This window comes from Thiomonas sp., from assembly GCF_034007205.1.
Classification (GTDB): Bacteria; Pseudomonadota; Gammaproteobacteria; order Burkholderiales; family Burkholderiaceae_C; genus Thiomonas.
The window spans coordinates 1-57,671 of sequence record NZ_JAVERI010000015.1 but is presented as its reverse complement, the minus strand read 5'-3'; the positions used below and the strand labels follow the sequence as shown (position 1 = coordinate 57,671).

General features: G+C 65.1%; 45 protein-coding genes (1 of these 45 running past the window's edge). 20 read left to right on the top strand and 25 right to left on the bottom strand.

The features are described 5' to 3' along the window. From RBR52_RS12430 to RBR52_RS12420, 3 genes are all read right to left on the bottom strand, one after another. A protein-coding gene (locus RBR52_RS12430) for an indolepyruvate ferredoxin oxidoreductase family protein (protein WP_320377592.1) crosses the window boundary here: on the bottom strand, positions 1-2,682 show its 5' portion. Its footprint begins 948 nt before the window's first position; the window shows 2,682 of its 3,630 coding nt (coding positions 1-2,682); its start codon is at positions 2,680-2,682; its stop codon lies beyond the left edge, outside the window. A 424-nt stretch (positions 2,683-3,106) separates the two neighbouring features. Further along, on the bottom strand, positions 3,107-4,432 hold the full coding sequence (locus RBR52_RS12425) for a hypothetical protein (protein WP_320377591.1): 1,326 nt from the start codon (positions 4,430-4,432) through the stop codon (positions 3,107-3,109). A gap of 696 nt (positions 4,433-5,128) precedes the next feature. Then, on the bottom strand, positions 5,129-5,725 hold the full coding sequence (locus RBR52_RS12420; RefSeq protein WP_320377590.1) for an MliC family protein: 597 nt from the start codon (positions 5,723-5,725) through the stop codon (positions 5,129-5,131). Between the two features lie 164 nt (positions 5,726-5,889). Here RBR52_RS12420 and RBR52_RS12415 point away from each other — a divergent pair, with 164 nt between their 5' ends. From RBR52_RS12415 to RBR52_RS12390, 6 genes are all read left to right on the top strand, one after another. Continuing rightward, positions 5,890-8,697: a DNA internalization-related competence protein ComEC/Rec2 gene (locus RBR52_RS12415; protein WP_320377589.1), complete on the top strand. Its 2,808-nt coding sequence runs from the start codon at positions 5,890-5,892 to the stop codon at positions 8,695-8,697. A 32-nt stretch (positions 8,698-8,729) separates the two neighbouring features. Next, positions 8,730-10,151 (top strand): circularly permuted type 2 ATP-grasp protein, encoded by a 1,422-nt coding sequence (locus RBR52_RS12410; protein WP_320377588.1) that lies wholly within the window; start codon positions 8,730-8,732, stop codon positions 10,149-10,151. A gap of 51 nt (positions 10,152-10,202) precedes the next feature. Further along, a complete protein-coding gene (locus RBR52_RS12405; protein ID WP_320377587.1) occupies positions 10,203-11,153 on the top strand; it encodes an alpha-E domain-containing protein in 951 nt (316 codons plus the stop codon). 58 nt (positions 11,154-11,211) lie between these two features. Continuing rightward, on the top strand, positions 11,212-14,649 hold the full coding sequence (locus RBR52_RS12400; protein ID WP_320377586.1) for a transglutaminase family protein: 3,438 nt from the start codon (positions 11,212-11,214) through the stop codon (positions 14,647-14,649). A gap of 69 nt (positions 14,650-14,718) precedes the next feature. Then, entirely contained in the window at positions 14,719-17,295 is a 2,577-nt protein-coding gene (locus RBR52_RS12395; RefSeq protein ID WP_320377617.1) for a circularly permuted type 2 ATP-grasp protein, read from the top strand. 11 nt (positions 17,296-17,306) lie between these two features. Next, a complete protein-coding gene (locus RBR52_RS12390; protein ID WP_320377585.1) occupies positions 17,307-18,224 on the top strand; it encodes a transglutaminase family protein in 918 nt (305 codons plus the stop codon). Positions 18,225-18,250: 26 nt separating this feature from the next. On the opposite strand, the gene RBR52_RS12385 is transcribed toward RBR52_RS12390, so the two are convergent. The 5 genes from RBR52_RS12385 to dnaA form a co-directional block, all read right to left on the bottom strand. Further along, positions 18,251-18,832 carry a hypothetical protein gene (locus RBR52_RS12385; protein ID WP_320377583.1) on the bottom strand — a complete coding sequence of 194 codons (582 nt, stop codon included), beginning with the start codon at positions 18,830-18,832 and terminating at the stop codon, positions 18,251-18,253. A gap of 93 nt (positions 18,833-18,925) precedes the next feature. Beyond that, the gene (locus RBR52_RS12380; RefSeq protein ID WP_320377582.1) at positions 18,926-19,990 is read right to left on the bottom strand and encodes a homocysteine S-methyltransferase family protein; all 1,065 of its coding nucleotides are present in this window, start codon (positions 19,988-19,990) and stop codon (positions 18,926-18,928) included. Positions 19,991-20,001: 11 nt separating this feature from the next. Beyond that, the gene (gene gyrB / locus RBR52_RS12375; protein WP_320377581.1) at positions 20,002-22,485 is read right to left on the bottom strand and encodes a DNA topoisomerase (ATP-hydrolyzing) subunit B; all 2,484 of its coding nucleotides are present in this window, start codon (positions 22,483-22,485) and stop codon (positions 20,002-20,004) included. Positions 22,486-22,583: 98 nt separating this feature from the next. After that, positions 22,584-23,714 (bottom strand): DNA polymerase III subunit beta, encoded by a 1,131-nt coding sequence (dnaN, locus tag RBR52_RS12370; RefSeq protein WP_320377580.1) that lies wholly within the window; start codon positions 23,712-23,714, stop codon positions 22,584-22,586. A 260-nt stretch (positions 23,715-23,974) separates the two neighbouring features. Continuing rightward, a complete protein-coding gene (gene dnaA / locus RBR52_RS12365) occupies positions 23,975-25,441 on the bottom strand; it encodes a chromosomal replication initiator protein DnaA (protein WP_320377579.1) in 1,467 nt (488 codons plus the stop codon). 321 nt (positions 25,442-25,762) lie between these two features. Between dnaA and rpmH the strand changes: the two genes are divergently transcribed. The 5 genes from rpmH to mnmE all read left to right on the top strand — a co-directional run bounded on the left by rpmH (position 25,763) and on the right by mnmE (position 30,012). Continuing rightward, a complete protein-coding gene (gene rpmH / locus RBR52_RS12360) occupies positions 25,763-25,897 on the top strand; it encodes a 50S ribosomal protein L34 (protein ID WP_055451706.1) in 135 nt (44 codons plus the stop codon). Between the two features lie 114 nt (positions 25,898-26,011). Then, complete coding sequence (locus RBR52_RS12355) at positions 26,012-26,431, top strand: ribonuclease P protein component (RefSeq protein WP_320377578.1); 420 nt, start codon at positions 26,012-26,014, stop codon at positions 26,429-26,431. Continuing rightward, positions 26,428-26,832, top strand: coding sequence for a membrane protein insertion efficiency factor YidD (gene yidD / locus RBR52_RS15455; protein ID WP_413818326.1), 405 nt, complete (start codon positions 26,428-26,430; stop codon positions 26,830-26,832). The genes RBR52_RS12355 and yidD overlap by 4 nt, the downstream gene beginning before the upstream one ends. Before the next feature lie 41 nt (positions 26,833-26,873). Beyond that, on the top strand, positions 26,874-28,562 hold the full coding sequence (gene yidC, locus RBR52_RS12345) for a membrane protein insertase YidC (RefSeq protein WP_320377576.1): 1,689 nt from the start codon (positions 26,874-26,876) through the stop codon (positions 28,560-28,562). Positions 28,563-28,593: 31 nt separating this feature from the next. Further along, a complete protein-coding gene (gene mnmE, locus RBR52_RS12340) occupies positions 28,594-30,012 on the top strand; it encodes a tRNA uridine-5-carboxymethylaminomethyl(34) synthesis GTPase MnmE (protein WP_320377575.1) in 1,419 nt (472 codons plus the stop codon). A 10-nt stretch (positions 30,013-30,022) separates the two neighbouring features. Here the strand turns inward: mnmE and RBR52_RS12335 are convergent, their stop codons facing one another. Then, positions 30,023-31,033 (bottom strand): D-2-hydroxyacid dehydrogenase family protein, encoded by a 1,011-nt coding sequence (locus tag RBR52_RS12335; RefSeq protein ID WP_320377574.1) that lies wholly within the window; start codon positions 31,031-31,033, stop codon positions 30,023-30,025. 222 nt (positions 31,034-31,255) lie between these two features. On the opposite strand from RBR52_RS12335, the gene RBR52_RS12330 reads away from it, so the two are divergent. Beyond that, positions 31,256-31,825, top strand: a complete 570-nt coding sequence (locus RBR52_RS12330; protein WP_320377573.1) for a carbon monoxide dehydrogenase subunit G — start codon at positions 31,256-31,258, stop codon at positions 31,823-31,825. A gap of 65 nt (positions 31,826-31,890) precedes the next feature. On the opposite strand, the gene RBR52_RS12325 is transcribed toward RBR52_RS12330, so the two are convergent. Continuing rightward, positions 31,891-32,241 carry a metalloregulator ArsR/SmtB family transcription factor gene (locus RBR52_RS12325; RefSeq protein WP_320377572.1) on the bottom strand — a complete coding sequence of 117 codons (351 nt, stop codon included), beginning with the start codon at positions 32,239-32,241 and terminating at the stop codon, positions 31,891-31,893. Between the two features lie 352 nt (positions 32,242-32,593). After that, positions 32,594-32,875 (bottom strand): DUF3567 domain-containing protein, encoded by a 282-nt coding sequence (locus RBR52_RS12320; protein WP_320377571.1) that lies wholly within the window; start codon positions 32,873-32,875, stop codon positions 32,594-32,596. Between the two features lie 191 nt (positions 32,876-33,066). Between RBR52_RS12320 and RBR52_RS12315 the strand changes: the two genes are divergently transcribed. After that, on the top strand, positions 33,067-33,696 hold the full coding sequence (locus RBR52_RS12315) for a PhaM family polyhydroxyalkanoate granule multifunctional regulatory protein (RefSeq protein WP_320377569.1): 630 nt from the start codon (positions 33,067-33,069) through the stop codon (positions 33,694-33,696). Positions 33,697-33,714: 18 nt separating this feature from the next. On the opposite strand, the gene trxC is transcribed toward RBR52_RS12315, so the two are convergent. The 4 genes from trxC to RBR52_RS12295 form a co-directional block, all read right to left on the bottom strand. Further along, positions 33,715-34,131, bottom strand: coding sequence for a thioredoxin TrxC (gene trxC, locus RBR52_RS12310; protein WP_320377567.1), 417 nt, complete (start codon positions 34,129-34,131; stop codon positions 33,715-33,717). 81 nt (positions 34,132-34,212) lie between these two features. Then, on the bottom strand, positions 34,213-34,704 hold the full coding sequence (locus tag RBR52_RS12305) for a DUF6790 family protein (protein WP_320377566.1): 492 nt from the start codon (positions 34,702-34,704) through the stop codon (positions 34,213-34,215). A 210-nt stretch (positions 34,705-34,914) separates the two neighbouring features. Continuing rightward, positions 34,915-35,760 carry a helical backbone metal receptor gene (locus RBR52_RS12300; protein ID WP_320377565.1) on the bottom strand — a complete coding sequence of 282 codons (846 nt, stop codon included), beginning with the start codon at positions 35,758-35,760 and terminating at the stop codon, positions 34,915-34,917. Between the two features lie 11 nt (positions 35,761-35,771). Continuing rightward, positions 35,772-41,075, bottom strand: a complete 5,304-nt coding sequence (locus RBR52_RS12295) for a non-ribosomal peptide synthetase (RefSeq protein WP_320377564.1) — start codon at positions 41,073-41,075, stop codon at positions 35,772-35,774. 252 nt (positions 41,076-41,327) lie between these two features. Between RBR52_RS12295 and RBR52_RS12290 the strand changes: the two genes are divergently transcribed. The 3 genes from RBR52_RS12290 (at position 41,328) to RBR52_RS12280 (ending at position 43,692) form a co-directional block, all read left to right on the top strand. Next, positions 41,328-42,887 (top strand): diguanylate cyclase, encoded by a 1,560-nt coding sequence (locus RBR52_RS12290; protein WP_320377563.1) that lies wholly within the window; start codon positions 41,328-41,330, stop codon positions 42,885-42,887. A 236-nt stretch (positions 42,888-43,123) separates the two neighbouring features. After that, positions 43,124-43,273, top strand: coding sequence for a hemin uptake protein HemP (gene hemP / locus RBR52_RS12285; protein WP_413818327.1), 150 nt, complete (start codon positions 43,124-43,126; stop codon positions 43,271-43,273). 137 nt (positions 43,274-43,410) lie between these two features. Continuing rightward, the gene (locus RBR52_RS12280; protein WP_320377561.1) at positions 43,411-43,692 is read left to right on the top strand and encodes a hypothetical protein; all 282 of its coding nucleotides are present in this window, start codon (positions 43,411-43,413) and stop codon (positions 43,690-43,692) included. Between the two features lie 17 nt (positions 43,693-43,709). Here RBR52_RS12280 and RBR52_RS12275 read toward each other — a convergent pair whose 3' ends face one another. The 5 genes from RBR52_RS12275 to mnmG all read right to left on the bottom strand — a co-directional run bounded on the left by RBR52_RS12275 (position 43,710) and on the right by mnmG (position 48,654). Continuing rightward, positions 43,710-44,612 (bottom strand): ParB/RepB/Spo0J family partition protein, encoded by a 903-nt coding sequence (locus RBR52_RS12275; RefSeq protein WP_320377559.1) that lies wholly within the window; start codon positions 44,610-44,612, stop codon positions 43,710-43,712. 15 nt (positions 44,613-44,627) lie between these two features. Next, entirely contained in the window at positions 44,628-45,194 is a 567-nt protein-coding gene (locus RBR52_RS12270; protein WP_320377558.1) for an alpha/beta hydrolase, read from the bottom strand. Continuing rightward, entirely contained in the window at positions 45,191-45,964 is a 774-nt protein-coding gene (locus RBR52_RS12265) for a ParA family protein (RefSeq protein WP_320377557.1), read from the bottom strand. The genes RBR52_RS12270 and RBR52_RS12265 overlap by 4 nt, the downstream gene beginning before the upstream one ends. Positions 45,965-46,051: 87 nt before the next feature. Then, positions 46,052-46,723, bottom strand: a complete 672-nt coding sequence (rsmG, locus tag RBR52_RS12260) for a 16S rRNA (guanine(527)-N(7))-methyltransferase RsmG (RefSeq protein WP_320377556.1) — start codon at positions 46,721-46,723, stop codon at positions 46,052-46,054. After that, positions 46,720-48,654 carry a tRNA uridine-5-carboxymethylaminomethyl(34) synthesis enzyme MnmG gene (mnmG, locus tag RBR52_RS12255; RefSeq protein WP_320377555.1) on the bottom strand — a complete coding sequence of 645 codons (1,935 nt, stop codon included), beginning with the start codon at positions 48,652-48,654 and terminating at the stop codon, positions 46,720-46,722. The genes rsmG and mnmG overlap by 4 nt, the downstream gene beginning before the upstream one ends. A 179-nt stretch (positions 48,655-48,833) precedes the next feature. Between mnmG and RBR52_RS12250 the strand changes: the two genes are divergently transcribed. Further along, complete coding sequence (locus RBR52_RS12250) at positions 48,834-49,505, top strand: Crp/Fnr family transcriptional regulator (RefSeq protein ID WP_413818325.1); 672 nt, start codon at positions 48,834-48,836, stop codon at positions 49,503-49,505. An 80-nt stretch (positions 49,506-49,585) separates the two neighbouring features. Continuing rightward, the gene (locus RBR52_RS12245; RefSeq protein ID WP_320377553.1) at positions 49,586-49,777 is read left to right on the top strand and encodes a DUF2892 domain-containing protein; all 192 of its coding nucleotides are present in this window, start codon (positions 49,586-49,588) and stop codon (positions 49,775-49,777) included. Positions 49,778-49,852: 75 nt separating this feature from the next. On the opposite strand, the gene RBR52_RS12240 is transcribed toward RBR52_RS12245, so the two are convergent. The 3 genes from RBR52_RS12240 to hemN all read right to left on the bottom strand — a co-directional run bounded on the left by RBR52_RS12240 (position 49,853) and on the right by hemN (position 53,005). Then, positions 49,853-50,608: a TSUP family transporter gene (locus tag RBR52_RS12240; RefSeq protein WP_320377552.1), complete on the bottom strand. Its 756-nt coding sequence runs from the start codon at positions 50,606-50,608 to the stop codon at positions 49,853-49,855. Positions 50,609-50,881: 273 nt separating this feature from the next. Beyond that, positions 50,882-51,505 (bottom strand): MarC family protein, encoded by a 624-nt coding sequence (locus RBR52_RS12235; RefSeq protein ID WP_320377551.1) that lies wholly within the window; start codon positions 51,503-51,505, stop codon positions 50,882-50,884. A gap of 99 nt (positions 51,506-51,604) precedes the next feature. Further along, positions 51,605-53,005: an oxygen-independent coproporphyrinogen III oxidase gene (hemN, locus tag RBR52_RS12230; protein ID WP_320377550.1), complete on the bottom strand. Its 1,401-nt coding sequence runs from the start codon at positions 53,003-53,005 to the stop codon at positions 51,605-51,607. A 186-nt stretch (positions 53,006-53,191) separates the two neighbouring features. Between hemN and RBR52_RS12225 the strand changes: the two genes are divergently transcribed. Together RBR52_RS12225 and RBR52_RS12220 are read left to right on the top strand one after the other, a co-directional pair. Continuing rightward, positions 53,192-55,087, top strand: coding sequence for a potassium transporter Kup (locus RBR52_RS12225; protein ID WP_320377549.1), 1,896 nt, complete (start codon positions 53,192-53,194; stop codon positions 55,085-55,087). A 157-nt stretch (positions 55,088-55,244) separates the two neighbouring features. Next, positions 55,245-56,204, top strand: coding sequence for an AAA family ATPase (locus RBR52_RS12220; RefSeq protein ID WP_320377548.1), 960 nt, complete (start codon positions 55,245-55,247; stop codon positions 56,202-56,204). Positions 56,205-56,306: 102 nt separating this feature from the next. Here the strand turns inward: RBR52_RS12220 and RBR52_RS12215 are convergent, their stop codons facing one another. Both RBR52_RS12215 and RBR52_RS12210 read right to left on the bottom strand, forming a co-directional pair. After that, the gene (locus tag RBR52_RS12215; RefSeq protein WP_320377547.1) at positions 56,307-56,819 is read right to left on the bottom strand and encodes a copper chaperone PCu(A)C; all 513 of its coding nucleotides are present in this window, start codon (positions 56,817-56,819) and stop codon (positions 56,307-56,309) included. A 122-nt stretch (positions 56,820-56,941) separates the two neighbouring features. Next, on the bottom strand, positions 56,942-57,388 hold the full coding sequence (locus RBR52_RS12210; RefSeq protein WP_320377546.1) for a transcriptional regulator algP: 447 nt from the start codon (positions 57,386-57,388) through the stop codon (positions 56,942-56,944). Positions 57,389-57,671: the final 283 nt, after the last annotated feature.

The window sequence follows — 57,671 nt, the reverse complement described above, 5'->3', positions numbered from 1 at the left end:
TTCCGCCACCATGCCAGCGCCCGCGGCCTGCTCGATGGCCTTGCGGCAGGCGGCGTCGGGGAATTGCCAGTCGGGGTTGTGGACGAAGGCCGCAGTCGGCGTGCCGTGGGTATCGAGCGCGACATGGGTACGGCCTGCGCGGGCGCGCGAAAGCGTTTCGCGGTCGGCAGTGACGATGGGATCGCAGCCCAGAATCAGCTCGGCCTCGGCGGTGCCCACCCGAGTGGTCACGATCTGCTCTGGGTCGCCGGCGATGAGCACGTGGCTCCAGGTCGCCCCGCCCTTCTGCGCAAGACCTGCGGCATCCTGCGTGACCACGCCCTTGCCCTCGATGTGCGCGGCCATGCCGAGCAACTGGCCGATGGTGATGACCCCCGTGCCGCCGACACCGGCGACGACGATGCCGTAGCAGCCGCCGCCCGCCACGTCGGCGCGCACCGGGTCGGGCACCTCGGGCTCGGGCAGCTCGGGCATGGCCGAAAGATCTGCGCCGGGCTGCGGCTTGGGCCTGCGCAACTCGGCGCCTTCGAGGCTGACGAAGCTCGGGCAGAAGCCCTTGAGGCAGGAGAAGTCCTTGTTGCAACTGCTCTGATTGATGGTGCGCTTGCGGCCGAATTCGGTTTCCAGCGGTTCGACCGACAGGCAGTTGCTCTGCTCGGAGCAGTCGCCGCAGCCCTCGCACACCAGCGGGTTGATGACCACGCGGCGCTTGGGGTCGGCCATCAGCCCGCGCTTGCGACGACGGCGTTTTTCGGTGGCGCAGGTCTGGTCGTAGATGATGACAGTCACGCCCGGCTGTTCGCGCAGCTCGCGCTGAATGGCATCGAGATCGTCGCGGTGGCGCACCGTTGCGCCACTGGCCAAGCCAACGGCGTTGGCATACTTCTGCGGCTCGTCGGTGACGACCACGATGCGGCGCACGCCTTCGGCTTCGAGCTCGCGGCTGATCTGCGGCACGGTCAGCCCGCCCTCGACCGGCTGCCCGCCGGTCATCGCCACCGCGTCGTTGAACAGGATCTTGTAGGTGGCGTTGACCCCGGATGAGATCGCCTGGCGGATGGCGAGCAGGCCGGAGTGGTAGTAAGTGCCGTCGCCGAGGTTGACGAACACGTGCTTCTCGGCAGTGAACGGCGCCTGCCCGACCCAGGCCACGCCTTCGCCGCCCATCTGGCTGAAGGTCTGGGTAGCGCGGTCCATCCAGGTGACCATGTAGTGGCAGCCGATTCCCGCCAGGCCGCGCGAGCCCTCGGGCACGCGGGTCGAGGTATTGTGCGGGCAGCCCGAGCAGAACCACGGCGGGCGCTGCGCCGAATCGCCCGGCGCCTGCAGGCTGCGCTCGCGCGCGTCGATCACCGCCAGCCGTTCGCTGATGCGGCGCTGCACGTCCACCCCGGCATCGCGCAGGATGCCCAGTCGCTCCAGACGCCCGGCGATGGCGCGGGCGATGATCGCCGGGTTGAGGTCGGCCTTGGCCGGCAGCAGCCAGTTATCCGCGGGGTTGGGCTGGCTCCATTCGCCGCCGGTCTTGTCGCCCGGCAGCTCGTCGAACTTGCCGATGACATTGGGCCGCACGTCTTCGCGCCAGTTGTACAGCTCTTCCTTGAGCTGATATTCGATGACCTGGCGCTTTTCCTCGACCACCAGAATCTCCTGCAACCCGGTGGCGAACTCGCGCGTGATGCTCGCCTCCAGCGGCCAGACCACGGCCACCTTGTGCACACGGATGCCGAGTTGCGCGCAGGTGTCGGCGTCCAGCCCGAGGTCGATCAGGGCTTGGCGGGTGTCGTTGTACGCCTTGCCCGAGGCCATGATGCCCAGCCGCGCATGCGGGCTGTCGATGACGGTGTGGTTCAGACGATTGGCGCGGATATACGCCAGCGCGGCATACCACTTCACATCCATCAGCCGCGCCTCCTGCGCCAACGGGGTGTCGGGCACGCGGATGTGCACGCCGTCTGGCGGCAGGGTGAAGTCTTCAGGCAGCAGGATGCGCACGCGGTCGGCATCGACCTCGACGGCGGCTGAAGACTCGACGATTTCCTGGATGGTCTTCATCCCGGTCCAGACGCCGGCATAGCGGCTCAGCGCGAAGGCGTGCACACCCAGGTCGAGGATGTCCTGCACCGACGTCGGAAAGAACACCGGCAGGCCGCAGGCCTTGAAAATATGGTCGCTCTGGTGCGCCAGGGTTGACGACTTGGCGACATGGTCATCCCCCGCCACCGCGATCACGCCGCCATGCCGCGCCGTGCCCGCGCTGTTGGCGTGCTTGAACACGTCCGAGCAGCGATCCACCCCCGGCCCCTTGCCATACCAGATGCCGAACACCCCGTCGTATTTGTTCTTGTCGGGAAACAGGTCGAGCTGCTGCGTACCCCAGACGGCCGTGGCTGCCAGTTCCTCGTTGACCCCGGGCGTGAAAACCACCTGGTGGGCTTCGAGGATTTTTTTCGCCTTCCACAGCGCCTGGTCGTAGCCGCCCAGCGGCGAGCCGCGGTAGCCGGAAACGAAGCCGGCGGTGTTCAGCCCGGCGGCGGCATCGCGCTGACGCTGCAACAGGGGCAGACGCACCAGCGCCTGGATGCCGCTCATGAAAGCGCGGCCGGATTCGAGGGTGTATTTGTCGTCCAGCGTAAGGGTCGCCAGCGCACGACGGATGGGCTCGGGTAGGGGAGCGTTCATCGTCTTGTCTCCTTCTGTGGCGCCTGAGCCGTTTGCGGGCGGCGCCGTTGCATCACCAATCAGCCGCCGATCAGGCAGGCTGGGCCTCTGCGGCGCCCTGCGACAGCACGGCCCGCACGCCGTCTTGTGAACGGCGACCGGCAATTTGCCGATGAACGAATGCTAGCGCGACTGCTCAAGGAAACGCAGGGCCGCCCCAAGTTTCCTTGACCCCACGGGGGATGAGGCTGGACATGCGTGGGCGACTGCTCGCCCACGCATGCCTGCCGAATCCAAGCGGCTTGCAAGCCGCGAGGTGGACCGGGTCGGCGAGCCGACCCTGGGGGCGCTCGGTCGTGAACAGAAGGCGAAACCCGAGGGTGAGACGGGAGTGCGGACTTGCCCGCCGCACTCCGCCATGAATCAGGCGGGATTCAGGCCGGATTCAGGCGTAGGACGGCAAGGTGAGCACGTAGGTGTCGATCGGCGCGTTGGGGTTGACCACCGGATTGCTCGGGTCGCCATCGCCCCAGTCGCTTTGGAACAGAATGCGCGTGCCGCTGGTGCTGAAGGTCACGTTCGGCTGCGCCCAGTAATTGCTCTGCTTGGCGTTGCTGTAGTTGCCCGTGCTGCGGTGGTGGGCGATGCGCCAGGTCGTGCCCGTGGTCAGATTGGTGATCATGATTTCCTGATCGAGCACAGTCGTGGGATTGGCGGTCGGGCCGCTGTTGTTGGTGCCGTAGATGTCGCCGGTCATGCCGGTGACCACCCAGCTCGGATTTTTCCAGGCGGTCGAGCCGCTCAGACTGCCGGTGGCCGGATAGCCCCAGCCGCTGGACTCGCCGACGAAGTTGCTCACCACGCCGGTATTGAGGTTGCAGACGATGACGTTGCCGTTGCCGCCGGTACTGCGCGAAAACTGCGAGCCCACCAGCAGGTCGTTGCCGTTGGCGTCCATCGCGGTGTCGCAATGCTCGTTGGTGTCGAAGTTCACCCAGCGCACGAGCTTGCCGGTGGCGGCGTCGATCACCGCCGACTGCGTGGTGGGTTGAGAACCGAGGCCGGCGGCGGCATTCCAGATGAAAAATCTGCCCGACACCGAGGGGAAAGGCGTCGATCCTCGCGCCTGCGGTTGCGGCACGACGGAGGGGTCGTACAGAATGAACTGCTGGGTCGCTTCATTGAAGCCGAACACCCACACGCCGAGCTCGCCCGACACATTGGGCACGCTCGGGCCAAAGGCACCCAGGCCCCAGATTCGCTGGCCCTGCGCGTTGACCCCCAGGGCGAAGGGGTAGCCGCAGCGCACGCCTTGCGTGTCCGTGGGGCAGCCGGGCGGCAAGCCGTTGGGGAGGAAGCTGTGGACGAGGGTCTTGACCCCGGTCTCGACGTTGATCGCGGTGAGGTCGGCCAGATTCTGGCTGCCCATCGAATGGTTGTCGATGTAGCGCAGTACGGCCGGGTCCTGGTGATCCCAGTAAAACTGTTCCACGTCGGCGGGGTTGATGTCAAGGAACCGGAGGAACTTGTAGGTCGTGCCGTCGTACAGCGCCCAGCCCATTTGTCCGTTGGCCTGCCTGGTGCTCCCCGGCGCATAGAGGATGAAGCGGGTTTCATCGCAGTTCCACGCCATCGCTGTGGGATAGGCAGGGGCCACGCACAGATTGTTGAAGTCGCTCACGCAGTCGGTGATGCGGGTGATCTTCAGGCCGAAATCCGGGTCGGTGACGGTCTGCCCCTTGGCCGGTTTGGCCAGCGCGCTGTAGGGCATCAGGGACTTGCCGTGCTGGGTGAGACCCTGGGACAGATCGATGCCGCTGGCTGGCGGTGTCTGCGGCTGAGTAGGCGCAGAGGCGGTTTGTGTCGGGGTCGAAGCAGGTTGCGTCGGAGTCGAGGCGGGTTGCGTGGGTTGCGACGAAGCTGCCGGCGGTTGCGAGGAGCTGGTTGTGGTGCTTGTCGGCGTGCTTGTGGGGGTCGTCTGCGTGCTGCCTCCCGCGGACGGTTGTGATGGTGGTGAAGGGGCCGGGACGGGAGAAACCGGAATCGTCGGCTGGATGATCGTGCCTGGATTTTGGGCCGGAATGATGGGCGCAACGCCCGGGCTGGAGCCCGCTGCAGGCGGCACCGCTCCTGCCGCGCTGGGAGTTGCCTGACCCGATCCCGACCCGCCGCCGCAAGCGGCCAGGGAACTCAACGCGGGCAGGGAAAGCAGGGTTTTCTGAATGAAGCTGCGGCGAGATGGCTGCATGACGAGACTCCAATGCCCCGACTGATCGTGCAGGCGCGAATGCCGCAACTCACGCCGCAAGACAAACCGACATACGACATCCTGGCATCTTGGGTTCGTCCCAGGACGTCAATGTGTGAGGTATTGCCGCTTTCAGGCCGGGAAAACAAGACTATTCCCAGCCTAGGGGGTTGGTGAAGTGCGCGTCTGTATCGGAATGAAAAAGATGCGACGGCCGGCTTACTGCTGCTGGCACACCGTGTGGGTGTTCTGCAGGAAATTGGTCACCGTGGCCTGTCGGCCCTTGAACCACACCTGGAACGCGCTGTTGCGGTAGCGTGCGCCGTCGGCGGAGACGGTCTGATCCAGGGTGAGATTGCCCAGCGCGGTTTGCAGCGTGACCGACACATCGCCAAAGGTGGCGATGAACGAGCTGCCGTCCTGGCAGTTGAAGCGCACGGCGCCGGGAGGCAGCGCGGGTGCGCTGGGTTGCGGTGCCGACACTTCTGGAGCGGGCGTCATCGGTGCGGGCTGCGGCGCAGCGGGCGCACTCGCGGCTGGCGCAACCCCGGCCGGGCCGAGGGGCTGGACCGTGATCGGCGCGCTGGGCGCCAGTGGCTGGGCCTGGCTCGGCGGCGCCTGCGGGGTGACGGGGGCATAGGTCGAAGGCGGCACGGTCACCCGCGGCGTGGGGGGGCTGAGTTGCTGCACCGGTGCGGGCTGGTTGAGATTGACCGGCGTGGCGCATCCCGCCAGGATCAGCGCGCCGAATGCCGTCAAGACTGCCGCACCGACTGCGCTCGAACGCAGAAAAGAAGTGTGTTCTTGCCGATTCATGCCTGGGCTCCCGAAATCTGTTGCAGAAATTGAACCATACAAACGCGACGGGCTTGCCGGTGTGATGGCACGCAACCGTAAAGCTTGCGAAATTGTCGCCTTGCCGCTGCCGCTTTTTATGATGCACCCAAAAACCGCCTGCCTGCGGCTCGAAGGATCCCGCCTTGCCGATCTTCGCCCTCGCCATCCTGCTGGGCTGTGCGCTGCAGACCGCGCAGGCCGCGCTCTGGCCACGTCCGATGTATGGCGCGATGGCGGCCGTGGGCATCGCGCTGGCGGCGGCGCTGCTGCTGTGGCATGGGCGCTACGACACTGCGGCGGGATCAGGGCGTGGGCGGCACCGCATCCTCGTTGCATTCCTGCTCGCCTGCAGCGGTTTTGCGCTGGCCTTCGGGCTGACGGGCTGGCGCGCCTATCCGCTGCTGGCCGACCGGCTCGATCCGGCGCTGGAGGGCCAGGTCATTGCCGTGCGCGGCGTGGTCAGCGGGCTGCCGGTGCTCTATCCCCATGCCACGCGCTTCGAGTTCGACACCATCCAGGCGCCCGTCGGCGTGCCCGGCAAGGTGTCGCTGAGCTGGTATGCGCGCAGAACGCGCTTTGGCCCCTCCGAGGCGGCGCCCCGCGTTCATCCCGGTGAGGAATGGCGGTTTTCGCTGCGCCTGAAGCGCCCGCATGGTCTGGCCAACCCCGGCGGCAACGACACCGAGCTGGCGCTGTTCCGTGAGGGCATCGGCGCGACGGGAACGGTGAGCCGCATGGGCGCGCCGCCGCAGCTTCTCGGCCTTCGCCGCGCGCCCGCCGACTGGGTGGCGCAACTGCGCGACCACCTGCGCGAGCGCATGATGACCGCGCTGCGAATGCAGGACGCGCCCCTCCTCCTCCCAACCTCCCCCACGGCGTGGGGGAGGAGCGAACACGCCCTCCCCGCCGCAGGACCACCCCAATGCGGGACGCGCCTCTCCCCCTCCCAACCTCCCCCACGCAGTGGGGGAGGAGCAAACACCCCCTCCCCACGAGTGGGGAGGGTTGGGGTGGGGAGAGCCCCCTCGGGGCTGAGTGCCGCGGCTCCGGTCTGGCCTGCGCCAGACTGGACGGCACGAAGGGGCCTCGCCTCTGGCGAGGCCGCGCCCTGCAGGGGCAGCCAGCGCACGCGAGCGTTGGGAGCCACACCCCTCCCCGCCGCCGATACCATCATCGCCCTTGCGCTGGGCGACCAATCGGCCATTTCCGCGCCGGACTGGGCGACTTACCGCATGACCGGGGTGGCGCATCTGATGAGCATCTCCGGTCTGCACATCACCCTGCTGGCCTGGCTGGCGCTGCGCCTCACCGGCTGGCTTTGGCGGCAGACCGCCCGGCTGCGCCGGCCCTGGACGCTGATCGTTCCTGCGCCCACGGTCGCCGCCTGGGGCGCGCTGCTGGTCGCCACCGCCTACGCGCTGGTCGCTGGCTGGGGCGTGCCGGCGCAGCGCACCCTGCTGATGCTCGCGGTGGTGCTGCTGCTGCGCCAGCGGGGGCTGCGCGCCGACTGGCGCGATGTCATGGCGCTGGCGCTGAGCGCCGTGCTGCTGTGGGATCCGTGGGCGGTGCGGCAGGCGGGGTTCTGGCTGTCCTTCGTCGCGGTGGGCATGCTGTTCGTCGCCGGCGAGCGCAGGCACCCGGAAACCGCGGCGCTGGCCTCCATCCCTGGCGACGCTGTACCTGCGGGTCGTTTGCAGCGCAGTTGGCAGGCGCTGCGCGGCGCCGCGCACTCGCAGTGGGTGGCCACCATCGCCCTGCTGCCGCTCACCCTGCTGTTCTTCCAGCAGATCGCCTTGCTCTCGCCGCTGGCCAATGCGCTGGCGATTCCCGTGGTGACGCTGGCGGTGGCGCCGCTGGCGGTCGGCGGCCTGCTGCTGCCCGCGCCGCTGGACGGCTGGGCGTGGCGGCTCGGCGCCCGGGTGCAGCAGGGTCTGGACGCCGTGCTGCGGCAGATGGCCGACTGGCCGCTGGCACAGTGGCACGCCGCCGCGCCCGACGGCCTCACCCTGGCGCTGGCCGCGCTCGGCGTGCTGGCGCTGGCGCTGCCTTGGGGCTGGCGGCTGCGCGCGCCGGGGCTGTTGCTGCTGTTGCCGCTGGCGAGCAACCCCGGCACGACGCCCGAACCCGGGGCGATGGAGGTGTGGTTTGCCGATGTCGGCCAGGGCATGGCGGTGGTGGTGCGCACCGCGCGCCACACCCTGCTGTACGACACCGGGCCGCAGCAGGCGCCGGGCGTGGACGCCGGCGGCCGCGTGCTGCTGCCGCTGCTGCACAGCCTGGGCGTGCGCCGCCTCGACCGCGTGGTGGTGAGTCACGACGACGGCGACCACGCGGGCGGCGCGGCCACCCTCGCCCGCGCGCATCCCGAGGCCGATCTGCTCACCTCGGCTGCGGCGCAGGCGCCATGGGCGCAAGGCTTCGGCGCCATGCAGCCTTGCGCCGCCGGTCAGCGCTGGAACTGGGACGGCGTGGACTTCCGCATCGTCAGCCCCCTGCCCGGCGACGCGCCGCGCAGCGACAACGCCCGCTCCTGCGTGCTGCATGTGAGCGCACGCGGCGCCTCGCTGCTGCTCACCGGCGACATCGACCAGGCGCAGGAGCGCGCCCTGCGTGGCGCAGGCCTTCTGCCCTACGCCGACGTGTTGCTGGTGCCGCATCACGGCAGCAAGTCCTCGTCGAGCGAGGCGCTGCTCGACACGGTGATGCCACGCGCCGCCGTGGTGCAGGCGGGCTATCGCAATGCGCACGGCCACCCCCACCCCGCCGTGCTGGCGCGTTATGCCGAGCGCGGCATCAAAGTCTGGCGCACCGACCGGCAGGGCGCGTTGCAGTGGCGCGACAGCGCGCCCGATACCTTCATCGCCTGGCGCGCGGCGAATCCGCATTACTGGAGCGCCGACGCCGCGCTTGCCGACACATCTGGCCTGTATCTTGCAGGGCCCGCACCGTAGGTTTGCCCAGAAAGCCATGACGAGAGACGACGATGCGCTTCTACGATGAAATGACCTCCGCAGGCGGCGGCGTGCGGCCGCACTATGAGCAATACGCCCACTGGCTGGCGCAGCAGCCGCCCGACACCATCAGCGCCAAGCGCGAGGAGGCCGAGCTGATCTTTCGCCGCGTGGGCATCACCTTTGCTGTGTATGGCGACCAGGCTGGCACCGAGCGGCTCATTCCCTTCGACCTGATTCCGCGCATCATTCCCGCGGCCGAGTGGAAGCATCTGGAAGCCGGGCTGAAGCAGCGCGTCACCGCGCTCAACCGCTTCATCCACGACGTCTATCACGAGCAGGAAATCCTCAAGGCCGGCATCGTGCCGCCAGAGCAGGTGCTCGGCAACGCGCAGTTTCGCCCCGAGATGATGGGCATCGATCTGCCGCATCATGTGTACGCACAAATTGCGGGCATCGACATCGTGCGGGCGGAAAACGCACAGGGCGAGGGCGAGTATTACGTGCTCGAAGACAATCTGCGCGTGCCCTCGGGCGTGAGCTATATGCTGGAAAACCGCCGCATGATGATGCGGCTGTTCCCCGGGCTGTTCGCCCGCCACGGCGTCGCCCCGGTGGCGCATTACCCCGACATGCTGCTGGAAAAGCTGCGCGCCGTCGCACCGCCCAGTGCCAGCGAGCCCACCGTGGTCGTGCTCACGCCGGGCATGTACAACTCGGCATACTTCGAGCACGCCTTTCTCGCGCAGCAGATGGGGGTGGAACTGGTCGAAGGGCAAGACCTGTTCGTCAAGGACGACTTCGTCTATATGCGCACCACGCAGGGGCCGCAGCGGGTGGACGTGATCTACCGCCGCATCGACGACGACTTCCTCGACCCGCAGGTATTCCGCGCCGATTCGGCCATCGGCTGCGCCGGGCTGATGCGCGCCTTGCGCGCGGGCAACGTCAACCTGGCCAACGCCATCGGCACCGGGGTGGCCGACGACAAGTCGATCTACCCCTACGTGCCACGGATGATCGAGTTCTATCTGGGCGAAAAACCGTTGCTGAACAACGTGCCCACCCGCCTGTGCCGCGAGCCCGACAGCCTGGCCTATGTGCTGGAGCACCTGCCCGAGCTGGTGGTCAAGGAGGTGCACGGCGCCGGGGGCTACGGCATGCTGGTCGGCCCGGCGTCCACCCAGGCCGAGATCGCCGCCTTCGCCGAGAAGATCAAGGTGCATCCCGAGCACTACATCGCCCAGCCGACGCTGGCGCTGTCCACCTGCCCCACCTATGTCGAGTCGGGCATCGCGCCGCGCCACATCGACCTGCGGCCCTTCGTGCTGTCGGGCAAGACGGTCTCCATCGTGCCCGGCGGCCTGACCCGCGTGGCGCTGGCCGAAGGCTCGCTGGTCGTCAATTCCTCGCAGGGCGGCGGCACCAAGGACACCTGGGTGCTCGAAAAGTAGCCCGTCCCCGCCAATACCCAGCAACACTCAGCCCAGCCCGAGAAACGCATCATGCTCAGCCGCACCGCCGACCACCTGTTCTGGATGGCCCGTTACACCGAACGCGCCGAAAACACCGCCCGCATGCTCGACGTGCATGTGCAGTCGGCCCTGCTGCCGCAGGGTGCCGAGGCCATGCATCTGGGCTGGCGCGGCCTGCTGGGCATCTCCGAACTCACCGCCGCCTACACCGAGCGCCACGGCGAAATCGAGGCCGACAAGGTGCTCGACTTCATGGTCTGCGACACCGGCAACCCCTCGTCCATCCAGAGCTGCCTGCGGGCCGCGCGCGAAAACGCTCGCGCGGTGCGCGGCGCCATCACCACCGAGGTGTGGGAAACCGTCAACCAGACCTGGCTGGAATCGCAGCGCCTGCTGGCCGGGGGGGTTGGCAGGCTCGATCCCGGTGCGTTCTTCGAGTGGGTGAAGTACCGTTCGCACCTCTCGCGCGGCGTCACCTCCGGCACCATGCTGCAGGACGAGGCGTTTCACTTCCTGCGCATCGGCACCTTTCTGGAACGCGCCGACAACACCGCCCGCCTGCTCGACGTGAAGTTCCACGCCCTGCAGTCCGATTTTTACGGCTCGACGAATGGTCGCGTGCAGGAGCACGACTTCTATCACTGGTCGGGAGTGCTGCGCTCGGTCTCGGCCTTTGAGGTGTATCGCAAGGTGTACCGCGACGTCATCACCCCCGAGCGCGTGGCCGAGCTGCTCATCCTGCGGCCCGACATGCCGCGGTCACTCGCCGCCTGCATGATGGCGGTGAACACGCACCTGCAGGCCGTGGCCAACCCGCAATCGCGCGAAACCCTGCGCCGCGCCGGCCTGCTCAGCGCGCAACTGCAGTTCGGCCGGCTCGACGACATCATGGCCACCGGCCTGCACGCCTATCTCACCCATTTTCTGGAACGCATCAACGACCTGGGTGCAGGCATCAGCCAGGACTTTCTCGCCGCCTGATCCCGCGCCCTGCTCCGCTTTTTTTCCGACTTCCCCCCAACTTCCCCAAGGTGTCCGGATGTCCATCCACGTCGCGCTCACGCATACCACCACCTACCGTTTCGACCGACCGGTGAATCTGTCGCCACACATCGTGCGGCTGCGCCCCGCACCGCATTGCCGCACGCCCATTCTGGCGTACAGCCAGCGGGTCGAACCCGCCGGGCATTTCATCAACTGGCAGCAAGACCCGTTCGCCAACTACCTCGCCCGTCTGACCTTTCCCGACAAAACCACGTTGCTGCAGATCACCGTCGATCTGGTCGCGGAGATGTCGGTCTACAACCCTTTCGACTTTTTTCTCGAACCCGAGGCGCAACGATTTCCCTTCGCCTATGCGCCGCAATTGAAGGAAGAACTCGGCCCCTATCTGGCCGCCGACCCGCTCACCCCGCGGCTCCAAGCCCTGATCGACAGCATCGACCTCACCCCGCGGCGCACGCAAGACTTCCTGGTCGACCTCAACCAGCAGCTGCAGCGCGACATCGGCTACACCATCCGCCTGGAGCCGGGGGTGCAGACGCCCGAGCAGACCCTTGAACTCGCCTGCGGGTCGTGCCGCGACACCGGCTGGCTCATGGTGCAGGTGCTGCGCCACCTCGGGCTGGCGGCGCGCTTCGTCTCGGGCTACCTCATTCAGCTCACGCCCGACGTGAAGGCGCTCGACGGGCCGACCGGCGCCGAGACCGACTTCACCGATCTGCACGCCTGGTGCGAAGTCTTCCTGCCTGGCGCCGGGTGGATCGGCCTGGACCCCACCTCGGGGCTGCTCGCTGGCGAGGGCCACATCCCGCTGGCCTGCACCCCGCAGCCCTCGGGCGCGGCGCCGGTCGAAGGCCTGGTGGACGAATGCGAGGTGGACTTCAGCCACCACATGGCCGTGACCCGCATCCATGAATCGCCGCGCGTCACCAAGCCCTACACCGACGCGCAATGGCAGGCCGTGCTCACGCTGGGCGAAGTGGTCGATCAGCAGCTCATGAGCGGCGACGTGCGTCTCACCCAGGGCGGCGAGCCGACCTTCGTCGCCACCACCGACCGCGACGCGCCCGAATGGAACACCGACGCGCAGGGGCCGACCAAGCGCGGCTTTGCTGCCGAACTCATCGGCAGATTGATCAAGCGCTACGGCCCCGGCGGCTTCCTGCATTTCGGCCAGGGCAAGTGGTATCCCGGAGAGCAACTGCCGCGCTGGGCGCTGTCGGCCATCTGGCGGCGCGACGGCCAGCCCTGCTGGCACAACCCCGAACTGTTCGCCGACGAACGCCAGGGCGGCACGGCCACCGTCCGCGACGCGCACACCTTCATGCTGGCGCTGGTCGACACCCTCGGTCTCGACCCCTCCCATGTGCAGACCGGCTATGAGGACACCTGGTACTACCTGTGGCGCGAGCGCCGTCTGCCGGTCAATGTCGATCCGTTCGACTCGCGCGTCGAAGACGAGCTGGAGCGCGCCCGGTTGCGCCGGGTGTTCGACCAGGGGCTGAAAACGCCGACCGGCTACGCGCTGCCGATCCGGCGCGAGCCGGGCGCGCCCGGCGTTTCCTTGAGCGGCCCATACTGGGTCTCCGGCCCGTGGTTCTTCCGCGACGAGCGCATGTACCTCATCCCCGGCGACTCGGCCATGGGCTGGCGGCTGCCGCTGGACTCGCTGCCCTGGGCGACCGAGGGTGAGCGCGCCTCCGACTGGCCGCACGACCCCTTCGCCCCACGCACCGGCCTGCCCGACGCCGCTGCGCTGCGGCAGCAGTACGGTCCGATGCACCGCGTTGGGGGCGGCCTGGCCGAAGGCGGCACCGTCGGCGTGCAAGGCCAGGGGGGGAGTGCACCGCTTCGGGGCGGTGTCGAGACCCATGGATCGGCCCAGTTGCCCAGCGGCGACGGCCAGCGCATGCGGCCCGGCGACGGACGCATGCCCTCACGCTTCGAGTCGGCGGGCTGGATCGTGCGCACGGCGCTGTGCGTGGAGGCGCGCGGCGGCATTCTGTATGTGTTCATGCCCCCGCTCGTCTCGGCGGACGACTATCTCGACCTGCTCGCCGCCATCGAGACCACGGCGCAGCGTCTGCGGGTCAAGCTGGTGCTCGAAGGCTATCCGCCGCCGCGCGACCCGCGGCTCAACCTGCTGCAGGTCACGCCCGACCCCGGCGTCATCGAGGTGAACATCCACCCGGCGCACAACTGGGCCGAGCTGGTCGACCACACCGAATTCCTCTATCAGGCCGCGTTCGAGACCCGGCTGGGCGCGGAGAAATTCATGCTCGACGGCCGCCACACCGGCACCGGCGGCGGCAACCATGTGGTGCTCGGCGGCGCCACCCCGGCCGACAGCCCTTTCCTGCGCCGCCCCGATCTGCTGGCCAGCCTGATCGCCTACTGGCACAACCACCCCAGCCTGAGCTATCTGTTTTCCGGGCTGTTCATCGGCCCGACCAGCCAGGCGCCAAGGGTGGACGAGGCGCGCGACGACCAGGTCTACGAGCTCGAAATCGCCCTGGCCGAGTTGCGCGCCAACCGCGCCCGCTATGGGCAGGAGGCTCCACCCTGGTTTGTCGACCGCACCCTGCGCAACATTCTGATCGACGTCACCGGCAACACCCACCGCGCCGAGTTCTGCATCGACAAGCTCTACAGCCCCGATTCGGCCACCGGGCGGCTCGGGCTGCTGGAACTGCGCGCCTTCGAGATGCCGCCGCATGCGCGCATGAGCGTGGTGCAGCAACTGCTGCTGCGCGCGCTGATCGCCCGCTTCTGGCACACCCCCTACACCGCCAGCCTGCAGCGCTGGGGCACCGCGCTGCACGACCGCTTCCTGCTGCCCACCTTCGTCGCCTTCGACTTCGACGACGTGCTCACCGAGCTGCGCGAGGCCGGTTTCGACTTCGACCCGCAGTGGTTCGCGCCGCACCACACCTTCCGCTTCCCGCTGCTGGGCGACTACGCGGTGCGCGGCATGAAGCTGGAGCTGCGCATGGCGCTCGAACCCTGGCATGTCATGGGCGAAGAGGGCGCTGCGGGCGCCACGGTGCGCTATGTCGATTCCTCGCTGGAGCGCCTGGAAGTGAAAATCAACGGTCTGACCGACAGCCGCCACGTGCTCACGGTCAACGGCCAGGCCGTGCCGCTGCAACCCACCGGGCGCAGCGGCGAATTCGTCTGCGGCGTGCGCTACCGCGCCTGGCGGCCGCCCTCGGCGCTGCACCCCGGCATCGGCGTGCATGCCCCGCTGACCTTCGATCTGGTGGATACCTGGATGCAGCGCTCGCTCGGCGGCTGCCAGTACCACGTCGAACACCCCGGCGGCAGCAACCCGACCACCTACCCGATCAATTCCTACGAGGCCGAGAGCCGGCGGCTGGCGCGCTTTTTCCGCATGGGCCACACGCCGGGGCGCATGCGGGTGACGCCGGCGCATCCCAGTTTGGAGTTTCCCTTCACCCTCGATTTGCGCGTATAGGCGTAAGCTGCATGAAACGTGGGGGAGGTTCCGCAGTTTCCAGCGTCCCCCGCCATGCCACAATGCAGTATGGTCAGTTTGTTTCCATCTCAATCGCAAAGTCAGTCGCGTCCGGGCGACGACGAGTGCATCGCGCTCGCCCGCGATCTGGCCTCCGCCGTCATTCCCGGCCATTGGGATGAGCTGCGCGGCAAGGTTGCAGGCGGCGAGACCGGCGCCGCACTCGCCCCGCTCTGGGAAGATTTTTTTCGACTGCTCGGCCCCGGCGGCTTCGACAGCCTGAGCGCCCGCCAACAACAACTGCTGCAACAGATCCACGACGACGGCGTGACCTACAACGTCCACGCCGACTCGGCGCAGGCGGTGCGCGCGTGGTCGGTCGATCTGTTTCCGCTGCTGGTCGACTCCATCTCGTGGAAGCAGATCGCCACCGGCGCAGCGCAGCGCGCGGCGCTGCTCAACGCCATCCTCGCCGACATCTACACCGGCGCGCAGCGCACCCTCAAGGAAGGCTTGCTGCCGCCCGCGCTGGTGCAGGGGCATCCCGGCTATCTGCGCGCCCTGCACGGCCATGCGCCGCCCGGGAATATCTGGCTGCACATCGCCGCCTTCGATCTGGCGCGCGGGCCCGACGGCGTGTGGCGCGTGGTCAACCAGCGGGTACAGGCGCCCTCGGGCCTGGGGTATCTGCTGGAAAACCGCATCCTCATCTCCCGGCTGTTTCCCGAAGCCTTCAGCCAGCTCAAGGTGCAGCGCCTGGCCGCCAGCTACCGGCTGCTGATGGACACGCTGCTGCGGCTGTCGCCCGGCGGCGTGGGCAGCCGCGTGGTGCTGCTCACGCCCGGCCCGTACAGCGAAACGTATTTCGAACAGGTGTACCTGGCGCGCTATCTCGGCATCACCCTGGCCGAAGGCAACGATCTCACCGTGCGCGCAGACCGGCTCTACCTCAAGACCCTGCGCGGCCTGGAACCGGTGCACGTGGTGCTGCGGCGGCTCGACGACAGTTTCTGCGATCCGCTCGAACTGCGGCCCGATTCGATGCTGGGCGTCGCCGGGCTGCTGCAGGCCGTGCGCGCGGGCCAAGTGCTGGTGGCGAACGCGCTCGGCGCCGGTTTTCTCGAATCGCCCGCGGTGCAGGGCTTTCTGCCCAAGTTGTGCGAGACCCTGCTGGGCGAACCGCTCGAACTGCCTTCGCTGCCCACCTGGTGGTGCGGCGAACCCGGGGTGTGCGACGCCCCGCTGGACGATCTGCGCGCCTGGGTGGTCAAACCGGTGCACGCCGAATGCGGCTTCGAACCCACGGTCATGGCCAGTCTCGACTACGGCCAGCTTCCGGGCTGGCGCGAGCGGGTGCGGTCCAACCCCGCCCTCGTCACCCTGCAGCAGTACCAGCCGCTGCCACATGTGCCGGTGTGGAGCGAGGGACGCCTGGCCGCCCGCGCGGCCATGCTGCGGGTCTATGCCCTGGCCGACGGCCGCGGCGGCTGGCGGGTGCTGCCGGGCGGCCTGGTGCGCACCGCGCCGCGCGGGGGCAACACGGTGTCGATGCAGCGCGGCGGCAGCAGCCAGGACGCCTGGATCATCACCGGCGACGCGGTGGACACCTCCACCCTGCTGCCCGAGCCGATGCGTCCGCAGGATCTGGCCAACCGCCACCGCGTGGTCACCAGCCGCGCGGCGGAAAACCTGTTCTGGCTCGGACGCTATTGCGAACGTGCCGAATTCAGCGCGCGGCTGGCGCGCATCACCCTGCGTGCGCTCTCGGGAGACGACGACATGGGCCCCGCAGTGTGCGACATGCTCGACCAGTGGTGCCGCAGCTGCGGCCTGGTCGACAAGGAGGCGCCGATTCTGGCCAACAACCCGCAAGGCTTCGAGCACTGCGTGGTGCGCGGCCTCGTGCCTGGGCAGCATGCCGGCGGCATCGTGCAGAGCCTGCAGGCGCTGGGCAACGCCGCCTCGCAGGTGCGCGAACGTCTGGGCGGCGACCACCGGCAGTGGATCGCCTCGGCCACCGCGCTGGAGCTTTTGCCCACGGCCTCGCGGCGCGAAGAGTTGCAGTCGGCGCTGGCGCTGCGCGGGCTGGAGCAGCTCACCGAAATGCTCAGCGCCATCACCGGCGCGCAGACCGACCGCATGACCCGCGACGACGGCTGGCGGCTGCTGAGCATCGGCCGTCACATCGAGCGCCTGATGCTGCACGGCGAGGCGCTGGCCGTGGCCTTCCGCAGCGGCGCGGTGCACAGCGACAGCGGCTTCAACCTGCTGCTGGCGCTGTTCGACAGCACCATCACCTACCGCGCGCTCTACCAGAAGCGGCTGGAAGTACCGCCGCTGCTCGACCTGCTCATGCTCGACCGCGAAAACCCCCGCGCCCTGGGATGGGTGGCGCAGACCCTGCGGGCCCGCATGGCCAAGCTGCCCGGCGAAGCCGCCGATAAGGAGGACCTGCTGGCGCTGGCGCCCGACCCGGACGACTGGCATCTGCCCGAGCTGTGCACGCACGCACAGGGACGGCATTACAGCTGGCTGGAACTCACATTGACGCAGAGCATCGATTCCGCCTGGCGTCTGTCCGACGAGATCAGCCGCCGCTATTTCGCCCACGCCAGCACGCCCGACCGCACGCTGGGCGGATATTGAAAGCTGCACGCATGACGCAAGACGCATCCACCGCACAACCTGACGCTATGCTCTACCGCGTGGTGCATGAAACCGCCTACACCTACGCCACCCCGGTCGAACTGGCCCACCATCTGGCGCATCTCTGCCCGCTCGACCAGGCCGCGCAAAAACGCATCGACTATGTTTGCGACATCCACCCCGAGCCCGAACATCGCCATAGCGAAGCCGATGTGTTTGGCAACCGGCGCGAGTTCTTCGCCTACTACAGCCCGCACGATACCCTGACCGTGCGCGCCGTCAGTCTGGTGCAAGTGCGCGCGCCCCTTGCCCCCGATTGGGACGCCAGCCCGCCGTGGCAAGCGGTACGCGAACAACTCCTCTACCGCGCGGGCAAGCCCTATGTGGCCGAGGCCGAATTCACTTTCGGCACGCATTTCGCTCCGCTGTTTGCCGAGGCTGGGGCCTACGCCGCGCCCAGCTTTCCCGCAGATCGCCCCTTGCTCAGCGGCGCGCTCGATCTGATGCGGCGCATTCACGCCGACTTCACCTACAACCCCGAGAGCACCGAAGTGCAGACCCGCGCCCCGCAGGCGCTCGAACTGCGCGCCGGCGTCTGCCAGGACTACGCGCATGTGATGATCTCCGCGCTGCGCAGCCTCGGTCTGGCCGCGCGCTACGTCAGCGGCTATTTGCGCTCGCACCCCAAATCGGGCGAAGAAGAGCTCGTCGGCGTCGATGCCTCGCACGCCTGGGTGGCGGTGTGGTGCCCGGTCAACGGCTGGGTGGAATTCGACCCGACCAACAATCGCCAGCCCGCCGCCGACTATGTGCGCGTCGCCCTGGGCCGCGACTTCGCCGACGTCTCCCCGCTGCGCGGCGTCATCCGCGGCGGCGGCGATCACACCCTCAGGGTCGGGGTACACGTCAGCCCGGTCGACCCGCGCTGACCGGCCGCACCGCACTCAGGTCGACCTCACCCCCGCAGCCGGTTGAGCGACTGCAGCTCGTAGATCAGCCTCGTGCGCACGCCGTTGATCGACAGCGTGTCCTCGATGCCCTTGACCGCACGCCCTGCGGCCGGGGCGTACCAGTAGTGGGTCATCACCGTGGCCTGCGCTGCCGTGTAGTGCCCTTGCAGGCGAAAGGCGTGAAACGTGCCTGCCGGCACGGTGAGCGTCTGCTCGGCCTCCACGCTCACGCTCACGCCCAGCCGCGTGTGCAGTTCCCACTCCGGCTGGCTCTGGGTGATGGTGTCCTTCCAGTTCTTGCCCACACGCAGCGGAAACTCGAACTGCGGGAATGCGGGGCGGTATTCGATGGCCTCGCCGGGCACGATTTCGCGCGATAGCAGATCGAACTGCCTGGAGTAGATGCTTTTCAGCACCGGCGCGTCGGGCTTGTTGGTGCGGTGTACATCGACGTGCACCTCGCCGTTCGGGCTGATGTGGGTGACGTGGTTGGCCATGACCAGGCCGGGATCGCCGCGCTCGGCTTCTTCCTGCGTGCGCGTGACGAACACCCAACGGTCTCCGACGCGGATATCGGGCAGTTGCATCTGGGGTCTCCTGGGTGAGTCGATAACGCGATTTTGCCCGCGCACACGTCGTGGTGCTGCGCGCGGGGCAATGCCCGTCAGACCGAATAGGAATCAGTCCGCATCGGCATAAAACCCGGCGCGGCGGCATGCGCGTGGCGCTTCGTCTTTCACCGCCGACTGGATGGCGGCGATGTGCTCGGGCGTGGTGCCGCAGCAGCCGCCGACGAGGTTCACCAGCCCCTCGGCGGCAAACTCGTGCAGCAGCCGCGAGGTGACTTCGGGGGTTTCGTCGAAGCCGGTTTCGCTCATCGGGTTGGGCAGCCCGGCGTTGGGGTAGCAGGAGATGAAGGTCTCGGGCGCGGCCTTGGCCAGTTCCTGCAGATAGGGCCGCATCAGCGCTGCGCCCAGGGCGCAGTTCAGCCCGACCGCCAGCGGCTGGGCGTGGCGCACGCTGGACCAGAACGCGGTGACGGTCTGTCCCGAGAGCACGCGCCCGGAGGCGTCGGTCACGGTGCCGCTGATGATGATGGGCAGACGCTCGCCGGTCTCCTCGAACACTTCGTCGACGGCGAACAGCGCGGCCTTGGCGTTGAGGGTGTCGAAAATGGTTTCCACCAGAATGAGGTCGGCACCGCCGCGAATCAGCGCGCGGGTCTGCTGGCCGTAGGCGGCGCGCAGGGTCTCGAAATCGATGTTGCGCGCGCCGGGATCGTTGACGTCCGGGCTGATGCTCGCGGTCTTGGGTGTGGGGCCGAGCGCGCCGGCGACGAAGCGCGGCTTGTCCGGGGTGCTGAACTTGTCGCAGGCCGAACGCGCCAGGCGGGCCGAGGCTTCGTTCATTTCGTCGACCAGCTCGGCCATGCCGTAGTCGTCCTGCGCCACCGTGGTCGCGCCAAAGGTGTTGGTCTCGATGATGTCGGCGCCCGCGGCCAGATAGCCTTCGTGAATGTCGCGGATGATTTGCGGCTGCGTCAGGCTGAGGAGTTCGTTGTTACCCTTGACGTCGCGCGGCCAGTCCTTGAAGCGCTCGCCGCGGTACTGTGCCTCGCTGAGCTTGAAGCGCTGGATCATGGTGCCCATCGCGCCGTCGAGGATGACGATGCGTTTTTTCAGCAGTTCGGGCAGTTGCGCTGCGCGGGTGTAGGGCTTGGGGGCGGGTGGATGAATGTCGAGCATGGCGCGGGTCCTCACACATCCAGATTGGCCGCGCGCAGGGCGTTGGTTTCGATGAAGTCGCGGCGGGGTTCGACTTCGTCGCCCATCAGCATGGTGAACACGCGGTCGGCTTCGATGGCGTCGTCGATCTGCACCCGCAGCAGACGGCGCACCGCAGGGTCCATGGTGGTTTCCCAGAGCTGTTCGGGGTTCATTTCGCCCAGACCCTTGTAGCGCTGGCGGGCGACGGTGTTTTCAGCCTGGCGGATGAGCCAGTCCATGGCTTCGCGGAAGCTGGCCACAGCGGCTTCCTTGGCGTTGTCGCCGCCGCCGCGCCGCACGGTGGAGCCTGCGGCGATGAGGCCGTGAAAGGTCTGCGCCGCTTGCGCCAGCACGGCGTAGTCGGCGCCGTGGACGAAGTCGGCGTGCAGCACGGTGGATTTGAGGTTGCCGTGGTGACGGCGCACGATGCGCAGATAGGGCTTTTCGGTGCGCGGATCGACTTCGGCCAGCACCTGCGGTGCTTCGCCGTGGTCGGTGTGCCGCGCCAGATAGGCGGCCAGCGCGTCGGCACTGGCTTGGGGCGCATGATCGAGGTCGATCACCACGCCGTCGACGATGGCGCGCAGCGCCTGCTCGTCCATGAACGCGCCCAGACGGGCGATCACGGCCTCGGCCAGCATGTGCTGGCGGGCGAGCTGTTCGAGGGTTTCGCCCGCCAGCGGGGCGGGGGTGTCGGGGCGGTGGATGGCGGCATCTTTCAACGCCACGCGCAACAGATAGGCATCGAGCTCGGCACCATCTTTCAGGTATTGCTCGTCCTTGCCGTGCTTGACCTTGTAGAGCGGCGGCTGGGCGATGTAGATATGGCCGCGCTCGACGATCTCGGGCATCTGGCGGAAGAAAAAGGTCAGTAGCAGGGTGCGGATGTGCGCGCCATCGACGTCGGCATCGGTCATGATGATGATGCGGTGATAGCGCAGCTTGTCGATGTTGAAATCGTCCTTGCCGATGCTCGTTCCCATCGCGGTGATCAGGGTGAGGATCTCGTTGCTGGTGAGCAGCTTCTCGAACCGCGCCTTCTCGACGTTGAGAATCTTGCCGCGCAGCGGCAGGATGGCCTGGAACTTGCGGTCGCGGCCCTGCTTGGCAGAGCCGCCGGCGGAGTCGCCCTCCACCAGGTAGAGCTCGCACAGCGCCGGGTCTTTTTCCTGGCAGTCGGCGAGCTTGCCGGGCAGGCCCAGGCCGTCCATCACGCCCTTGCGCCGGGTCATTTCGCGCGCCTTGCGCGCGGCTTCGCGCGCGCGGGCGGCGTCGATGATCTTGCCGCAGATGATCTTGGCATCAGCGGGATTTTCGAGCAGGTAGTCGGACAGCGCCTTGGCCACCAGGTCTTCGACCGGGCCGCGCACTTCGCTCGATACCAGCTTGTCCTTGGTCTGGCTGCTGAACTTGGGATCGGGCACCTTGACCGACAGCACGCAGGTCAGGCCCTCACGCATGTCGTCGCCGCTGATCTCGACCTTGGCCTTCTTGGCCAGCTCGTTGTCCTCGATGTATTTGTTGATGACGCGGGTCATCGCCGCGCGCAGCCCGGTGAGGTGGGTGCCGCCGTCGCGCTGCGGGATGTTGTTGGTGAAGCACTGGACGGTTTCGGCGTAGCCGTCGTTCCATTGCATGGCGACTTCGACGCTGACGGTGGTGCCCACTTCGGAAGCTTTTTCGGCCTGGGCGTAAAAGATGGTCGGGTGCAGCACGGTCTTGCCGCGATTGATGTATTCGACAAAGCCCTTGACCCCGCCGGAGAACGCGAAGTTCTCCTCCTTGCCCTGGCGCTCATCGACCAGCCGGATTTTCACGCCGTGGTTGAGGAAGGAGAGCTCGCGCAGGCGCTTGGCCAACACTTCGTAGTGGAAATCGACCGTGGTGAAAATCTCGGTATCGGGCAGGAAGTGCACTTCGGTGCCCCGCTTGTCGGTTTTGCCGGTGACTGGCGCGGCGGAAACCTGCACCCCATCGATTTCCTGAATCTGCCGGTTCTGCAGCACGCCGCGAGCGAATTCCAGGGTGTGCACCTCGCCATCGCGCCGCACGGTCAGTCGCAGCCATTGCGACAGGGCGTTGACGCAGCTCACACCCACGCCGTGCAGCCCGCCCGAGACCTTGTAGCTGTTCTGGTTGAACTTTCCGCCGGCGTGCAGCTCGGTGAGGGCGATTTCGGCCGCGCTGCGCTTGGGCTCGTGCTTGTCGTCCATCTTGATGCCGGTGGGAATGCCGCGGCCATTGTCGGCCACGCTGATGGAGTTGTCGGAATGGATGGTGACGACGATGTCATCGCAGAACCCGGCCAGGGCTTCGTCGATGGAGTTGTCGACGACCTCGAACACCAGGTGGTGCAGACCGGTGCCATCGGAAGTGTCGCCGATGTACATGCCGGGACGTTTGCGTACCGCTTCGAGTCCCTCCAGGATTTGAATGGAATTTTCGCTATAGCTGTCGTTCTTCGGTTCGTTCATCAAAAACAAACTCCGGTTGGAAATCTTCCCTTCCAGGGGGAATGATTGAAATCTGAAGAGGCGTGATCTCTTCCAGATTGTTTCGCTCGGCTACGCCGTCAGATGCGCATGGGCATGACCACGTACTTGAAGTTGGGCTCGTCGGGCATGGTGAACAGCGCGCTGCTGTTGCCGTCGAGCAGTTCGATGCGAATTTGATCGGCAGGCATATTGGCCAGCGCGTCGATGAGGTAAGCAATGTTGAAACCGATTTCGATCACGTCGCCGCCATAGTCGACGTCGATTTCCTCCTGCGCTTCTTCCTGCTCGGCGTTGATGGAGGTCAGCCGCAGCAGGCCCGGTTCGAGGTTGACGCGCACCCCCTTGAACTTGTCGTTGGTGAGAATGGCCACGCGCTGCAGTGCCGCCTGCAGGGTGCTGCGCTCGACCTGCAGCCTGTTGCGATGGCCCTTGGGCACGACGCGCTGGTAATCGGGGAACTTGCCTTCGATGAGTTTGCTGGTGAATTCCAGCCCGTCCATCGTCAGCCGCGCCTGATTGCTCGCCAGGGCCACGTCGATCTGTGCGGCGTCTTCATCGACGAGCAGTCGCATGAGTTCGAGCACGGTCTTGCGCGGCAGGATGATTTCGCGCCGCTCCACCGCTTGTTCCAGCGCGGCGGTAGCCAGGGTCATGCGATGGCCGTCAGTGGCGACCAGATGCATCTGCTTCCCGTCGGCTACCCACAACATGCCGTTGAGGTAGTAGCGGATGTCGTGTTGCGCCATGGCGAAGTGGGTGAGTCCGAGCAGGTGTTTGAGCAGCTTTTGCGGCAGACGCAGCGCGTGATCATGAAAGGCAGGGTCGCTCAAATCGGTCGCTGCGCGCACCTGGGGGAAATCCTCGGCCGGCAGGGTCTGCAGACTGAAGCGGCTTTTGGCGGCGCGAACGGTCATTTTGTCGGCCGACCATTCCAGCGTTACCTGGCCCGGGCTGGCTGCACGCAGGATGTCGAGCAACTTGCGCATATTGACGGTGATGGCGGCGTCTTCCGCGCTGGTCTGTACAGATTCTCCGGCCTGGATGCGGATCTGCACTTCCATGTCGCTGGTGATGAACTGCGTGCCGCTGGCGTTGTGCAGGATGAGCACATTGGCCAGGATGGGCAGGGTCTGGCGGCGTTCGACGATGCCTGCTGCCTGGCCGAGCAGTTTGAGCAGTTCATCACGGGAAGACGTCAATCTGTTCATTCTTTCTTTTCCTTTATTCAGCATAGGACTGATAGTAAGGGGCGGCCTGTGTTGTGGATAAGACAAAAAATGCTGTATTCATGCGGTCTGCGCGGCGGGCTGGGTCTGTGGACAAGCGACGGTGAGCGCAAGGATGGTTTGGAACAACTTGGCCGATTGCAGAACAGCCGCGGACTTATCCAGAAACTTTGCACATGCTGCACAAAGACTTGTTCTTTTTGACGCGACACAGACGTCCTCTTGTGGGAATTGCCGGGTTTTTATGATTTCAGGGTCTGTTCGAGGACGTGAAGCTGCTGGTTGAGCTCCTGCAGTTTGGTGCGCTCCTGACCGATCTTGCGCACCGCGTGCAGCACCGTGGTGTGATCGCGCCCGCCGAAAAGCTCACCGATCTCTGGCAGGCTTTTGTGCGTGAGCTCCTTGGCAAGATACATGGCGATCTGACGCGGGCGGGCGATGCTCGCCGGACGTTTTTTGGAATACATGTCGGCCACCTTGATCTTGTAGAAATCGGCCACGGTTTTCTGGATGTTTTCCACTGACACCTGGCGATTTTGCAGTGAGAGCAGGTCTTTCAGCGCTTCCTTGGCCAGTCCGATCGTGACATCCTGGCCGCTGAAGCGGGCGTAGGCCAGAATCTTGCGCAGCGCGCCTTCAAGCTCGCGCACATTCGAGCGCACGTTCTTGGCGACAAAGAACGCCACCTCTTCCGGCAGGGGGGTCAGTTCGGCATCGGCCTTGCGCAGCAGAATGGCCACGCGCATTTCCAGTTCGGGAGGCTCGATGGCCACCGTCAGGCCGGAATCGAAGCGCGAGACCAGACGTTGGTCCATCTCCCGCAGTTCCTTGGGGTAGGTGTCACTCGTCAGGATGATCTGCGAGCGCTTGGTGATGAGGGCTTCGAAGGCGTAGAAAAACTCTTCCTGGGTCTTGTCTTTTCCGGCAAAGAATTGCACATCGTCGATCAGCAGCAGGTCGAGCGAGTGGTAATAGCGCTTGAAGTCTTCGAACGCCTTGCGTTGATAGGCGCGCACCACCTCGCTGACGAACTGCTCGGCCTGCAGGTAACGGATGCGGGAACCCGGTCGCTGTGTCAGCAGCGCATTGCCGACGGCATGCATCAGGTGGGTCTTGCCTAGACCGACTCCACCGTAGATGAACAGCGGGTTGTAGGAACGGCCGGGGTTTTCCGCCACCTGAATGGCGGCGGCGCGGGCGAGCTGGTTGGCCTTGCCGGTGACCAGGGTCTCGAAGCTGAGCATGGGGTTGAGGCGGGAGCGCTCCAGGGCGTCGGCTTCGGCGGCGTCTCTGGCCGAGGGGTCCGCGCCGTTGGTCTGAAACGAAGAGCCTTCGGTCTGTTCCTCGTTGGATCGTGCGGCCTGGGTGGAAGAAGTCAGCGCCCGGTTCGGCGTCGCATTTCCACTACCCGTCTGCAGACCTTGCCTGCTGCCGTGATGCAGGGTCTGGCGTACAGGCGCTTTGTGCACCATGAAATCGATCTGCACGGGGCGTCCGACGACGGCACTGAGCGATTCGGCGATGCGGGTGCCATATTGCGAACGCAGCCAGTCCAGCTTGAAGCGGTTAGGTACGTGCAGGATGGCGGTGCCGCCATCATCGCTCCACTGGGGAACGGACAGGGGCTTGATCCAGGCGGCGAACTGTTGATCAGGGATGACCTTGGCCAACTGGGCGCAGCACTGCTGCCAGGATTGTTCGTGAGTCATGCAAGCAAAAGGAAAGAAGCGGAAAGAAGCGGGTTCTGGGCGCAGTTCAGGACGATTTCCATCGAAAAATTGGGATGGTCTCGAGGCTGTCGAGAACAGTTCGGTGTTCATGATGCACAGAACGAGTCAGCCTTGCGCAAGCGTTCCAGTTTAACTCCGCGGCACAAGTTATCCACAGATGCCAGACGCTTTTTTCGCGGGTTCCGAAGCGCCGGGGTCGCGGTATGAAATAGCAGAGTCTTGGGCTCTTCATTGACAAATGGGGAAATTACAAGTCCAATTGAGGGCTTTTTTGCAGAATTTTCCATTTAGGTGAGTTTCATGAAACGTACTTATCAACCTTCGAAGACCCGCCGTCAGCGCACCCATGGTTTTTTGGTGCGGATGAAGACCAAAGGGGGTCGCGCGGTCATCAATGCCCGCCGCGCCAAGGGTCGCAAGCGTCTTGCCGTCTGAAAGCGCCCCCAGACCTGCCGCGTTCGCGTCAGGCCGCCCCTCGTTTCCTTTCTCGGCAGTAGGATCGACTAGCCAATTAGGGTGGCGAATTGAAGGTCTCTCGGCCTTGATGCCATGAATATCGAAATGCTGCGGCAACCTGAGATGTTTGCCGCGCTTTTTGCTGCGCGCTACGTTCAGCAGGCTGAGTTTCGTCTGCATTACCGCGCGGCGCCTGCGGCGTGGAGCGAAGTGGCCGCAGCGCCTTCGCGCTGTTGGCTGGGGCTGGTCATCTCGAAAAAATTCTGCAAGCCTGCTGTGCGGCGCAATCTCATCAAGCGGGTGATGCGCCAGGCGCTGCGCGATCTGCGCCTGCCGGAGACGGCCCGCCTGCAGGCACCGTTGCTGATGCTGCGGCTGACGCGAAAGCTCCCGGCGGAATTCCGCAGCGCGCGATCTCCGGCCTTGCTGGCCTATGTGCGCCAGGCGGTGAACGCTTTGCTGCAGACCTGGATCGAACGTACGGTGATTTTGATCGAGCGGGGTTCCGCATGAAACAGGTACTGATCGGATTGGTGCGGCTGTACCGGCTGTTGTTCAGCCCCTGGGTGGGCGGGCAGTGCCGCTTTTATCCCACTTGTTCGCAATACACCATCGAGGCATTGCAGCGGCATGGTGCGGCAGGGGGCACTTATCTGGGAGCGGCACGCATTTTGCGCTGCCACCCTTGGTGCCAAGGCGGGCACGAGCCAGTACCCGAGGTCTTTACCTGGGCGCCCTGGCGCGTTCGGCCCGAGGCGGGTGAGCCGGCGGCGCTCGCCGAGGCTATGCCTGCGTCACCCTTGTCCATGCACAATAGCGGGTCGACTTCTGCTGAATCGGTCTCGCCCGGGGAGTCTGGCGCCGACGCGATGGCGCCGAAACATCCGGCTTCATCCCTCTCTGCCAAGCCCTGAGGCCATCGGGCGCTTCTGCATCACTACAACAGGATTTGCGTATGGATCTGCGCCGTTCGGTTCTCTGGGTGGTTTTCACCATGTCGATGATTTTTCTGTACAACTCCTGGCTGCGCTACAACGGCGAGACGGACTTGTTCGGAACGCCACCGGCCCATCCGGCGAAAGTCGCCAGCGCACCGACCAGCGCTGTGCCGCAGGCGGCATCGAGCACCGCGACGCCGCCTAATGCCGCGGTTGCCACGGTTGCCGCACCCGAAGTGGCGGCTGCTGCAGCGGCTCCCGCGGCGCAGCTCACCACCATCCGCACCGATCTGATGGAGGTGAAGATTTCCTCGCGCGGCGGCAGTCTGGTGTATGCCAAGCTGCTCAAGTATGAGAGCCGCACCGAACCAGGCAAGAACGTGGTCTTGTTCGACGACACGGCAAGCAATAAATACATGGCGCAGTCGGGCCTGATCGGCGGCGATTTTCCCAACCATGAGACCGAGATGACGGTGCTGCCCGGCCCGCGCGACATGGGCAGCGCCAAGACGCTGCAGGTCAAGCTGGTTTCGCCCATTCTCGGCGGCATCAAGCTGGAGCGCACCTACACCTTCACCCGCGACAGCTATGTGGTGAATGTGCAGAACACCCTCATCAACACCGGCAACGTACCGGTGGCGCCGCAGATATATATGCAGATCGTGCGCGACGGCAACACGCCGCCAGGCGACGAGTCGCACTTCTATCACACCTATACCGGCCCGGCGTATTACGACAACGCCAACAAGTTCCAGAAGTTCGAGTTCAAGGATCTGAAGACCATTGAGACGCCGAAGAAGGCCGACAGCGGCTGGGTGGCGATGATTCAGCATTACTTCGTTTCGGCCTGGGTGCCCGAGCCTTACGAGGGCCCGCGCGATCTTTACACCCGCAAGCTGGGCGACAACCTGTATGCGGTGGGCGTCATCCAGCCGCTGGCGCAAATTGCCCCGGGCAAGAGCCTCACCACCGAGGCCAAGCTGTTCGTCGGCCCCGAGCTGGAGAGCACGCTGGGCGCGCTCGCTCCCGGCCTGGAGCTGGTGAAGGACTACGGCTGGGTGACCATTCTGGCCAAGCCGATTTTCTGGCTGCTGGAGATGATCCACAAAGTGGTGCAGAACTGGGGCTGGTCCATCATCGTGCTCACTCTGCTGATCAAGCTGGCGTTCTTCCCGCTGACGGCGGCGAGCTACAAGTCGATGGCGCGCATGAAGGCGGTCGGCCCGCGCATCAACGCGCTGCGCGAGCAGTACAAGGGCGACCAGGCGAAGATGAATCAGGCCATGGTCGAGCTCTACCGCAAGGAGAAGATCAATCCTCTGGGCGGCTGCCTGCCCATCGTGATCCAGATTCCGGTGTTCATCGCGCTGTACTGGGTGCTGCTGTCGAGCGTGGAGCTGCGCGGCGCGCCGTGGATTCTGTGGATCCACGATCTGTCGGCCAAGGACCCCTACTACATCCTGCCGGCCATCATGACGGCGACCTCCTTCCTGCAGGTCAAGCTCAACCCGACCCCGCCCGACCCGATGCAGGCGCGGCTGATGTGGATCATGCCGGCGGCGTTTTCCATCATGTTCTTCTTCTTCCCGGCCGGTCTGGTGCTGTACTGGCTGACCAACAACACCACGTCTATTGCGCAGCAGTGGTTCATCAACAAGAAGATGGGCGTGGGCGTGATGACCGACACGGCGGCCCCCGCGAAGTAAGGGTGCGCTCGATCGGCCTGAAACCCCGGCCATGAATCTGCTGGCGCAGGACGCCGATCCCATCGTGGCCATCGCCACGGCGCCCGGGCGCGGCGCCGTGGGCATCGTGCGCGCTTCCGGCAAATCGCTGAAGAGTCTGGCGCGGGCCATCGCCGGGTGCGATCTTGTGCCGCGCCATGCCACTTACCTGCCGTTCGGCGACGGTCGAGGCGGGGTGATCGACCAGGGTCTGGCGCTGTTTTTCCCCGCGCCGCATTCCTACACCGGCGAAGACGTGCTGGAGCTGCAGATTCACGGTGGGCCCGTGGTGCTGCAGCTCTTGCTGGCGCGGCTGCTCGAACTGGGCGCTTCGATGCGGCTGCGGGTGGCGCAGCCCGGCGAATTCACCCGTCGCGCATTTCTCAACGGCAAGCTCGATCTGGCGCAGGCCGAGAGCGTGGCCGACCTGATCGACGCCAGCACCGAGGCGGCCGCGCGCAGCGCCACCCGGGCGCTGGCGGGCGAGCTGTCGCGCGCCGTGCGCGCATTGGCTGCCGAACTCGTCGAGTTGCGTCTGCTGGTCGAGGCCACGCTCGATTTTCCCGAGGAAGACATCGACTTTCTGCGTCAGGCGCAGGCGCAGCAGCGCCTGCAGGCCCTGCGGCAGACGCTGCAGCAGGTGCAGGCCAGGACGCGGCAGGGCGCGCTGTTGCGCGAGGGACTGCAGGTGGTGCTGGCGGGTCAGCCGAACGTGGGCAAGAGCTCCCTGCTCAACGCGCTGGCGGGCGCCGAGCTGGCCATCGTCACGCCCATCGCAGGCACCACGCGCGACAAGGTGAGCCAGACCATCCAGATCGAGGGGGTACCGCTGCACATCAGCGATACCGCGGGCCTGCGCGACAGCGCCGATGTGGTGGAGCGGCTCGGCGTGGAGCGAAGCTGGCACGCCATCGCCCATGCGGATGTGGTGGTGTTTTTGCACGATCTCACCCGCCTGCAGGCGCCCGGCTATGCCCAGGCCGAGGCGGAAATCGCCCGGGAACTGCCCAAGGGCGTGCCCGTGCTCCACGTTTTCAACAAACGCGACTGCGTCGAGGTCGAAGCCGTTGCGCTGTCATTGCCGCAGGTCTGGGCTCAATGGGGCTTGCAGGCCGGCGAGGCGGTCTGGATTTCTGCCGCGACCGGAGAGGGTCTGCAGGACTTGCGTCACAAGCTGCTGCAACTGGCCGGGGCGCAGCCAGCCAGCGAGGGCGTGTTCATCGCTCGCCAGCGTCACGTGCATGCCTTGGAGCAGACCCGGCAGCACCTCGATGCCGCCTTGCACCTGATCGAGCTGGATGCACAGGCGCCACTGGATCTGCTGGCCGAGGAGCTGCGGCTGGCGCATCAGGCGCTGATGGCGATCACCGGCGAATACACCCCGGATGATTTGCTGGGCGCGATTTTTTCCAGCTTCTGCATCGGCAAATAGTCGGCCCATCTCATCCGCGCCGCGACGTGAGGGCCGCGGCGTTGAGCAGGCCGGTCATGTCGCCCACGGCGAATTGCCTGATGGTCTGGAACGCCTGGGCGAACATGTGCTCATAGTGGGCCTGTTCGACAAAGCCGATGTGCGGTGTGCAGATGGCATTCTCCAGCCGCAGCAGCGGGTGCCCCTGCAGAATCGGTTCGGCCTCGAACACGTCCACCGCCGCCAGTCCGGGCCGCCCCCGGTTGAGCGCGGCGACCAGCGCGTCGGGCGCGATCAGATCGGGCCGAGCGGTATTCACCAGCAGCGAGCTGGGCTGCATTTGCGACAGGTCGGCGAGAGTGATGAGGTGGCGGGTGGTGTCGGTCAGGCGCAGATGCAGGCTGAGCACGTCACTGGTGGCGAAAAAGGCTTCGCGCGACTCGGCTGCGCGCAGACCGTGACGGGTGGCCAGCATGCGCGATTCTTCGCTGCCCCAGACCTGCACCTGCATGTCGAAAGCCTGCCCGTAGCGGGCAATGCGCTGGCCGATGCGGCCATAGCCCCAGATGCCCAGCGTCTTGCCGGCGAGTCGCTGCCCGAGGCCGAAATTGGGCGGCATCGACTGCGACTTCAGCCCGGCTTGCTGCCAGGCGCCATGCTTCAGGCTGGCGACGTACTGCGGCAGGCGGCGCATGGCGGCCAGCACCAGCGCCCAGGTCAGCTCCGCGGTCACCCCGGGATCGGTCTGGCCTTCGGCCACGGCAATGCCCAGTTCGCTGCAGGCCTGCACGTCCACATGCGGCCCGATACGGCCGGTCTGCACCACGAGCTGCAATTTGGGGCATTTTTCGAGCAACTGCCGCGTCAGTACCGTGCGGTCGCGGATCAGCACCAGCGCCTGGGCATCGCGCAGACGCACGCTGAGCTGGCCTACCCCTTTGACGGTGTTGTTGAATATCTTGAGGTCGTGACTACCTAGCTGCTGCGCGCAATCGAGCTTGCGCACGGCATCCTGATAGTCGTCGAGCACGGTGATCTGCATGGTTATCTGTCCGACGAAACACCAGAGCCGTTCAGTGTAGACCCGCAGAAATCCGCACAAGTGGCCGCGCTTGCTCCGTAGTGCCCCGATTAGGGGTTACCCGATTTTGCTGCGTTGCAGCTTGCGCCAATCATTTGCCACAGAATATAAGTTGAGTTTGATATGGCCTTTCAGCCACCCGGTGGAAGCACGGCGGCTGGGTCAGTCGACATGGAGGCCGCAATGGATATCAAAGGGAAATGGCTGTTGCCGACCAGCCCGCAGAAGACCTGGGAGGCGCTCAACAGCCCCGAGGTGCTCAAGGCCTGTATTCCGGGCTGCGAATCGATCACCGACACCGGCTCGGGCCATTTCGAAATCGTGCAAGTGCTGGCCGTCGCCGGATTCAAGACCCGCTTCAGCAGCACGCTCACGCTGGAAGATCCCAACCCGCCGCACAGCTATGTGCTGCGCTTCGAAGGCAACGCAGGCAGCGCCGGATTCGGCCTGGGCCGTGCGCTGGTGGCCTTGCAGCCCACCCCCGACGGCGGTACCCAGATGAACTTCCAAGCCACCGCCGAGGTCGGCGGGGCGATCGGCCAGCTCGGCAAGGATACGGTGGACGGCACGGCGCAGAGCCTGGCGGAAACCTTCTTTTCCCGCTTCGATCAGGTCATGCGCGGGCAACTTCCGGTGGAAGACAGCGTCGGCATGCTCGACCGCCTGTGGGACCTGTTGCCGCCCTGGGGATGGGCGGTTTCCACCCTGGTGCTGGTGTTCATCGTGTACTGGGGGCTGCATGGCACCTGGTGATGTGCCGATGTCATCATGTGAACGACGGGCGCGACGGGTGCTCTTCGCGCCCTTGTTTGACAGCCTCATTCGCCTGGGCACAGGGCGCGGACGACGTTGAGCACCTGCTGGCTTTTGATGTGGTAATGCACGAAGCGCCCGCGGCGGGTGGCCTCGACGATGTTTTCGGCGCGCAGCTTGGCGAGTTGTTGCGACAAGGCGGCCTGGCGCATGCCGACCTCGTGTTCGAGTTCGCGCACGCAGCGCTCGCCGTCCAACAGCAGGCAGAGAATGGCAAGACGTTCGCGGTGCGCCAGCGCCTTGAGAATGCGCACGACATCTCCTCCAGCCATGCGCTCCAGGCGGGCAAGCCGATGCTGCGGCGTCGGCAGGATGAGATTCGGCGCTGTCGGAGTGGGCAGTTCGACGATATTCATGATTTGGAGTCTATGAATATCAAACCACAAGGTTTTGATACAACACAAGAAAGTCGCTCTTCTGCGGGCATCGTGTGGGATGTTGGCCGTAAATCCCGCCGATGAACGCATTCCGAAATTCACCGCCGGGACGGGACTCGGGCGGAATTCGGTAAGCTGCGCTGCTTCGCGCGCCGTCGGTGGCGCGTCAGAGTTCCTCATGCCCGTCCATGCTCGGTGGGTTCAGGCGGACAACGGAGCACTTCTGGCCTGGATTGCCTTGTCTGCGTGCTGTGTGGGGGGGTGCATGCGTCTGGCGTGCCAGACGCATGCCAAGCTTTCTCCCTTGCGGTATCGACGTTGGCGCAGCAGCTCAGTGCGCGTGCAGCGGCTGGCGCGAAAGAGCCGAGTAGCGGTCGAGAAAGTCGTCGATTTCTTCGCTGCTGGGTTCCTGGGCGATGAGCTGCTGTACGCTGGTGCGAAACCCTTCTGCCGCGCGGCCGCCCAGAAAAATCTCCTTGCGGGCGAATTTGTCGACGATTTCATACCCCCCGCGCGAGAAGTCGGCTTCGGTGTCATGTTGCGCCGCCTGTGCGCCCGACCAGTCGAGCTGCAGGACACAAAACGCGTCCGAGTCATAGATCATGGTTTGCATGGTGGTCCTCCACTGGATGGTGGGAAGATAGGGTGGGACAAGCAAATTTCAAGCCCGGTTGGATGCGCAGATGGGCGGGCAATGCCCATCCTGTTTTGTTTAACGGCACCGGAGTCGATCGGGTTGACCCCTGCCGGTACGCTGCGCGTATGCTGCATCCATACATCCGCACGACGCATGAGGAGGCGTTCATGGCGCAGACCCCGGAATTCAAGGACTTCCTACCCGGCATGGAATTTTTCCAGACCCTGCTCAAAGGTGCCGGCATGCCCTCGCAGTTTGCCAACTGGGTGGCGCCGACCCTCGATGAGGAGGAACTTGAGCAGAAGATCACCGACCTCAAGGCGGTGCTGGGCTGGCTTGAAACCCAGGCGCGCATGACGCAGGGTCTGATTCAGGCGCTGGAGGTGCAGCGCATGACCTTGCGCGCGCTCAAGACCATGAATGTCGATTTGCAGGACTTTGCCGAGGGCATGATGGCCGAGCCGCCGCCCGAGCCGGCCGCAGCGCAGCCTGCCGAGGCGCAGCAAGCCGCCGCAGCCGCATCGCCGCTGTTCGACCCGATGCAGTGGTGGAATGCCATGACCCAGCAATTCACCGAACTGGCGAGCCAGACGCTGCAGGAGAGCGGGGCAACACCGGCGGCTTCTGCCGCCGCGGTGAAACCGTTCGACAAACCCGTGGCGAATCAAGCGGCGGCGAAAAAGACGGCGTCAAAGACTACGGCCAAGACTGCGGGCCGCGCAGCCCGCAAGGCCACCGCCCGGCCCGCGCCGCCTGCAGCCAAGCGCGCCAAGGCGACGGGCAGGGCCCCACGTTGAGCTGTGCGGGTTGGCGCCTTACACGCCGACCCAGCGCACGAGCTCTTGCGCGGGCATGACGCCGGACTGGCGTTTGACTTCCTGCCCGCCGCGGAAAAGCGCCAGGGTGGGAATGCTGCGGATGCGGTTGCGTACCGACACCTGCGGGTTGGCGTCGGTGTCGACCTTGGCCAGTACCGCGCGGCCCTGGAGCAGGGATGCGGCCTGGGCGAATTGCGGCGCCATCATCTTGCACGGGCCGCACCATTCCGCCCAGAAATCCACCAGCACCGGCAGCTCGCTTTTGGCGATGAAGCGTTCGAAGCTGGCATCGGTGAGGGTGACGGGGGCCGCCGGGAGGATTTCCTTGCCGCAGTGCCCGCAGACCGGGGCGTCTTTCAGGCGGTCGTCGGGAACGCGGTTGAGCGTGGCGCAATGGGGGCAGACGATGAGCATGGCGGTGGTTCCAAATGGCAATGCGCGAAATATGCGGCATGGCCGGATGGTTTTCAACCCGGCGGGTTTCGGCAGGATGGATCAAAGCCGCGAGCGGGCAAACACGCTGCGGTGCCGCTGCGCCCGGAACTGCCAGGCGAGCAATGCAAAGCCAACCAGCGGCAGCAGCAGATCACCCGCACTGAACAGCCCGGCCGTACCCGATGCTTTTCCCAGCAATCCTCCTGCGATCCAGACCGTGGGCCCGATGAGTGCGGCCAAGCGCATGCCGACATCGCCCCAGGCGCTGGCCACGCCCACCGCCGCAAACCCTGCAGCCGCCAGGCCGATCTGAAAACCGACTGGATCAGGGGCGGCGTGGGGCAGCAGATGCTGCAGGCTCAATCCCAGGAAACCCACGCCGACGGTGCACAGCAAAAACCAGCGCAGCAGCACTTGCGCCACGCGCAGGCCATTCCGTGCCCGCTTGCCGGTAAGGAGGGCCAGGGCACCCAACACCAGGCCGATCACGATCAGGGTGAAGGTGCGATAGTGCATCGCAGCTTGCAGAAACTGTGGCCAGATCGAGGTCATGCCCTCTCCTTGTCGTCTTCAGTGCTGCCCGAGTGGCCTGCAATCCTGTCGAGGACAGTTGTAGACAATGATCCTCAAGTTGGACTGGACCCTCGGGCAGGGTTTGGCATGGCGGCAGATGGCCGGTGTGCGCCATGACGAAAAAATCGAGATCATGGAATGGTTGGAATTTAGCCCCGTACGGACTTTGAGGCCAAACGTCCCGGGGCTTCAAACGGTTGTGCGTTGCGCGAACGCGGCGAGTTGCCGCAGGCCGTCGATGGCGCGCGCGCCGTACCAACTGGTCCACTCACCGGGGATGCAGCGCACTTCGGGGTGCAGCCCGCGGGCGGCGAGCAGGCGGCTGACTTCGTCGACATGGCGCGGGCCGAAGCGATAGGGCTCGCTGGACAGCAGCACTTGGTCCACCGCGGACAACCAGTCGGCCGACCAGTCGAACGCCGGATAGCGCGTGCGGCCGGGCTGATGCAGGCCATCGCCGCCCAGCACGTCGGGCAGAGTGTGCCAGTGCACGGCGGCGAGGCTTTGGCTGATGTAGGTGTCGCGCGCCACGGTCATCCACGGTTCGCGCCAGATGAGGTAGAGCACGCGGCGCGGTGCGAGCGGGAGGGTCTGCACCTCGCCCAGCACGGTTTGCAACTGACTGCGCAGCGCGGTGAGACGCTCGGCGACGCCGGGCAGGCGCCCAAAGGCTGCGCCGAGCTGTTCCAACAGGCTCAGGTTGTCTTGCGGCGTCTGCGGGTGGGTGACGAGGAGGTGGGGTACAAAGGTGCGCAGCGCGTCTACGGTGTCGCGGGTGTTTTCGTCGATGTTGACCAGCACATGCGTGGGCCGCAGCGCGCGCAGGGCGTCGAGGTGGACGTCTTTGGTGCCGCCGACCTTGGGCACGGCGCGCACGGCGTCGCGCGGATGGATGCAAAACCCGGTACGGGCAACGACGTGGGGGCCCAGCCCCAGGGCGAACAGCGTCTCGGTCAGACTGGGCACCAGGCTGGCGATGCGCGCGGACTCGTCTGCCGCGGCGATGGGTTGGCCTAAGGCGTCGCAGATCGGCATGGGCGGCGCGTTCAGGCGGCGTGGGCGCGTGCCGCTTCGGGCCGGGCGATTTGCCCCAGGCTTTCGAAAATCAGCCGCCGCGGGGCGATGCGCCAGCCGAGCCGCTGCTCGATGGCGATGACCGCGCGCATGGCCAGCAGCGAGTGGCCGCCCAGGTCGAAAAAGTTGTCGGTGAGATGCACGCGCTCGATACCGAGCAGTTCGCGCCAGACGGCGGCGATTTGCTGCTCCTGCGGGGTCTCGGGCAGCGGCGGTGCGGAACCGGGGTTTGCTTCTGCGGTGATCGTCGGCGCGGGCAGGGACGCGCGGTCGAGCTTGCCGTTGGGCAGCAGGGGCAAGGCGGCCAGTGGGACGAAGTGTTGCGGCACCATGTAGTCGGGCAGACGCGCACGCAAGGCCTGGCGCAGATCGGCCGCATCGGGCAAAGCCGCGCCCGGCGCTGCCACGAGATAGGCCACCAGGCGCACGTCTTCCGGGGTGGGGGCGTGGGTGGTGAGCACGCAGGTGGCCACGCCGGGTTGCTCGCGCAGCGCGGCTTCGATTTCGCCCAGCTCGATGCGGAATCCGCGAATCTTCACCTGATGATCGAGTCGGCCGAGGTGTTCGATCTGGCCGTCGTGTCGCCAGCGGCCGAGATCGCCGGTTTTGTAGAGGTGAGCAGGGTGATCGGCACTGAACGGATCGGGGATGAAACGCTCGGCGGTGAGTTCGGGGCGGCGGAAATAGCCCAGCGTCACCCCGGCGCCGCCGATATGGATTTCGCCCGGCGCGCCGATGGGGAGAATCTGGCCCTGCGGGTCGAGAATCCACACTTGCGTGTTGGCGATGGGGCGGCCGATGACGATGGGCTGCTGCGGCTGCACCCGCCAGCAGGTGGACCAGACGGTGGTTTCGGTCGGGCCGTAGAGGTTCCACACTTCGGCGCAGGCGGCGAGCAGGCGCGGGGCGAGGTCGGCGGGCAGCGCTTCGCCGCCGATGAAGGCGCGAAGCCGGGGGGTGCCGGGCCAACCCGCGTCGAGCAGCATGCGCCAGGTCGAGGGTGTGGCCTGCAGCACGGTGGCCTGGCGGGTTTGCAACAGGTCGCGCAGGGCGAAGGGATCGCGCGACTGGGCGTGATCGGCGAGCACCACGCGCGCGCCCACGGCCAGCGGCAGCAGCAGTTCGAGCACGGCGATGTCGAACGACAGCGTGGTCACGGCGAGCAGCACGTCGTCGGGCCGCAGACCGGGCTCGCGCGCCATGCTGCGCAAAAAGTTGACCACGGCGCGGTGCGGCACTTCCACGCCCTTGGGCTGCCCGGTGGAGCCGGAGGTGTAGATCAGGTAGGCCGGATCGTCGGCGCGGGCGTCGCGCGCGGGATCGGGTGCGAGGGGTTGTTCGCTGCGCAACCCGGACAGAGGCGCGCTGTCGAGCGCGAGCTGCGGCACGTCGGCGTCGGCCCAGAGTGGCAGCAGCGCGGTTTCGGTGAGCAGGCAGCGCAGCTCGGCATCGCTGGCCATGTAGCGCAGTCGCTGCGGTGGAAAGCCGGGGTCGAGCGGCACATAGGCGGCGCCCGCTTCGAGCACGCCGAGCAGCGCGGCGATCATGTCGGTGTAGCGCTGCAGGCACAGGCCGACGCGATCGCCTCGGCCCATGCCCATTTGGCGCAGGTGATGGGCGACGCCCAGCGCGCGGGCGTGGAGTTCGGCGTAGCTCAGGGTGCGGCCGCTGGCGTCGGTCAGCGCCGGATGCTCGCGCCGCTGGGGAGCGCCCAGTTGCAGCGCGGCGGGCAGCGTGAGCGGCTCGGGTAAAGGCTGCGCGGTGGCGTTCCACTGGTCGAGCAGCGCGCGCTGCGCGGGCGTGACCAGGGCATGACGGGACACCGGCTCATCGGGCCGCGCAAGCAACTGCTCGGTGAGGAACACATAGCTGTCGAGCAGGCGCTGCGCGGTATCGGCACTGAACAGGTCGGTGGCGTATTCGAGCTGGATGCGATGGCTGAATTCGGTATCGACGTGGATGGACAGGTCGAACTGCGCGGCCACGCGGTCGAAGTCGAACGGCTCATAAGTGAAAGGCACATCGGCGAGCTGGCCGGGTGGGGCGTTGAGCACATTGAACAGCACCCGCACGAGATCCTGCGGATGGTCGCCGCGCTGGGCATTGAGGCGCTCGACCAGTTCATCGAAGGGCGCATCCTGATGCGCGTAGGCCTGCAGCGCGGTGTCGCGTACCTGCTGCACGAGCTGATCGAAACTCATCTCGGGCATGACGGTATTGCGCATCACCAGGGTGTTGACCAGCGTGCCTACCAATTGCTCGGTGGCGGCGTGGTGGCGATTGGCGATGGGCGTGCCCACGGCAATGTCGCTGCTGCGGCACAGTCGCGCCAGCAGCACGTTGAAGCTGGCGAGCAGGAGCATGAAGGGGGTGGCTCCAAGTTTCACCCCGAGGCGGTTGAGGGACTGGATCAATTGCGCAGGCAGGGGGGCTTGCAGGGCATGTCCCGCAAAACTGGGCTCGGGAGGGCGCGGGTAATCTGTCGGCAGAAGCAGGTCGGTCATGCCCTGCAGGCGCTCCAGCCAGTAGGCAAGATGGGCTTGGCGGGTCAAATCAGAATCAGCACCTCGTTGATCGGAAGCGTAGTCCGAGTACTGGACTTTCAGTTCAGGTAAGTCCATTTCCGACAAATCCGTTTTGCCTTCAACCAAGGCGGAATAAACATGAAGGCTTTCGCGCATCAGCACGGCAACGGCCCAGTTGTCAGCGATGGTGTGGTGCAGAACCCAGAGCAGCACGTATTCGTTCTGATGCAATTGCAAAAGAGCAAGCCGAAACAACGGTGCGGCGGCCAAATCGAAGGGTTTTGCGGTGAAATTCGCGGCGAAATATTGGGCAGCTCGGTCTCGATCCATCTCGTTTGACGACTGCATATCGATGAATTGCAGATCCGGCGAAACTGCGGGCAGGATGATTTGCACGGGCTCTTGATCCCGCAGTGCAAACTGAGTGCGTAGTCCCTGGTGACGTCTGACCAGAAGATGCAGCGCCTGCCGCAGCAAAGATGGGTCAAGCGGGCCGTGAAGCCGCAGGGATACCGCAATGTTGTAAGCGACAGACCTGGGGTGAAACTGCTGGATGACCCACATGCGTCGTTGGGACAATGAAGCCGGGAAATAGGGCGCCTCCGACACGGGCTCTGATGGCGGCGAGGGAGCGAAAGGCCATTCTGTGGCCTGATCGCCTGTTCTCGTGTTTTGAACTTGCGGCGTCCGCTCCTTGGTTGCTGAATGCGTCTTGGGCGAGCTGATTTGGGCCGCGAAGGAGCCTTTTTGCTTTGCACCAGGGGAGTGGAGGTGTCGATCGATGAGCGCGGCCTGCTCGGAGACGCTCAGGTGTTGAAACATCTGCGTGAGCGGCAGTTCGATTGCGAACCTGACCAATATGCGCGAACGGACTTGTGTGAGGGTCAGCGAGTGACCGCCCAATTCAAGGAAGTGATCATTCACGCCGAAGTCGTCGGTACGCAGCACTTCCCGCCAGATGTCCCACAGGGACTGCTCCGTCGGGGTTCTCGGCTTGATGCGTGCGCGGGGAGGCGTGCCGCTTGATCGTTGGTCATCTTGCGAAGTCTGCGACGCGATGCGTCCCACGTCGCAGGTGGCCCGATGCAGCCGCCCATCGCTGGACCAGTAGCCCAGCTCGCCGCTGCGGTACAGACTCTCGCCAGACGCGAAGGGGTCGGCCACGAAGCGCTCGGCGGTGCGCTCAAGCAGAGCCGGATCGCTTGGCGCCACGCCCGCGCCAGCAATGCAGATTTCGCCGACGACGTCGAAGGGCTGCGGGCGTAGCGCCTCGTCGAGCACATACACGCGGAGGTTGTCGGCGGCGTGTTCCAGGCGCAGGTCGAAGAAATTCGGCAAGGCGGCCTGTGGTGGCGTCGACTGAAAGCGTGCGGCCAGCGCCAGGCGCTCGGTCGGGCCGAGGGGGTCGAGATCGCGCAGCCGCAGGTCGGGGTGGTCGATCAGGTTGCGCAAATGGCGGTCCAGGCGCTCATCGAGGAAGGCGGTATGCCGCAGCGCCGCAGGCGCGCGCGGGTCGATCACCAGATCGATGGGAAGGCCTGGCGTATCGCCGTAATGACGGATGTAGGCGGCCACGGGCGCCAGGGCGGGATGCCCGCTGAACGGCGCAAAGGTGGCGCGACAGTCGCCCAAGGTGGCGTGTGGATTGAAGCCTTCGAACGACACCATGAGGTCGAACGGCATGCCGTCCAAACCGTGCCGGGGTGGTTGCCGGGCCATGACGGAATCGAGCGGATACTGCTGATGGCGCATCACCTGACGGGTCTCTTCGGCCAGCGCCTGCATCAGATCGGGCAGGCGACGGTCTGGGTCGGTATCGAGATGCAGCGGCAAGGTGTTGACGAACACGCCAACAGTCTGCTTGTCCAGGGCGTTCCGGCGGTTGTGCAGCGGGGTGCCGATGAGCAGCTCGGGCAGCGCCCCAACCTTGGAGAAGTAGGTGGCGAGAAACAACATCATTGCCTGGGGTTCGGTCAGACCTTGCCGTGCGGCAATTCGCGCCCACGCTTTCCAGTGGTCGGGTGGCGCGACCCAGCGGTGAGTGATCGGTTTCGGCGGCGCTTGCAGCGCGGGCATTCGGGCGTCGGCGCGGCTTGGGTTCGCCAGGAAACGGGTCTGCCAGAAGGCCTCATCTCTGTCAAAACGTGGCGATTGCAGATAGGCGTGTTCGCGGGCGACGAAGCGGGCGTAATCGGGTCCGGGGGGTAGCGGCTTGCAATCGGATTGCGCCAGGGTGTTGTAGCGCTCGGCGATGCGCTGCCCGATGAGAAGCACGCCATAGCCATCGACGAGCAGGTGATTGAAGCGCAACAGCCAGAGATGACGGTGCGTATCGGTGCGGAATACGGCGAATTGCCACAGCGTCGGACCGGTCGGTTGAAGGGGTTGATGGTTGAGGGTGTCGATTTCCTGGCGGGCGCGTCGTTCCGATTCGGCAGGGCTCAAGCCCTGGGCAGGGTAATCGGTATAGGCCACCGAGCAGTCCAAGGCATCTTCGATTTGCCATTGCGGCCCCTCAGCAGTGTTGAGCACATGGGCGCGCAGCATGGGCTCGGCGGCAGCGACATCCTGGACTGCGCGGGCGAGGCGCTCCATATCGACTTCACCTTCGAGGGTGACGATCAGGCCGATGTTGTAGATGCCGCTGCCGAGCAGCTCTTGGCGCATCAGAATGTATTGCTGCGTCTGACTCAGCAGGCGGCGTGCGCCGAGCGTGTGTTCCATCAGAGCGTCTGCAGTGTGGGTGTTCATGGGCGATTTGGCTTTGGGGAAACGCTGAACAAAACTTCCTTGGGTTCATGGGTAGAGCCTGGACGGGTTCAGATTCTCCGATGCAGGATGGCGTCGGCGCCATCCTCGTCACTTCTGTCCTGTTCACGATTTCAAGTTTCGTGAAGTTTTCCACTTCTTTACGTGGCCTAAGCGCACGGAGCAGGCGCCGCGCAATACGATGGGGACAGTTTTAGTTCTCATGGCGGCCCTGTCCATCCCGTGAACGGTCACTTGTCCTCTCCCGTTTCTATCAAGGTGCCCGATGTTCGCTGGCGCATCGGACGCGACGGGCTTTTCTCCGACCGCCAGCAAGACGAGGCTTTCATTCGCGCGGAATGGGGCGTGCTTGGGCCCAGGGTGCGGCAGATCGGCATTTACGGCTCGCTGGCGTTTCTGTCGGCCACGTTCACCGACCTGTCGGTGCTGGGCGCCACGCCGGTGTATTGGGCCTTGCTGGCGGCGCGGTTCGGGGTGCTCGGCTGGGGGTTCTGGCTGGCGCGGTTGGGCGGTGCACCGCAGGGGGTTTCGGTGCGTCGCGTGGCCACGGCCTTGCTCGGCTTCGAGCTGTTCATCATGCTGGTGTTCCTGCTGGTGGTGCTGGCCTACGGGGGCAGCGCAGACTATCACTCGATCAGCGCGCTGGCGCTGATTTTTGCGGGCTACGCCTATGTGCCCGTGCTGCGGCGCGAGGCGATGTGGGTGGGCGGGGTGTTTACCGTGCTGTTCGCGATGGTTGTGTGGACTTCGCTGCATTTTGACGCCAAATACGTCAATATCGCCGTCGTCTTGTTTGGCTTTGCCAATGTCGCCGGGTGGCAGATCGCGGTCTCGATCAGCCGCGGCATGCGGCTGGCCTGGCTTGACCGGCGCCGCCTGGATCAGGAGGCGCAGGTCGCGCAGCAGGCGCGCCGCGATGCCGAACAGAGCGAGGAAAGTCTCGAACGCCTGTTTGACGCCTCGCCGATGCCCCTGGTGCTGGTGCGCTTGGCCGACGCGCGGGTGTTGCGTTACAACGCCGCGGCGAAGACGCTGCTCGACCCGTGCGATCGTCTGCACGGCGATGTGTTCACGACCGATTTCTACGAAGACCCGGCGCAGCGCAAGGTGTTGCTCGAACGCTTGCAGGTCGAAGGTGCGGTGCAGCAGGCGGAAGTGCGGCTGAAGACGGTGGAAGGGCAAGGCGTGGATGTGCTGTTTTCCATGCGCCCGCTGCGCTTTGCCGGGGAAGATTGCATCGTCACCGGCATGGTGGAAATCTCGGCGCAGAAGCATCTCGAACGGCAGTTGCGCGCGCTGGCCTACACCGACCCGTTGACCGGGGTGCAGAACCGGCGCGGTTTTTTCGCCATGGCCGAGCGCGCCATGCGGGAGCAGCCCTGCGGTGAGCCCGGGCCTTGCGTCATGCTGATCGACCTCGATCATTTCAAGCAGATCAACGACCGCCACGGCCACCCGGTCGGCGACGAAGTGCTGGTGGAATTTGCCCAGGTGGTGCTGTCGCTGTTGCGCGAGGGCGATTCGCTGGCGCGCATGGGCGGCGAGGAGTTCTGCATTCTGCTGCCTCACACCCGCGCGGCGCAGGCCCTGGAGGTGGCGGAACGGGTGCGCGGATTCGTCGCCGCACACCCGTTCCTGACTTCGGCCGGGGTGGTGCGCCTGAGCCTGAGTGTGGGCATCGCCGGTTGCGATGCGCCGGTGCAGAGTATCGACAAGGTGTTGTCGATGGCCGATCAGGCGATGTATCGCGCCAAGCAGGGTGGGCGCAACCGCAGCGAGCCGTATTGCGCCTGATGGCCCGCGGCAAATCCCTTTCTATCTCATGGGTATGTTAGGAAATGAGAACGATTCGCAATAATATGTCCTCAAGGCGATGTCGAAGCCTGATCAAATGGACTTTGAGGAAAGAAGATGGGATACGCAGAACTTGGGTTGAGCCTGTTGATGGTGGTGCTGCTGACTTGGGTGGCCATGGAGTGGTCACGATGAATGCGACGCTGCGCAAGGCGTTGCCGCGTGAGGCGAACGGCATGGGGGCGCCTGAGCAGAGCGCAAGCCCAGGGCTGACCCTGCATTCGCGCGAGTTGTTCCGGCAAGGCGCCGTGGTGCAAATCCGCCATCAGGGGCAGACTTACCAACTGCGCCTGACGCGGCAGGACAAGTTGATCTTGACCAAATAGAGGGCCTGATTCCGTGGCCAATTCCTTGGCCTGATCAGCCGATGCGGGTGTTTGCACTCGCGTCGTGTTTCTCGCCGCTTTGCTCGCCAGCCATTTGTGGACCAGTCCTCCGCACAGAAGCCAGCCATGCGATTTTTATGATGCCGCATACCCGGAAAATTCCAGTCGATTCCGCCGAGCCGCTTTTGGCCGGAACCCTCGCCCTGATGACCTTTTACGCCGATAAACCCAGTATGGCGGCGATTCAAAAAATCGGGCGTAATTTGCAGACCTTGCAGCAACATCCGCAGATCAGTGCTGAGCTCAGCGTCGTTTGCCGCCGTCTGGCGACGTATTGGCTGACGCTGGGTTGCGAGGTGGAGCGGGCCGACGCACATACCGCCTGCCGCTTTGCTGCAGCGTCGGCGGCGCTGCAGTAGGGCGTGAACCGGCGGCTCTAAGCCGCTGCGCCATCGCCGCCGCGCAGGAGCGCCAGCAGGCCGTCGAGTTCGTCCAGCGAGGAAAAGCGGATCGCGATTTCTCCGCTGTGCTGGCCCTTGCGATTGGCCCTGCTGCGGATCTCAACCGGGGCGGTGAAGCGCTCCGACAGTTCTTCTTCCAGCCGCTTCCAGTCCTGATCCTTGGTGGCTTTGGCCGTCCTGGACGGGGGGTTCGCGCTCTGTTCTGGCTGGGTGCGGGCCACCAGCCGCTCGGCCTCGCGCACGCTCAGCCGTTTGGCCACGATCTGCTGCGCGGTCTGAACCTGCTGCGCCTTGTCCAGAGCCAGCAGCGCGCGGGCATGGCCCATGTCGAGGTCTCCCGCCAACAGCAGGGTTTGCACGGCTTCGCTCAGTTGCAATAGGCGCAGCAGATTGCTGGTTGCGGTACGTGAGCGGCCCACGGCCTGCCCAGCCTGTTCGTGGGTGTAGCCGAATTCTTCGATCAACCGAGCGATACCGCGGGCTTCTTCCAGTGGGTTGAGGTCTTCGCGCTGAAGATTCTCGATCAGCGCCATCGCCAGGCTGGTGCGGTCGTCGGCTTCCTTGACCAGCGCGGGGACGCTGTCGAGCCCGGCGAGTCGGGCGGCGCGGGTGCGACGCTCTCCGGCGATGATTTCGTAACGACCATCGGGCAGTGCGCGCACGAGCACGGGCTGCATCACGCCTTGCGCCTTGATGCTCTGCGCCAGTTCATAGAGGGCGCCTTCGTCCATCTGGGTGCGGGGCTGGAAGCGACCGGGGACGAGATCGTCCAGACGCAGTTCGCGCAGCGCGGCGGCGTCTGATTCCGAGAGTTCGACGGAGGGGCCGAGCAGCACGTCGAGGCCGCGGCCGAGTCCCTTGGGTTTTTTGGTTGCCATGAGCGTGAGAGCGGGTCAAGCAGGTGAGAGGCCGGTATTGTGCCGGCCACGACGAAGCAGGCCGTCGAGCAGGCGACGACCGTGCGGCCAATCGCCCAACCCCGATGCGGCATTGATATGGCCGCACGGCCCAAGGTTGACACATTGCGCGCCCCAGCGTTTGGCCATGTGCATCGCGTCGCTCAGGTGGCAGTATGGATCGTCGGTGCTGGCGACTACCAGAGCGGGAAAGGGCAGCGCAGGCTGCGCCAAGGGGCGGCGCCAGGGTTGCAAGACTGCAGGCAGTTGCGGGCCGTATAAATCGGGTGGCGCGACCAGCAGGGCGCATGCAACGTGGTCGGCATGGCGGGTGCTCGCCGACCAGGCGTCGATCAGATGGCAGCCCAGACTGTGGCCGACCAGCGCGGCCGGGCCCGGGTGCGCGAGGATGACGTCTTCCAGGCGGGCGATCCAGTCTGCACGGCGTGGGCTTTCCCAATCGTCCTGTTCCACCACGGCGTCGCCGTAGCGTTTTTGCCAAAGGCGCTGCCAGTGGCCGTCGTCGGAGCCTAGCCAGCCGGGGAGGAGCAGGATGCGGGTCATGCGTTGGCAGCCAGGCGATCGATCATTTCCTGGGCAAACTCGTTGAATGCCTTGGCGCCGCGGCTGTATGGGTCGAACACCACGCCGGGCAGACCGTAACTCGGCGCTTCGGCCAGTCGCACATTGCGCGGAATGACGGTGTTGAACACCTTGTCTCCAAAGTGGTTTTTGATCTGTTCACTGACCTGCTGCTGCAGGGTGATGCGCGGGTCGAACATCACGCGCAGCAGGCCGATGATGCGCAGGTCGCGGTTGAGGTTGACATGCACCTGTTTGATGGTGTTGACCAGATCGGATAGTCCTTCGAGCGCGAAGTATTCACATTGCATCGGCACGATCACGCCATGCGCGGCGCAAAGGCCGTTGAGGGTGAGCAGCCCAAGAGCGGGCGGGCTGTCGATGAGGATGAAGTCGTAGTCGGCATCGACGGTGGCGAGCGCGGACTTGAGTTTGCGTTCGCGCTGCGGCAGGCTGACCAGCTCGACCTCGGCCCCGGCCAGTTCGCGGTTGGCGCCAATGAGGTCGTAACCGGCCTTGGCGCTTCGTTGCAGCACCTGGCGGAGTTCGGCCTGGCCGATCAGCACTTCGTAAACCGAGGCTTCGAGGGCGTGTTTGTCCACGCCCGATCCCATCGTGGCATTGCCCTGCGGGTCCATATCGACCAGCAAAACGCGCTGGCCGATGCTCGCCAGGGCGGCAGCCAGATTGACACTGGTGGTGGTCTTGCCGACGCCACCTTTTTGGTTTGCGATGCAAAAAATCTGCGCCAAGCCGACTCTCCAGAAACGGATGTTTCACGTGAAACGATGCAGCCAAGGTTGTATTGTGCCGGAGCGGATCGCCGCTCGACCATCAAATCAGTCGTTTGCTGCGATTCGCATCCACACCAGACAGCGCTGCGCGTCTAGGCCGGGAACCAGCAGCGGTTCAATCCGTGCGGCGACATCGGCGGGGAGCACAGCAATTTCCTCGTGTGGTGTGCGACCTTTCATTGCGCACCACTGACCGCCTGGCGCAAGCAGATGCCGGGTGCTTCGCACCAGCAGAGCAAGATCGCTGAAAGCACGGCTGGTGATGCAGTCGAATCCGCGTGCGTCGGCGAGGGTTTCGACGCGCGCATGGTGCACGGTGACGTGGCTCAGCCGCAGACTGCCGCAGGTCTGTTGCAGAAAGGCGCACTTCTTCTGCACCGTATCGACCAAGTGAATTTCAGTTTCGGGCAGGCCGATGGCCCAGACGACACCAGGCAGGCCGCCACCCGAGCCGACGTCCAGCAGGCGCTGCGGTGCAAGGTGCTGAATTGAGGGCAGTGCGGCCAGGCAATCGGCCAGATGCAGCCGGGCTACATCTTCCGGCTGGCGCACCGCCGTGAGGTTGAACACCCGGTTCCAGCGTTGCAGCAAGGCGGCGTAATCGAGCAGTTGCTGGAGTTGACGCTGGGTGAAGTCGAGTTTGAGGGTGTGCAGCGTCTGCTGCAAAAAACTCTCGAGGCTAAAACCGGTCTCACCAAGCGATTGGGGAGCGCTCACGCGACCGCATCCTTTTCCTGTTTGAGCGCTTGCTTGAGCACGCCTTTGCGCAAATGAATCAACAGCAGGGAGATGGCGGCGGGCGTCATGCCCGACAGGCGAGAGGCGATACCCAGTGTTTCGGGCCGCGCCTGATTGAGTTTTTGTTGCACTTCGATCGACAGACCGGAGACTTCGCGGTAATCGAGTTCGGCGGGTAGACGCAGCGATTCGTGTTGGGCGGCGCGTTCCACCTCTTCCTGTTGGCGCTCGATATAGCCGGCATATTTGATGTGGATTTCGACCTGCTCGCGCTCGGCCTCGCCCAGGGGGATTTCCGGCGCAAAGGCGGGGTGCGCGAAGGCCATCAAGGTGTCGTAGCGCAACTCGGGTCGACCCAGTAGGTCGGCCAGGTTGTATTCGCGCTCGATGGCCTTGCCCAACAGGGCCTGGGCTTGGTCGGACGGCAGGGTTTGCGGAGTGACCCAGGTGGAGCGCAGTCGCTGGATTTCGCGCTCGATGGCATCGCGCTTGCGGCAGAAGGCATCCCAGCGGGCGTCGCTGACCACGCCGAGTTGGCGGCCGATTTCAGTCAGGCGCAGATCGGCGTTGTCTTCGCGCAGACTGAGGCGGTATTCGGCCCGGCTGGTGAACATGCGGTAGGGTTCGCTCACGCCCTTGGTCACCAGATCATCGACCAGCACCCCGAGGTAGGCCTGATCGCGCCGCGGACACCACGGCTCACGACCCTGCACTTGCAGTGCGGCATTGATGCCAGCGAGCAAGCCTTGCGCTGCTGCTTCTTCATAACCCGTGGTGCCGTTGATCTGACCGGCGAAAAACAAGCCGTCGATAGCCTTGGTTTCCAGTGAGGTTTTCAGCGCCATCGGATCGAAGTAGTCGTACTCGATGGCGTAACCGGGGCGCAGCAAGTGGGCATTCTCCAGTCCGGGGATGGAATGCACCATGTCGATCTGCACGTCGAAGGGCAGGCTGGTGGAAATGCCGTTGGGATAGAACTCGTTGGTCTGCAGGCCCTCGGGTTCGAGGAAAACCTGGTGCGAAGACTTGTCGGCAAAGCGATGAATCTTGTCTTCGATGCTCGGACAATAGCGCGGGCCGACGCCTTCGATCACTCCGGTGAACATCGGGCTGCGGTCGAGCCCGGCGCGGATGATGTCGTGCGTTCTTTCTGTGGTGTGGGTGATCCAGCAAGCGACCTGAGTGGGGTGTTGTTCCGGCGTGCCGAGAAAGCTGAACACCGGCAGGGGATTGAGATCGCCCGGCTGTTCGATGAGTTTGGAAAAATCGATGCTGCGGCCGTCGATGCGCGCCGGTGTGCCGGTCTTCAATCGTCCCTGTGGCAGCGCGAGCGCCTTCAATCGCGCGGACAAGCGCAGTGACGGCGGATCGCCCGCGCGTCCGGCCGCGTATTGGTCGAGGCCGATGTGGATTTTGCCGTCCAGAAACGTCCCGGCGGTCAGCACCACGGTGCGGGTGCGAAAGCGGATGCCGGTCTGCGTGACGACGGCGGTGACGCGCTCGCCCTGACCAGTCGATTCCACCAGCAAATCATCTGCGGCCTGCTGAAACAGCCAGAGATTGGGCTGGTCTTCCAGCCGCCCGCGAATCGCGCGCTTGTAGAGCTGACGGTCGGCCTGGGCGCGGGTAGCGCGTACCGCAGGACCCTTGCTGGCGTTGAGAATGCGAAACTGGATGCCGGCTTCGTCCGTGGCCTCGGCCATTGCGCCGCCGAGAGCGTCCACCTCTTTGACGAGGTGGCCCTTGCCGATGCCGCCAATCGACGGATTGCAAGACATCTGCCCGAGGGTTTCGATATTGTGCGTCAGCAACAAGGTGGCGCAGCCCATGCGCGCGGCAGCCAGAGCCGCCTCGGTGCCTGCATGACCACCCCCGATGACAACGACATCAAAGTTGCGCGGATAATCCACTGCATGTCTCCTCGACCATGTTCTGCTCCTGCGACTTTCGCATCTGCGGGCGCGAAAGCCGCACGAACACACTTTTAATAATTCTATGCGGGTTTACCCGGTGCGATGGTCGCATGGGGATTTGTTTCACGTGAAACATATCCAATGACCGGAATTTTTTGATCTATCGCCTCCATTCCATGCAAACACTGCGCGATCTGCAAGAGCTTTATCCTTCAATGTCTTCTGTGCCCGCGCTCGAACTGGAGGCGGAATGGGCGGACGGCGCGACCGTCATGCAGGCGCCGCGCGGCATGCGGCTTTTTGCGCCCGGTGCAAACTGCGGCGGATTCCCGCTGGTTCTGTCGGGCGAGGCGCGCGTGTACCGGATGGCGCCTTCCGGTCGGCAGTTGGAGATGTATCGCCTGACTCCGGGCGAGATCTGCCTGGTGTCGTCGGCCAGTCTGTTCTCGGGCGAGGTGCTCTCCGCCTATGCGGAAATGCAGGCAGACGGATCGCTGTGGATGATCCGTCCGCAATGGTTCGAGCGCTGGCTGCAATCCGCGCCGGACTTCCGACGCTTCGTCCTTGGCCAGTTTGCTGCGCGCATGGCCGACCTGACCGCTTTGATCGACGCGCTGGCGTTTCATCGTCTGGACCAGCGTCTGGCACAAGCCCTGCTGGGTCAGGGGCCGAGATTGCAGAGCACGCATCAGCAACTGGCCGACCGTCTGGGTACGGCGCGTGAAATCGTCACCCGCCTGCTCAAGCGCTTCGAGGCGGCCGGCTGGGTGAGACTGTCACGCGAGCGGATCGATATTCTGCAACCTGCGGTGCTGCGCCAGGTGGCGGCAGGGGAGTTATCGGGATAACAAGACGTGTGACCGAGGTCACTGTGCACCCGTGCAAATCGGAGTCAAATTGCTATATTCATTTTTTCAAGGAGTGGGCCATGAAATTCAACGTCGGCGGTATCGATCGTATTTTGCGCATCATTGTGGGCATCGTTCTGATTGCCTTGACCCTGATGGGCACCATCGGTGTCTGGGGTTGGATCGGCATCGTGCCGCTGGTCACGGGGCTGTTCAAGTTCTGCCCGCTGTATTCCCTCATCGGCATGAGCACCTGCCCGATGAAAAAATAAGTCCAGCGGCAACGCCTGTCGCTACATGAAATCGGCGCCACCTGGCAACAGGCGGCGCTTTTTTTCTATGAGCGCTCAGAAAAACGCATCGCGCCCCGTCTTGAGAATCAGCGCGGCAACGACCAGCAGAAACACGCCGCGCACGAAGTGCGTGCCCCGGCTCAGAGCGAGCCTCGTGCCCAGCAGACTGCCAGCGATATTGCCGACCGCGATGAGCGCGGCATACGGCCACATGACGTGGCCTTTGCTGGCGAACACCAGCAGGGCGGCCAGATTGCAGGCCACATTGACCACCTTGGCGCTGGCCGAGGCATGCAGAAAATCGAAACCGAAGCCGCGGACAAACAGGAAAATCAGGAAATTACCCGTTCCCGGCCCAAAAAATCCGTCATAAAACCCGATCAACAGGCCGCCGCCAATCGCCAGCGCGCGCTCGGCGCGACCGCTGAGGTGCGGCGCGTGGTGATGCCCCAGATCCTTGCGCTTGAGGGTGTAGAGCAGCACGGCCAGCAGGATGAAGGGCAGGGCCTGGCGAAAATCGCTCGATTTGACCTGGGTGATGAGCCAGGCGCCGACTAGCGCGCCGATAAAGGCGGCCAGTGTGGCCGGCGCCACGGTGGACCAGGGCGGCTGAACCCGGCGTACAAACGACCACATGGATGCCGTGGTGCCCCAGATGGCGCCGCCCTTGTTGGTGCCGAAGAGCGTTGCGGGCACCGCGTCGGGAAATGCCGCGAAAAGCGCAGGGACCAGGACCAGGCCGCCGCCGCCCACGATGGCATCCACGAACCCGGCGAACATCGCGGCCAGGCCGAGCAGGATCAATTCCATGAGCGCGATGCGGGCATGCGTTGGGAGGAGGTAAAAAAGCACCGGAACGGGTGTTCACGGTGCTTCGGGGTTTTGCCTGCGCAGCGGTCGAGTGCGGCGCATTGGTCATCAAACAGCCCGGATGTCAGGCTGTTCGTCTCCTCGGTCCCTCTTGCTGGGGTGCGTTGGGCAGACCCAATCGCCAATTGGGGCATTGTTCGAATTTTGTGCGCTGCATGCACTAGGGACGAACCCTGAGCGCATCGATACAGTGCATGCGGCGACACGATCAGCTTAGCGCCCCAAGCCCGGAAACAGTTTGAGCAGGCCATCGCTCATCATTTCCACGGCGAGGGCCGAGAGGATCAGGCCCATCAAGCGGGTCATCACATTGATGCCGGTCTTGCCGAGGAATTGCGCAATCGGCTCGGCGGCAATGAAGCACAGCGCCGCTGCCGCTGCAATGACGATGCCATAGCCGATGAGTACCGCGTGCTGCCACCAGAAGTGCGAATTGCTGGCGTAGATGATGACCGTACTGATGGTGGCCGGGCCGGTGAGCAGGGGGATGGTGAGGGGCACCACGGCCACGCTGGCCCGGTCGGCGGCTTCTTCGACTTCATCGCTGGTCGATTTGGTCGCGCCGGTCCTGGCATTGAGCATGCTGATCGCGCTGATGAGCAGCAGCATGCCTCCGCCCACTTGGAAGGAGGCGATGGAAATGCCGAAAAAGTGCAGCAGATCCGCGCCGATCAGCGTGCTCACGGCAATGACCACAAAGGCCGAAATCGAACTGACGATGATGGTTCGTTTTCGCTGCTCGGGCGTGAAACTCTCGGTGAACAGAATGAAGAAGGGAATGATGCCCAGGGGATTGACGATCGCCAGCAGGGCGATCAACGGTTTGACCAGATTCATGGGCGTGGGGGAGTGAAGGCGCGCGCTCCATTATCGGCGCAGCCGCTTAGCCACTCCATCGCCGTGGGGCGCTGACCCGGCGGATTGGCTCACACCCTCTCAGATCACCCGTGAATAGCGGGGCTGCAGCAGTTGCTCGCGCGGCTGATGCAAATAGCCATCGAACTGCATCGCCACCACGCGCACCAGCAGGCGGCCCTGCGGAGTGACCTGAACGCGCAGACCTTGCGGGCCTTCGCGGACCACCAGCCCGGCTTCTTCGAGGGGCTTGAGGCGTTGCAGATCGGGGGCGAAGGTCGAGGCGGCGTCCACCTTGAATTCGTCGGCGAGCGCAGCGAGATCGAGATGGAAATCGCACATCAAGCGCTGAATGGCGGTGCGGCGCAGGTGGTCTTCAGGGGTGAGATGCACGCCGCGCGCGGTGGGCAGTTTGTTGAACGCCAGCATCTCGGTGTATTCGTCGATGGTCTTGGCATTCTGCGCGTAGCAGTCGCCGACATTGGAAATGCTGGACACGCCGAAAGCCAGCAGATCGAGCTCGGCCTGGGTCGAATAACCCTGGAAATTGCGGTGCAGCTTGCCCTCGCGCTGGGCGCGGGCGAGCTCGTCGCCCGGCTTGGCGAAGTGATCCATGCCGATATAGACATAACCCGCTTCCTCCAGCCGCCGGATCGCCAGGCCCAGCAGCCCGAGCTTGACCTCGGGAGTGGGCAGGTCTTCGGCGTTGATGCGGCGCTGCGGCTTGAAGATATGCGGCAGGTGCGCATAACTGTAGAGCGAGAGCCGATCAGGTGAGAGTTCCATGACCTGATCGAGCGTGCGGGCGAACGAATCGAGATTCTGGAGGGGCAGGCCGTAGATCAGGTCGAGGCTGACGGAGCCAAAGCCGTGGGCGCGGGCGGCATCGATGACCAGGCGGGTTTCGTCCACGCTCTGGATGCGGTTGACCGCCTGCTGCACTTGCGGCGCAAAATCCTGCACGCCCACGCTCATGCGGTTGAAGCCGAGGTGCGCCAGGTGCGCCACGCGCTTCTCGTCAACCTTGCGCGGATCGATCTCGATGGAGAATTCGCCGCCGGGCTGCAGCTCGAAATGCTCGCGCGTCATGGCCATGAGCCGCGCGGCCTCCTCATCATTCAGGAAGGTGGGGGTGCCGCCGCCCCAGTGCAGTTGCGTCACGGGCAGGCGGGCTTGCAGAATGCCGGCGATCAGCCTGAGTTCCTGCTCCAGACTGTCGAGATAGGGCGCGGAGCGGCCGTGATTCTTGGTGGGAATCTTGTTGCAGCCGCAGTAGTAACACAGGGTTTCGCAGAACGGGATATGAAAATACAGCGACACGGGCTCGTCCGGGCGCTGTGCGCGCCGTCGCAGTTCCTCGAAGTAGTCGCGCGGGCCGAACCCGGTATGCATGCGGTCGGCGGTGGGATAGGAGGTGTAACGCGGGCCGGAGATGTCGAAACGCTGGAGCAGCTCGGGCTGGAAATCGAGAGATTGATTCATCATAATGATTGAATGTTTGCGCAAAGCATTGCCAGGGGTTTTGATCTGACGCAACGGTTGGCGAGGTGGTGACGCCTTGCTGCACCGCAAAAACAACAGTGGCAGCCCTGACGCGGCCCGCTGCACGCGGAAGCCGGAAAGGAATGGACTATCCTGCGACGCGCATCTTCCGGCCTCGCAATCCCCATGCAGACAGATTCCCCTACCGCGACCGACCACAAATCCGGCATGGCGGCCCTCAGCCTCGGCGCCCTCGGCGTGGTGTATGGCGACATCGGCACCAGCCCGCTGTATGCCTTCCAGACGGCGTTCAGCATCGATCACGGCGTGCCGTACAGTCCGGACAACATCCTCGGGGTGCTGTCGCTGATCTTCTGGGCGTTGACGCTGATCGTGCTGGTGAAGTATGTGCTGCTGGTGCTGCGCGCCGACAACGATGGCGAGGGCGGCATTCTGGCGCTGATGGCGCTGGTCATGCGCCGCTATGCCAAGGGCACGCGCGGGCGTACCGTGGCCATCACCCTCGGGTTGATCGGGGCATCGATGTTCTATGGCGACAGCGTCATCACCCCGGCGATTTCGGTGCTCTCGGCCATCGAGGGCCTGAGCGTGGCCACGCCGGTTTTCAACGACTGGATCGTGCCCATCACCGCGGGCATTCTGGTCGGGCTGTTCGTGGTGCAGAAGCATGGGACGGCCCTGGTCGGGCGATTTTTCGGCCCGATCATGCTGCTGTGGTTTACCGCCATCGGCGTGTTGGGGCTGGCGCAGATCGTGCAAAACCCCACGGTGCTGCTGGCGATCAACCCGTATTACGGGGCTGAGTTGTTCGTGCGCGAGCCCGGCGTGGCGCTCATCCTGCTGGGCGCGGTGTTTCTGGTGCTCACCGGGGGCGAGGCGCTGTACGCCGACATGGGGCATTTCGGCCGCAAGCCGATTCAACTGGCGTGGATCGGCCTGGTGATGCCCGGGCTGGTGCTCAATTATTTCGGTCAGGGCGCGCTGGTGCTGGCGCATCCCGAGGCGACGAAGAATCCGTTTTTCTATCTGGCGCCGTCGTGGGCGCTGTGGCCGCTGCTGGCACTGGCGACTGCCGCCACCATCATCGCCTCGCAGGCGGTCATCACGGGGGCTTATTCCATCACCACGCAGGCCATCAAGCTGGGCTATCTGCCGCGCATGCGGGTGTCTTTCACCAATGAGAGCAATCAGGGGCAGATCTATGTGCCCTTCATCAACTGGTTGCTGCTCGTCTTCGTCATTCTGCTGGTGTTGAGTTTCAAGACGGCGGAAAACCTGGCCGCGGCCTACGGCATCGCGGTGAACATCACCATGCTCGTCACCACGGCGTTCTGCTGGATGATCGCGCAGCATCGCTGGGGTTGGAGCGCGGCGCGGGCCCATGCGGTGTTCGGGTTGTTCGCGCTGATCGATCTGGCCTTTCTGTCGTCCAACGCGCTGAAGGTCGACCATGGCGGCTGGTTTCCGCTGCTGTTCGGCGCCGTGGTCTACACCTTGCTGGCGACCTGGAAACGCGGCCGCAGCCTGCTGCGCCGCCAGCTTGAAGAACACGCGTTGAACCTGCAGGATTTCGTCGCCAGCCTGTCCACCTATCCGCCCATACGGGTGGAGGGCACGGCCATCTACCTCACCCCCAGCACGACCACCGTCCCGCACGCGCTGCTGCACAACCTCAAGCACAACAAGGTGCTGCACGAACGGGTGATCTTTCTTTCGGCGCAAACCATGGACGTGCCGCATGTGCCACCCGAGCAGGGTGTCAAGCTCACCGCCATGGAGGAGGGCATCTATCTGCTGCATGTCGAACTGGGCTTTCAGGACGAGCCCGACATCCAGCGCCTGCTCAAGGAGTGCGAGCGACTCTACGGTCTGGAATTCCAGCTCATGGAAACCTCGTTCTTCCTCGCTCGGCAGACCATCATCCCGTCCAAGCTGCCGGGCATGGCGCTGTGGCGCGAAGTGCTGTTCTCGTGGATGAGCCGCAATGCGCAGGACGCGTCGGACTACTTTCGCATTCCGCCCAACCGCGTGGTGGAGCTGGGCACGCAGATCGAGATCTGAGCCGCAGCGGCGAGGAAGGGCCGCACCGTGCGGTTTTTCACGGCCTGGCCTTCGGCGTGTCCGCCTTCCGGGTTGCCATTCTTGTACGGCGGCGTCTGCGTGTCGATAATGCGGGCATGGTTGATGCTTTGTCGTCACAGTACCCAGGAGGATCGCCATGCTTGCCGTAGCCGCCTACAAGACCGTGTTCGATGTCAACGACGTGGAGCGCAAGCTCCACAACATGGGCCCCGATGCCAATGAGCATCTGCGCGGCACCTACCAGCGCATGCTGGCTACTGGCGGTGAGCGGCTGGCGATCAAGCCGCAGGACGCGCCCGAGATGTCGCAGCTCTGCGCCGAGCTACCGAACTTCGGCGCTCCGCTGCGCGACATCCAGCGCAGTCTGGCGCTGTGCGCCGACAGCCGCGATCCGGTGGAAATCATGCCCATGCTGCTGCTGGGCGATCCCGGCATCGGCAAGACGCACTTCGCCCGCCGGGTCTCGGCGCTGCTCGGCACGAGCTGTGCGGTGGCGCCGATGAATGCCCTCACTGCCGGATGGATACTGTCGGGCGCTTCGTCGCAATGGAAGAATTCGCGTCCCGGCAAGGTGTTCGACACCCTGGTGGGCGGCGAATACGCCAACCCGGTGCTGGTGGTCGACGAGATCGACAAGGCCGCGGGCCATGCCCAGTACGACCCGCTGGGCGCGCTCTACAGCCTGCTCGAAGCCGACAGCGCGCGCGCCTTCACCGACGAATTCGCCGAAGTGCCGATCGACTGCAGCAGCGTGATCTGGATCGCCACCGCCAATGACGCCAGCCACATTCCCGAGCCCATCCTGAACCGGCTCAACGTCTACGACATCGCCGCGCCCGACGCCGAGGGCACGCGGAGAATCGCGGCCAACCTCTACCGCGAAATCCGCGACAGCCACGACTGGGGCGCCGCCTTTCCCGAGCAGCTCGACGACGACGTGCTCGACGTGCTGCAGCAGTGCAAACCGCGCGAGCTGCGCCGGTTGCTGCTGGGCGCCTTCGGCGCGGCCAAGCTCGACGCACGCACCGAGCTGGCGCCGCGGGACATCGACTTCGAGCGGCTGCGCCGCCAGTCGCGCATCGGCTTCACGCACTGAGCCGAGTGCGTGAAGCCGATGGAGCCGCGATGCAGCCGCCGGAACGCCCGCGCAGATTGATGGGCCGCTTGGGTCGCGCGAGAAGGATGCGTTGGCGCAGCCTCAATGTTGCATACCCTTCATCTGATCCATGTCCATGCCTTTCATGTCGCCAGGCCCGGAGGCCGTGGGCTTGCGCACCTCGAACTCGGCGGTGACGGTCTGGCCATCCGAAAACTTCAGCGTCACCGGCACTTTCTGCCCCGGCTCGATGCCCGGCTTGGGCTGCATCAGCATGATGTGATAGTCGCCGGGCGTGAACGCCATGCTCTTGTGCGGCGCGATGGGAATGGCGTCGACGTGCACCATATTGGACACGCCGTTCTTGTTCACCGTCTGGTGCAGCATGACCATGCCGTATTTCGGGCTGGAGGCGCCGACGAGCTTGACCTCCTTGTCGGTCTCGTTGGTGACCTTGGCATAGCCGCCGGCAGGCAGATTGGCCGGAAGCCAGCGGATCCAGGCATCGGTCACCTGGATGCCCGCGGCGAACGCCGAGCCGAGCAGGCCGAGACTGAGCGCCGCGGCAGTCAAACCGCGCAGCGCGGTGCGGGAAAGAAACAGGCTTGAACGCATTCTGAACTCCTGTTGAAAGTGAAGGAAATGAGAGATTGAAACGCCTTGCTGATCGCATTAGCCTGCGGCGGCGGAATAGCTCAGGGCGAGCAGCGTGCGCGAAAATGCGGATCGAAGCAGGATCAGCAGGAGAATGACGGCGGCGCCCGGGGTAGCTGCGGGGGCTGTGGAGTGCTGGTGCAGCGCCGTTCGCGGTACTTCGGGCAGATATAGCGCTGGAGGGATTCCAGGGCCAGGGTCGCGGCGGCGCCATGCGTCGCAGGCAGCGACAGCAGCGCGTCGGCGGCGCTCAGTGCAGCAGCCGGATTGAGCAGCACGAGCAGCCGATGTGTCCCGCGCGGATCGGTCGTCTGCTGCGTCCGCGACGAGGCGGCGTGCGCTGGCGCAACGGAGGGTGTTTCCATCCCCGTGGGCGCCGAATGGTCGGTGCAGTACGGCACCGCCACCCACAACGCGCCCGGCTGCTGCGCCCAGACGAGAGGCTGCAGCGCCAGCGCCAGCACCAACAGCGCCATCAGGCGGGTGGATCGCCGCAGGGCGGCGAACGAAAGCAGTGGCGGGCGGATCATGGCGGCAGACCGGTATCAGCGCGCATCATATCGAGACGATCACGAATTGCGCTGCAACAAAACGTGAACCGGCGCCAGGTGTTACGCAGTCGGCACGGGTGACTGAGCCAGAAAAGAACTGAAACACGCTGCCATGAATCCGGCGCGTTGAAGTTGGAGACCGCGCCTCCCCACCCCGGCCCGTCCAATGGCTGGCTTGCAGGCCAGCCCCGTTGCGGCGGGGCAAAGCCAAGCAGTTGGCTTTGCCTTTTCCGCCTCCACCCCCACGAGTGGGGAGGGAGCG

Bases quoted from the DNA above. Each gene is read 5' to 3' on its own strand.
- RBR52_RS12425 (WP_320377591.1), bottom strand. From the start codon at position 4,432: ATGCCCTACAGCGCGCTGGCCAAACCGGCCAAGGGGCAGACCGTCACC.
- RBR52_RS12420 (WP_320377590.1), bottom strand. From the start codon at position 5,725: ATGAATCGGCAAGAACACACTTCTTTTCTGCGTTCGAGCGCAGTCGGT.
- RBR52_RS12410 (WP_320377588.1), top strand. From the start codon at position 8,730: ATGCGCTTCTACGATGAAATGACCTCCGCAGGCGGCGGCGTGCGGCCG.
- RBR52_RS12405 (WP_320377587.1), top strand. From the start codon at position 10,203: ATGCTCAGCCGCACCGCCGACCACCTGTTCTGGATGGCCCGTTACACC.
- RBR52_RS12400 (WP_320377586.1), top strand. From the start codon at position 11,212: ATGTCCATCCACGTCGCGCTCACGCATACCACCACCTACCGTTTCGAC.
- RBR52_RS12395 (WP_320377617.1), top strand. From the start codon at position 14,719: ATGGTCAGTTTGTTTCCATCTCAATCGCAAAGTCAGTCGCGTCCGGGC.
- RBR52_RS12390 (WP_320377585.1), top strand. From the start codon at position 17,307: ATGACGCAAGACGCATCCACCGCACAACCTGACGCTATGCTCTACCGC.
- RBR52_RS12385 (WP_320377583.1), bottom strand. From the start codon at position 18,832: ATGCAACTGCCCGATATCCGCGTCGGAGACCGTTGGGTGTTCGTCACG.
- RBR52_RS12380 (WP_320377582.1), bottom strand. From the start codon at position 19,990: ATGCTCGACATTCATCCACCCGCCCCCAAGCCCTACACCCGCGCAGCG.
- gyrB (WP_320377581.1), bottom strand. From the start codon at position 22,485: ATGAACGAACCGAAGAACGACAGCTATAGCGAAAATTCCATTCAAATC.
- dnaN (WP_320377580.1), bottom strand. From the start codon at position 23,714: ATGAACAGATTGACGTCTTCCCGTGATGAACTGCTCAAACTGCTCGGC.
- dnaA (WP_320377579.1), bottom strand. From the start codon at position 25,441: ATGACTCACGAACAATCCTGGCAGCAGTGCTGCGCCCAGTTGGCCAAG.
- rpmH (WP_055451706.1), top strand. From the start codon at position 25,763: ATGAAACGTACTTATCAACCTTCGAAGACCCGCCGTCAGCGCACCCAT.
- RBR52_RS12355 (WP_320377578.1), top strand. From the start codon at position 26,012: ATGAATATCGAAATGCTGCGGCAACCTGAGATGTTTGCCGCGCTTTTT.
- yidD (WP_413818326.1), top strand. From the start codon at position 26,428: ATGAAACAGGTACTGATCGGATTGGTGCGGCTGTACCGGCTGTTGTTC.
- yidC (WP_320377576.1), top strand. From the start codon at position 26,874: ATGGATCTGCGCCGTTCGGTTCTCTGGGTGGTTTTCACCATGTCGATG.
- mnmE (WP_320377575.1), top strand. From the start codon at position 28,594: ATGAATCTGCTGGCGCAGGACGCCGATCCCATCGTGGCCATCGCCACG.
- RBR52_RS12335 (WP_320377574.1), bottom strand. From the start codon at position 31,033: ATGCAGATCACCGTGCTCGACGACTATCAGGATGCCGTGCGCAAGCTC.
- RBR52_RS12330 (WP_320377573.1), top strand. From the start codon at position 31,256: ATGGATATCAAAGGGAAATGGCTGTTGCCGACCAGCCCGCAGAAGACC.
- RBR52_RS12325 (WP_320377572.1), bottom strand. From the start codon at position 32,241: ATGAATATCGTCGAACTGCCCACTCCGACAGCGCCGAATCTCATCCTG.
- RBR52_RS12320 (WP_320377571.1), bottom strand. From the start codon at position 32,875: ATGCAAACCATGATCTATGACTCGGACGCGTTTTGTGTCCTGCAGCTC.
- RBR52_RS12315 (WP_320377569.1), top strand. From the start codon at position 33,067: ATGGCGCAGACCCCGGAATTCAAGGACTTCCTACCCGGCATGGAATTT.
- trxC (WP_320377567.1), bottom strand. From the start codon at position 34,131: ATGCTCATCGTCTGCCCCCATTGCGCCACGCTCAACCGCGTTCCCGAC.
- RBR52_RS12305 (WP_320377566.1), bottom strand. From the start codon at position 34,704: ATGACCTCGATCTGGCCACAGTTTCTGCAAGCTGCGATGCACTATCGC.
- RBR52_RS12300 (WP_320377565.1), bottom strand. From the start codon at position 35,760: ATGCCGATCTGCGACGCCTTAGGCCAACCCATCGCCGCGGCAGACGAG.
- RBR52_RS12295 (WP_320377564.1), bottom strand. From the start codon at position 41,075: ATGAACACCCACACTGCAGACGCTCTGATGGAACACACGCTCGGCGCA.
- hemP (WP_413818327.1), top strand. From the start codon at position 43,124: ATGGGGGCGCCTGAGCAGAGCGCAAGCCCAGGGCTGACCCTGCATTCG.
- RBR52_RS12280 (WP_320377561.1), top strand. From the start codon at position 43,411: ATGATGCCGCATACCCGGAAAATTCCAGTCGATTCCGCCGAGCCGCTT.
- RBR52_RS12275 (WP_320377559.1), bottom strand. From the start codon at position 44,612: ATGGCAACCAAAAAACCCAAGGGACTCGGCCGCGGCCTCGACGTGCTG.
- RBR52_RS12270 (WP_320377558.1), bottom strand. From the start codon at position 45,194: ATGACCCGCATCCTGCTCCTCCCCGGCTGGCTAGGCTCCGACGACGGC.
- RBR52_RS12250 (WP_413818325.1), top strand. From the start codon at position 48,834: ATGCAAACACTGCGCGATCTGCAAGAGCTTTATCCTTCAATGTCTTCT.
- RBR52_RS12245 (WP_320377553.1), top strand. From the start codon at position 49,586: ATGAAATTCAACGTCGGCGGTATCGATCGTATTTTGCGCATCATTGTG.
- RBR52_RS12240 (WP_320377552.1), bottom strand. From the start codon at position 50,608: ATGGAATTGATCCTGCTCGGCCTGGCCGCGATGTTCGCCGGGTTCGTG.
- RBR52_RS12235 (WP_320377551.1), bottom strand. From the start codon at position 51,505: ATGAATCTGGTCAAACCGTTGATCGCCCTGCTGGCGATCGTCAATCCC.
- hemN (WP_320377550.1), bottom strand. From the start codon at position 53,005: ATGAATCAATCTCTCGATTTCCAGCCCGAGCTGCTCCAGCGTTTCGAC.
- RBR52_RS12225 (WP_320377549.1), top strand. From the start codon at position 53,192: ATGCAGACAGATTCCCCTACCGCGACCGACCACAAATCCGGCATGGCG.
- RBR52_RS12220 (WP_320377548.1), top strand. From the start codon at position 55,245: ATGCTTGCCGTAGCCGCCTACAAGACCGTGTTCGATGTCAACGACGTG.
- RBR52_RS12215 (WP_320377547.1), bottom strand. From the start codon at position 56,819: ATGCGTTCAAGCCTGTTTCTTTCCCGCACCGCGCTGCGCGGTTTGACT.
- RBR52_RS12210 (WP_320377546.1), bottom strand. From the start codon at position 57,388: ATGATCCGCCCGCCACTGCTTTCGTTCGCCGCCCTGCGGCGATCCACC.